Origin of the sequence: Mesorhizobium sp. B1-1-7 (genome assembly GCF_006442705.1) — a bacterium.
Lineage (GTDB): Bacteria > Pseudomonadota > Alphaproteobacteria > Rhizobiales > Rhizobiaceae > Mesorhizobium > Mesorhizobium opportunistum.
In genome coordinates this window covers 1-56,497 of sequence record NZ_VFWQ01000021.1, presented here as the reverse complement: position 1 = coordinate 56,497, position 56,497 = coordinate 1, and the positions used below count along the sequence as shown (strand labels likewise).

General features: G+C 63.2%; 58 protein-coding genes (1 of these 58 cut by a window edge). 44 read left to right on the top strand and 14 right to left on the bottom strand.

The genetic code is table 11. From position 1 onward, the window contains the following. From FJ978_RS28325 to FJ978_RS28205, 26 genes are all read left to right on the top strand, one after another. On the top strand, positions 1-566 hold the 3' portion of the coding sequence (locus tag FJ978_RS28325; RefSeq protein WP_140575948.1) for a DEAD/DEAH box helicase. Its footprint begins 829 nt before the window's first position; 566 of the gene's 1,395 nt are visible here — the last part of the coding sequence; its start codon lies off the left edge, out of view; its stop codon occupies positions 564-566. Beyond that, positions 563-982 carry a hypothetical protein gene (locus FJ978_RS28320; RefSeq protein ID WP_140575946.1) on the top strand — a complete coding sequence of 140 codons (420 nt, stop codon included), beginning with the start codon at positions 563-565 and terminating at the stop codon, positions 980-982. The genes FJ978_RS28325 and FJ978_RS28320 overlap by 4 nt, the downstream gene beginning before the upstream one ends. After that, the gene (locus tag FJ978_RS28315; protein WP_140575944.1) at positions 979-2,028 is read left to right on the top strand and encodes a DNA methyltransferase; all 1,050 of its coding nucleotides are present in this window, start codon (positions 979-981) and stop codon (positions 2,026-2,028) included. The genes FJ978_RS28320 and FJ978_RS28315 overlap by 4 nt, the downstream gene beginning before the upstream one ends. Further along, a complete protein-coding gene (locus FJ978_RS28310) occupies positions 2,028-2,366 on the top strand; it encodes a transcriptional regulator (protein WP_140575943.1) in 339 nt (112 codons plus the stop codon). The genes FJ978_RS28315 and FJ978_RS28310 overlap by 1 nt, the downstream gene beginning before the upstream one ends. 312 nt (positions 2,367-2,678) lie before the next feature. Next, positions 2,679-4,592, top strand: a complete 1,914-nt coding sequence (locus FJ978_RS28305; protein WP_140575941.1) for a phage/plasmid primase, P4 family — start codon at positions 2,679-2,681, stop codon at positions 4,590-4,592. After that, the gene (locus FJ978_RS28300) at positions 4,589-4,777 is read left to right on the top strand and encodes a hypothetical protein (RefSeq protein ID WP_140575939.1); all 189 of its coding nucleotides are present in this window, start codon (positions 4,589-4,591) and stop codon (positions 4,775-4,777) included. The genes FJ978_RS28305 and FJ978_RS28300 overlap by 4 nt, the downstream gene beginning before the upstream one ends. Positions 4,778-5,175: 398 nt before the next feature. Then, positions 5,176-6,132 (top strand): hypothetical protein, encoded by a 957-nt coding sequence (locus FJ978_RS28295; RefSeq protein WP_140575937.1) that lies wholly within the window; start codon positions 5,176-5,178, stop codon positions 6,130-6,132. Between the two features lie 258 nt (positions 6,133-6,390). Next, complete coding sequence (locus tag FJ978_RS28290; protein WP_140575936.1) at positions 6,391-6,996, top strand: hypothetical protein; 606 nt, start codon at positions 6,391-6,393, stop codon at positions 6,994-6,996. A 10-nt stretch (positions 6,997-7,006) separates the two neighbouring features. Next, positions 7,007-8,956, top strand: a complete 1,950-nt coding sequence (locus tag FJ978_RS28285) for a terminase gpA endonuclease subunit (RefSeq protein ID WP_140575934.1) — start codon at positions 7,007-7,009, stop codon at positions 8,954-8,956. Positions 8,957-8,959: 3 nt separating this feature from the next. Further along, the gene (locus FJ978_RS28280; RefSeq protein WP_140575932.1) at positions 8,960-9,154 is read left to right on the top strand and encodes a hypothetical protein; all 195 of its coding nucleotides are present in this window, start codon (positions 8,960-8,962) and stop codon (positions 9,152-9,154) included. Between the two features lie 72 nt (positions 9,155-9,226). Next, positions 9,227-10,681, top strand: a complete 1,455-nt coding sequence (locus tag FJ978_RS28275; RefSeq protein ID WP_181180437.1) for a phage portal protein — start codon at positions 9,227-9,229, stop codon at positions 10,679-10,681. Beyond that, positions 10,674-11,306 (top strand): HK97 family phage prohead protease, encoded by a 633-nt coding sequence (locus FJ978_RS28270; RefSeq protein WP_140575928.1) that lies wholly within the window; start codon positions 10,674-10,676, stop codon positions 11,304-11,306. The genes FJ978_RS28275 and FJ978_RS28270 overlap by 8 nt, the downstream gene beginning before the upstream one ends. A gap of 89 nt (positions 11,307-11,395) precedes the next feature. Next, positions 11,396-13,021: a hypothetical protein gene (locus FJ978_RS28265; protein ID WP_140575926.1), complete on the top strand. Its 1,626-nt coding sequence runs from the start codon at positions 11,396-11,398 to the stop codon at positions 13,019-13,021. Positions 13,022-13,091: 70 nt separating this feature from the next. Continuing rightward, the gene (locus tag FJ978_RS28260) at positions 13,092-13,445 is read left to right on the top strand and encodes a DUF2190 family protein (RefSeq protein WP_140575925.1); all 354 of its coding nucleotides are present in this window, start codon (positions 13,092-13,094) and stop codon (positions 13,443-13,445) included. 7 nt (positions 13,446-13,452) lie between these two features. Further along, entirely contained in the window at positions 13,453-16,200 is a 2,748-nt protein-coding gene (locus tag FJ978_RS28255; protein WP_140575923.1) for a methyltransferase domain-containing protein, read from the top strand. Then, positions 16,197-16,856: an FkbM family methyltransferase gene (locus FJ978_RS28250; RefSeq protein WP_140575921.1), complete on the top strand. Its 660-nt coding sequence runs from the start codon at positions 16,197-16,199 to the stop codon at positions 16,854-16,856. The genes FJ978_RS28255 and FJ978_RS28250 overlap by 4 nt, the downstream gene beginning before the upstream one ends. A 192-nt stretch (positions 16,857-17,048) precedes the next feature. Further along, a complete protein-coding gene (locus tag FJ978_RS28245) occupies positions 17,049-18,032 on the top strand; it encodes a hypothetical protein (RefSeq protein ID WP_140575920.1) in 984 nt (327 codons plus the stop codon). Beyond that, on the top strand, positions 18,032-20,032 hold the full coding sequence (locus tag FJ978_RS28240) for a hypothetical protein (protein WP_140575918.1): 2,001 nt from the start codon (positions 18,032-18,034) through the stop codon (positions 20,030-20,032). Before FJ978_RS28245 ends, FJ978_RS28240 begins: the two co-directional genes overlap by 1 nt. 77 nt (positions 20,033-20,109) lie before the next feature. After that, entirely contained in the window at positions 20,110-20,316 is a 207-nt protein-coding gene (locus tag FJ978_RS28235; RefSeq protein ID WP_140575917.1) for a hypothetical protein, read from the top strand. 79 nt (positions 20,317-20,395) lie between these two features. Next, the gene (locus FJ978_RS32900; RefSeq protein ID WP_181180436.1) at positions 20,396-20,719 is read left to right on the top strand and encodes a hypothetical protein; all 324 of its coding nucleotides are present in this window, start codon (positions 20,396-20,398) and stop codon (positions 20,717-20,719) included. Beyond that, positions 20,719-21,081 (top strand): hypothetical protein, encoded by a 363-nt coding sequence (locus FJ978_RS28225; protein WP_140575915.1) that lies wholly within the window; start codon positions 20,719-20,721, stop codon positions 21,079-21,081. Before FJ978_RS32900 ends, FJ978_RS28225 begins: the two co-directional genes overlap by 1 nt. Positions 21,082-21,104: 23 nt before the next feature. Then, positions 21,105-21,551 carry a hypothetical protein gene (locus FJ978_RS28220; RefSeq protein WP_140575913.1) on the top strand — a complete coding sequence of 149 codons (447 nt, stop codon included), beginning with the start codon at positions 21,105-21,107 and terminating at the stop codon, positions 21,549-21,551. A gap of 34 nt (positions 21,552-21,585) precedes the next feature. Further along, entirely contained in the window at positions 21,586-22,101 is a 516-nt protein-coding gene (locus FJ978_RS28215; protein WP_140575911.1) for a hypothetical protein, read from the top strand. 3 nt (positions 22,102-22,104) lie between these two features. Beyond that, positions 22,105-22,500 (top strand): hypothetical protein, encoded by a 396-nt coding sequence (locus tag FJ978_RS28210; protein WP_140575909.1) that lies wholly within the window; start codon positions 22,105-22,107, stop codon positions 22,498-22,500. A gap of 50 nt (positions 22,501-22,550) precedes the next feature. Further along, positions 22,551-22,703, top strand: coding sequence for a hypothetical protein (locus tag FJ978_RS32895; RefSeq protein WP_181180435.1), 153 nt, complete (start codon positions 22,551-22,553; stop codon positions 22,701-22,703). Continuing rightward, positions 22,700-23,305 carry a DUF6441 family protein gene (locus FJ978_RS28205; protein ID WP_140575908.1) on the top strand — a complete coding sequence of 202 codons (606 nt, stop codon included), beginning with the start codon at positions 22,700-22,702 and terminating at the stop codon, positions 23,303-23,305. The genes FJ978_RS32895 and FJ978_RS28205 overlap by 4 nt, the downstream gene beginning before the upstream one ends. On the opposite strand, the gene FJ978_RS28200 is transcribed toward FJ978_RS28205, so the two are convergent. Next, positions 23,302-23,535 carry a hypothetical protein gene (locus FJ978_RS28200; RefSeq protein ID WP_140575906.1) on the bottom strand — a complete coding sequence of 78 codons (234 nt, stop codon included), beginning with the start codon at positions 23,533-23,535 and terminating at the stop codon, positions 23,302-23,304. The genes FJ978_RS28205 and FJ978_RS28200 overlap by 4 nt on opposite strands. 29 nt (positions 23,536-23,564) lie before the next feature. Here FJ978_RS28200 and FJ978_RS28195 point away from each other — a divergent pair, with 29 nt between their 5' ends. The 13 genes from FJ978_RS28195 (at position 23,565) to FJ978_RS28140 (ending at position 36,214) form a co-directional block, all read left to right on the top strand. Then, on the top strand, positions 23,565-26,819 hold the full coding sequence (locus FJ978_RS28195; protein WP_140575905.1) for a phage tail tape measure protein: 3,255 nt from the start codon (positions 23,565-23,567) through the stop codon (positions 26,817-26,819). 6 nt (positions 26,820-26,825) lie between these two features. Further along, positions 26,826-27,266: a hypothetical protein gene (locus FJ978_RS28190; RefSeq protein ID WP_140575903.1), complete on the top strand. Its 441-nt coding sequence runs from the start codon at positions 26,826-26,828 to the stop codon at positions 27,264-27,266. Positions 27,267-27,269: 3 nt separating this feature from the next. After that, positions 27,270-29,039 (top strand): hypothetical protein, encoded by a 1,770-nt coding sequence (locus tag FJ978_RS28185; RefSeq protein WP_140575902.1) that lies wholly within the window; start codon positions 27,270-27,272, stop codon positions 29,037-29,039. Then, positions 29,039-29,509, top strand: coding sequence for a hypothetical protein (locus FJ978_RS28180; protein WP_140575900.1), 471 nt, complete (start codon positions 29,039-29,041; stop codon positions 29,507-29,509). The genes FJ978_RS28185 and FJ978_RS28180 overlap by 1 nt, the downstream gene beginning before the upstream one ends. After that, the gene (locus tag FJ978_RS28175; RefSeq protein WP_140575898.1) at positions 29,502-30,200 is read left to right on the top strand and encodes a hypothetical protein; all 699 of its coding nucleotides are present in this window, start codon (positions 29,502-29,504) and stop codon (positions 30,198-30,200) included. Before FJ978_RS28180 ends, FJ978_RS28175 begins: the two co-directional genes overlap by 8 nt. A 10-nt stretch (positions 30,201-30,210) precedes the next feature. Then, positions 30,211-30,759 (top strand): hypothetical protein, encoded by a 549-nt coding sequence (locus tag FJ978_RS28170; RefSeq protein WP_140575896.1) that lies wholly within the window; start codon positions 30,211-30,213, stop codon positions 30,757-30,759. Beyond that, the gene (locus tag FJ978_RS28165) at positions 30,756-31,394 is read left to right on the top strand and encodes a hypothetical protein (RefSeq protein WP_140575895.1); all 639 of its coding nucleotides are present in this window, start codon (positions 30,756-30,758) and stop codon (positions 31,392-31,394) included. The genes FJ978_RS28170 and FJ978_RS28165 overlap by 4 nt, the downstream gene beginning before the upstream one ends. 44 nt (positions 31,395-31,438) lie before the next feature. After that, positions 31,439-32,284, top strand: coding sequence for a glycoside hydrolase family 108 protein (locus FJ978_RS28160; RefSeq protein ID WP_140575893.1), 846 nt, complete (start codon positions 31,439-31,441; stop codon positions 32,282-32,284). Next, positions 32,284-32,412 (top strand): hypothetical protein, encoded by a 129-nt coding sequence (locus FJ978_RS33430; protein ID WP_281406140.1) that lies wholly within the window; start codon positions 32,284-32,286, stop codon positions 32,410-32,412. Before FJ978_RS28160 ends, FJ978_RS33430 begins: the two co-directional genes overlap by 1 nt. Next, on the top strand, positions 32,409-32,792 hold the full coding sequence (locus FJ978_RS28155) for a hypothetical protein (protein ID WP_140575891.1): 384 nt from the start codon (positions 32,409-32,411) through the stop codon (positions 32,790-32,792). Before FJ978_RS33430 ends, FJ978_RS28155 begins: the two co-directional genes overlap by 4 nt. Beyond that, positions 32,782-32,985: a hypothetical protein gene (locus FJ978_RS28150; RefSeq protein ID WP_181180434.1), complete on the top strand. Its 204-nt coding sequence runs from the start codon at positions 32,782-32,784 to the stop codon at positions 32,983-32,985. The genes FJ978_RS28155 and FJ978_RS28150 overlap by 11 nt, the downstream gene beginning before the upstream one ends. Before the next feature lie 42 nt (positions 32,986-33,027). Beyond that, entirely contained in the window at positions 33,028-33,432 is a 405-nt protein-coding gene (locus FJ978_RS28145) for a DUF1515 family protein (RefSeq protein ID WP_140575887.1), read from the top strand. 343 nt (positions 33,433-33,775) lie between these two features. Next, a complete protein-coding gene (locus FJ978_RS28140) occupies positions 33,776-36,214 on the top strand; it encodes an FAD-dependent oxidoreductase (RefSeq protein ID WP_140575885.1) in 2,439 nt (812 codons plus the stop codon). Positions 36,215-36,235: 21 nt separating this feature from the next. Here FJ978_RS28140 and FJ978_RS28135 read toward each other — a convergent pair whose 3' ends face one another. The 4 genes from FJ978_RS28135 to FJ978_RS28120 all read right to left on the bottom strand — a co-directional run bounded on the left by FJ978_RS28135 (position 36,236) and on the right by FJ978_RS28120 (position 40,323). Beyond that, entirely contained in the window at positions 36,236-37,561 is a 1,326-nt protein-coding gene (locus FJ978_RS28135) for a HAMP domain-containing sensor histidine kinase (RefSeq protein ID WP_140575883.1), read from the bottom strand. Next, the gene (locus tag FJ978_RS28130) at positions 37,558-38,319 is read right to left on the bottom strand and encodes a response regulator transcription factor (protein WP_181176832.1); all 762 of its coding nucleotides are present in this window, start codon (positions 38,317-38,319) and stop codon (positions 37,558-37,560) included. The genes FJ978_RS28135 and FJ978_RS28130 overlap by 4 nt, the downstream gene beginning before the upstream one ends. Positions 38,320-38,336: 17 nt before the next feature. Then, positions 38,337-39,194 carry a MipA/OmpV family protein gene (locus tag FJ978_RS28125; protein WP_013894910.1) on the bottom strand — a complete coding sequence of 286 codons (858 nt, stop codon included), beginning with the start codon at positions 39,192-39,194 and terminating at the stop codon, positions 38,337-38,339. A gap of 166 nt (positions 39,195-39,360) precedes the next feature. Further along, complete coding sequence (locus FJ978_RS28120) at positions 39,361-40,323, bottom strand: AraC family transcriptional regulator (RefSeq protein WP_140575880.1); 963 nt, start codon at positions 40,321-40,323, stop codon at positions 39,361-39,363. A 207-nt stretch (positions 40,324-40,530) separates the two neighbouring features. On the opposite strand from FJ978_RS28120, the gene FJ978_RS28115 reads away from it, so the two are divergent. From FJ978_RS28115 to FJ978_RS28105, 3 genes are all read left to right on the top strand, one after another. Then, the gene (locus FJ978_RS28115; RefSeq protein ID WP_140575878.1) at positions 40,531-41,301 is read left to right on the top strand and encodes an alpha/beta hydrolase; all 771 of its coding nucleotides are present in this window, start codon (positions 40,531-40,533) and stop codon (positions 41,299-41,301) included. Between the two features lie 143 nt (positions 41,302-41,444). Further along, positions 41,445-42,305 (top strand): alpha/beta hydrolase, encoded by an 861-nt coding sequence (locus FJ978_RS28110; RefSeq protein WP_041164816.1) that lies wholly within the window; start codon positions 41,445-41,447, stop codon positions 42,303-42,305. A gap of 63 nt (positions 42,306-42,368) precedes the next feature. Further along, positions 42,369-42,863 carry a DUF302 domain-containing protein gene (locus FJ978_RS28105; RefSeq protein WP_140575876.1) on the top strand — a complete coding sequence of 165 codons (495 nt, stop codon included), beginning with the start codon at positions 42,369-42,371 and terminating at the stop codon, positions 42,861-42,863. Between the two features lie 220 nt (positions 42,864-43,083). Here FJ978_RS28105 and sucD read toward each other — a convergent pair whose 3' ends face one another. The 5 genes from sucD to FJ978_RS28080 form a co-directional block, all read right to left on the bottom strand. Continuing rightward, the gene (gene sucD / locus FJ978_RS28100; RefSeq protein ID WP_140575874.1) at positions 43,084-43,983 is read right to left on the bottom strand and encodes a succinate--CoA ligase subunit alpha; all 900 of its coding nucleotides are present in this window, start codon (positions 43,981-43,983) and stop codon (positions 43,084-43,086) included. 14 nt (positions 43,984-43,997) lie between these two features. Next, positions 43,998-45,182, bottom strand: a complete 1,185-nt coding sequence (locus FJ978_RS28095) for a malate--CoA ligase subunit beta (RefSeq protein ID WP_140575873.1) — start codon at positions 45,180-45,182, stop codon at positions 43,998-44,000. 18 nt (positions 45,183-45,200) lie between these two features. Continuing rightward, positions 45,201-46,178 (bottom strand): CoA ester lyase, encoded by a 978-nt coding sequence (locus FJ978_RS28090; RefSeq protein WP_140575871.1) that lies wholly within the window; start codon positions 46,176-46,178, stop codon positions 45,201-45,203. A 13-nt stretch (positions 46,179-46,191) separates the two neighbouring features. Then, the gene (locus FJ978_RS28085; protein WP_140575870.1) at positions 46,192-47,382 is read right to left on the bottom strand and encodes an aminotransferase class V-fold PLP-dependent enzyme; all 1,191 of its coding nucleotides are present in this window, start codon (positions 47,380-47,382) and stop codon (positions 46,192-46,194) included. A 137-nt stretch (positions 47,383-47,519) separates the two neighbouring features. After that, entirely contained in the window at positions 47,520-48,188 is a 669-nt protein-coding gene (locus tag FJ978_RS28080) for a response regulator transcription factor (RefSeq protein ID WP_023779197.1), read from the bottom strand. A gap of 373 nt (positions 48,189-48,561) precedes the next feature. Between FJ978_RS28080 and mgtE the strand changes: the two genes are divergently transcribed. Then, positions 48,562-49,974: a magnesium transporter gene (gene mgtE / locus FJ978_RS28075; RefSeq protein ID WP_140575868.1), complete on the top strand. Its 1,413-nt coding sequence runs from the start codon at positions 48,562-48,564 to the stop codon at positions 49,972-49,974. A 68-nt stretch (positions 49,975-50,042) separates the two neighbouring features. Here mgtE and FJ978_RS28070 read toward each other — a convergent pair whose 3' ends face one another. Together FJ978_RS28070 and FJ978_RS28065 are read right to left on the bottom strand one after the other, a co-directional pair. Then, positions 50,043-51,668, bottom strand: coding sequence for an EAL domain-containing protein (locus FJ978_RS28070; RefSeq protein WP_140575866.1), 1,626 nt, complete (start codon positions 51,666-51,668; stop codon positions 50,043-50,045). A gap of 162 nt (positions 51,669-51,830) precedes the next feature. Next, positions 51,831-53,663, bottom strand: a complete 1,833-nt coding sequence (locus FJ978_RS28065) for an ATP-binding protein (RefSeq protein ID WP_140575864.1) — start codon at positions 53,661-53,663, stop codon at positions 51,831-51,833. Between the two features lie 358 nt (positions 53,664-54,021). Here FJ978_RS28065 and FJ978_RS28060 point away from each other — a divergent pair, with 358 nt between their 5' ends. Continuing rightward, positions 54,022-54,408: a MerR family DNA-binding transcriptional regulator gene (locus FJ978_RS28060; protein WP_006203215.1), complete on the top strand. Its 387-nt coding sequence runs from the start codon at positions 54,022-54,024 to the stop codon at positions 54,406-54,408. Positions 54,409-54,621: 213 nt separating this feature from the next. On the opposite strand, the gene FJ978_RS28055 is transcribed toward FJ978_RS28060, so the two are convergent. Both FJ978_RS28055 and FJ978_RS28050 read right to left on the bottom strand, forming a co-directional pair. After that, positions 54,622-55,098: an isoprenylcysteine carboxylmethyltransferase family protein gene (locus FJ978_RS28055; RefSeq protein WP_140575862.1), complete on the bottom strand. Its 477-nt coding sequence runs from the start codon at positions 55,096-55,098 to the stop codon at positions 54,622-54,624. Beyond that, a complete protein-coding gene (locus tag FJ978_RS28050) occupies positions 55,095-56,093 on the bottom strand; it encodes a DUF1624 domain-containing protein (protein ID WP_140575860.1) in 999 nt (332 codons plus the stop codon). The genes FJ978_RS28055 and FJ978_RS28050 overlap by 4 nt, the downstream gene beginning before the upstream one ends. Positions 56,094-56,497 lie beyond the last annotated feature (404 nt).

Sequence of the window (56,497 nt, the reverse complement as noted above, 5' to 3'; positions counted from 1 at the left end):
GCAACCATGCGCGCAAGTCGACCATCGAGCACCGCATCGCGCGCGCGGTATCGCTGACGCCCGCCGATGGCCACTATGTCTGGTGGGGCAACCTCAATGCCGAGACCGAGGGCGTCACCAAGGCCATTCCCGGCGCCGTCGAGGTGCGCGGCTCGGACCATGACGATTACAAGGAAGAAAAGCTGAAGGATTTCAGCCGCGGCAAGATCCGCGTGCTGGTGACCAAACCGTCGATCTGCGGTTTCGGCATGAACTGGCAGCACTGCCATCGCACCGGCTTCGTCGGCCTCAACGACAGTTTCGAGCAGGTCTACCAGGCGATCCGCCGCTTCTGGCGGTTCGGCCAGGGCCATGAGGTGACCGCAGACTTCATCGCCGCCGACACCGAGGGCGCGATCATCGCCAATCTCGACCGCAAGGAGCAAGACGCCGAGCGCATGGCGGCAGCGATGGTGCGCCACATGGCCGATTTGTCGTCGGTCGCGGTGCGCGGTGCGGCGCTGGAGCGGCACGATTACCAGCCGAAACAGAAGTTGCGGCTGCCGGCATGGGAGGAATTTGGATGAGCAGATCAGGGTACATCGACGACATGGATGACCAGTGGGCACACATCCGCTGGCGCGATGCTGTTAAAGCCGCCATCCGCGGCAAGCGTGGGCAAGCGTTTCTTCGCGAGATGCTGGCCGCGATGGATGCTCTGCCTGAGAAGAAGTTGGTATCCAGCGAATTGGAAACGGAAGGCCAGGTTTGCGCCATTGGTTCGGTCGGTCGCGTTCGCGGGATCGATATGCAGAAGCTCGATCCGGAAGACATCGAAACTGTTGCAGCCACGTTCGGGATCAGCGAGGCACTTGCCCGAGAGATCGTTTTCGAAAACGACGAGGCGTGGGGCGTCCGCACCGATGAAGAGCGGTTTGTGCGGATGCGGCAATGGATCAAGCGCCAGATAAGGGATGTTGATACAACCGGAGCGGCGCAATGACCGCTCGCAAGTTGCCCGCCATCAAGGCCGTCGACCAGGACGTCACCGACCGCTATGCCATCTACCAGGGCGACAGCTGCGAGCTGATCCGCGCGGTGCCGGGCGACAGCGTGCATTTCGGCGTGCATTCGCCGCCCTTCGAGGGGCTGTACAAATTCTCGGGCAGCGACCGCGACCTGTCGAATTCCGAGGGCAAGACCTTTTGGCAGCATTACCAGTTCCTGATCTCGGAAATGCTGCGCATCACCATGCCGGGCCGCATCCAGGCGGTGCATGTGATGCAGCTGCCGACCTCGAAGCGGCGCGACGGCTTCATCGGCATGCGCGACTTCCGCGGCGAGGTCATTCGCGCCTGGCAGGACGCTGGCTGGCAATTCCATTCCGAAGTCTGCATCTGGAAGGATGCCGTGGTGGCGCAGGCGCGGTCGAAGTCGCACCGGCTCAACCACAAGCAGGTGGTGAAGGACTCGACCATCTCCGGCCAGGCGCTGGCCGACTATATCGTCGCCTTCCGCAAGCCCGGCGACAATCCGGAGCCGGTCAGCGGTGCGCTGAAGCGCTATGTCGGCGAGGGCGACGGGCCGGATTTTGCCAAGTTCACCACAGATAGCGACAGCCGCAACTGGTTCTCGATCGAGGTCTGGCAGCGCTATGCCTCGCCGGTGTGGATGGACATCCGCCAGACCCGCACCCTGCAATATCTGACCGCGCGCGACGGCAATGACGAGGCGCACATCTCGCCACTGCAGCTCGACGTCATCGAGCGCTGCATCGATCTCTGGTCCAACCCCGGCGACATCGTCTTCACGCCGTTCCTCGGCATCGGCTCGGAAGTCTGGGCGGCGGTGCAGTCGGGCCGGCGCGGCCTCGGCTTCGAGCTGAAGGACAAGTATTTCCACCAGGCGCGCATCAACATGACGCGCGAAACGGCGGCGGTGTCGGCCGACGCGCTGACCGCACTGGAGCCGCAGGACAGCGATGAAGAGGCCGACGACGCGCCGATGGGCGCCGATGACATGGTTAACGAACTGGAGCCCGCTTCCTGATGGCGCGCCTAGACGCCTGCCTGGAATGCGGCAAGCCGTTCGAGCGGGCGACCGGTCGCGAATTCTGCACGCCCAAATGCCGGAAAGACTGGAACAACCGACGCATGAAGCGAGGTGCCGAGCTTTACGATCTCTACATGGCGCACCGCTTCGACCGCGCTACGGCCAAGGATCTGCGCGTATTCCAGGCGATCAACCGCATGGCGTCGAATTTCCGGCTTGAAGACAGGACCGAGCGCGCCGGCCGGCAGTCGTGGCGGCGGCCGAACGCGGTGCTGGAGGAACGACCATATCTGCGCAGCGTGACGACGCGCGTGCGCATGGGGCGGATGGGGTAGGGGATGGTTTCTTCGTTGGCATCAATCCGCTCGTTCGTCAGCGACTTCGAACTGCGGATCCTGAAATACCTTGATCAGCATGGGCCGGTGCATCGGCAAAGCTGGGTTCCCGATCTCGTATCGCCTCATTCGAAAACCGCTCGATCCAGCATGAACGGTTCAAACGGCGCCATTCCGCTCATAGCAGGCAAGTGGTGTCGGCAATTGGTGCATCTCGGATTGGTCACTGTCGAGCGAGATCGCGAAGGATACTATCGGGCACATAGCGTCACTTCGGCTGGTCGTCATTTTTTGAGAATTGGCGCCTGACGCATGGAGGACGATGACGACTTTCAGCCGGATTTTCCGGACGATGACGCGCCGCCAGAAGGCGAGGAACCTTCGCCCGAACAGCTTCTGCTCGCCGCCTGTGCGGCCGAGCCGGAAACCGACATCGGCAACGGACGCCGGTTGCGCCGGCGCTTCGGCGATCTCGCCAGCGAGCATGCCGGTGCGGCCAGCCACATCGCCATCTGCGTCGCGCATATCGGCTGGCATGTGTTCGACGGCAAGCGATGGAAGGAAGACGAGGACGGCTCGCTGATCCGCCGCTTGGCGCATCGCACCGCCGAGGCGATCCGCAAGGAAGCCGGTGCCATCGAGCCGAGCGACGACGATCAGGCGGTCATGGCCGCCGGCGAAGTGGCGCTCGACGCGCTGGCGCGCATGGAGGCCGACAAGGGCAAGCGCCTGCCCGACATCGAGGCACTCGCCCGCAAGCGGGACTACGAGATGGCGGTAGAGGCGGCAAAACGCGTCGCGGAGCAGCTGGGCGCGCGCATCGGCTCGCGTCGCCGCCATGCCAAATCGACGGCAGGATCGTCGAAACTCAACAATCTGCTCGCCGAAGGCCAGCCCTACATGGCGCGCAAGGTCGCGGATCTCAACACCGACCGCTACAGCGTCAACTGCCGTGCCGGCACGATCGACTTCGTCCAGGTCGAGGACGAGGAGAGTGACCCAGAGGATCCTCGCTTCGTCTGGGCGGCAAGGCTGCGCGAGCACAGGCAAGGCGATTTCATCACCAAGATGGTCGAGGCGGAATGGAGCAGTCCGATCTCCCCCCTTGCGGGGGAGATGGCTGGCAAGCCAGAGGGGGGTGCTGTCCTGCGGACATCTCGGCGCGAGGCACCCCCCTCTGCCCTACCGGGCATCTCCCCCGCAGGGGGGGAGATTGGCAGCGTGAGCGTTGGCACCATGCCGGAGTTCAAAAAGTTCCTGATCAAGGTGCAGCCTGATCCGGCGATCCGTGCCTTCCTGAAGCGCTTCTGCGGCTACCTCTTGACCGGGCTGACGATCGAGCAGGTGATGCTGTTCTTCTACGGCGCCGGCCGCAACGGCAAGTCGACCTTCGTCGATTTGCTGTGCTTCATCATGGGCGACTATGCGGTGACGCTGTCGATCGACAGCTTTTCCGGCGACAACAAGCGAGGCGGCGGCGAGGCGACGCCGGATCTCGCGCGGCTGCCCGGCGCGCGGCTGGTGGCGGCATCGGAGCCGGAAGCCGGCGTCAAGCTCAAGGACGCGCTGATCAAGACGCTGACCGGCGGCGAGAAGATCCCGGTCAGGCGCCTGCACAAGGATTTCTTCGAGGTCGACCCGCATTTCAAGATCGTGCTGTCGGGCAACCACAAGCCGCGCATCGACGATGATTCCGACGGCATCTGGCGCCGCCTGCTGCTGGTGCCGTGGACGGTGCAGATCGCCGAGGGCGATACAGACCGGGCACTGCCGCGCAAGCTGCGCGCCGAGGCGGGCGCGGTGTTCGCCTGGATGGTCGAGGGCGCCGTCGACTATCTCAACCATGGGCTGGAGATCCCCGAGGGCGTGCGTGCGGCGTCGAACGAATACCGGCAGGAAAGCGACGCCATCGGCACCTTCATCCGCATGGCCTGCCATGTCAGCGGCAACCCCGACGACAAGGAAAAGCCGATCGACCTCTATCACGCCTTCGAGAAGTTCGCGGCATCGGAAGGCGTCTTCGCCTTCAATCGCTCGACCTTCGAAAAGCGCTTCGCCAAGTCGGCCGAGCGCAGCTTCGAGGGGCCGGACGGCCAGATGAAGCAGTTCCAGCGACAGCGTTCGCACGGCGAAACCTTCTATCGCGGCATCGGCATTAGGCCGGAATGGCAGAGCCAGGGCGGCGGCGATCCGGGCCATGGCGGCTATGGGGAGGATGGGCGGTGAAACGGGCACATGTGGCGATCGAGAGTGTTGCGCTGGCGCATTGCCGCAACGCCGGCGAGTGCCGCTGTTCGCTGCGCATGCATCCGCCAAGCCGCCGCATCAACCGACGGCTTTGCGAGGCGAAGTATCAGGCGGTCGTGCGCACGGTGATCGACCGGCTGCTGTGGCGGGATGGTCGCCCATGATCAGCTTTTCCCTTCTCCCCTTGATCAGGCTTCGCGCTGCGATGGCTGGCATCGTGTCTGTCTGCACCTTTTTGCGGTGCAGGTGGTGCCGATCCGTTGCTTGCGTCGCTGGATCGGCACCGTGAAAGGGATAGGGAAATCAAGGTGTTGTGCAGATGGTGCCGATGGTGCCGGTTATTTCAGGGTACGCATGTGATGTCTCGGCAAGGGGATAGGGCAGATGTTCTGCCGGTCATATGCGTTATCGGCTGTTACCCTCACCATCTGCACCATCGCGGTTTTCTATGGTTGTTTTGCTTGCGAAAGCAATGGTTTATCCACTTCGAGAAAGGGTGCAGATGATGAAAACGGGTGCAGATGGTGCTGATCTCGGCTTTGTGACCAGTCGGAACCGCCCTTTGAGCCGCAATGCGGCGGGAAAACGCAGCGGCCCGGTCGAGGATGTCATCGCCTGGGCGTGGCGCGATGAACTTCCCAAGGTGCCAAGGCGGCAGGATGGGCCGTTGGCGATGGCCGGCGGCTGGGATCGCACCGGGCGCTTTTCCGAACTGCTGTCGCTGGTCGATGCGTTCGGCGTCAACGCCTTTGGCGCGGTGCCGGACTTCTCCGCCGACAGCTGGCCCTGCGAGGATGCCCAAGTGATCGGTGATGCGGTGATGGCGCTCGACGACTATGCGCTCGAACTGCCCGAGGACTGGCGTCCTGCGCCCGAGCTTGACCGTTTCGCCGGCCTTGGTGCCAAGGCGGTCAGCGATGCATGGCAGCGCATGACCCATGATGACGGGCAGGGCAGGGTGACGCTGCGGCTGAAGCCATCCGAGCTGGTCATCCGCCGCGCGGTGATGGGCTGGGATGCGGATGGCATGCAGCTCGACGCTGTCCGCCAAGAGATCGAGCGCCACGGCAACGGCAAGCCGCGCTACTATCTGCAGGTCACGCAGGACCAGCTGACGGGCAAGATGGTCGATGGTGTCGACGAGACGGTGGCGCGCATGATCGAGGTCAATGGCGTCGACAAGCGTGGTGATGCGCTGCCTGGCGCCTACACCAAGCCATACCTCGATCCCGATCCGGTCAACGCCATCATCGCCAGGGCCGAGCATGAGATCTGGCTGTCGGCGCTGGCCATCGTGTTCGACGCGCTGGCGCACCAGATGAAGGAGGTGGCCATGCTGCCATGCGCCATCCCTGTCGCACCATGGCTGACGCCCATGCCGATGGCCCGCGTGCTGCCCGATCTCGTCGGCAACGCGGTGCTGCTCAAGGCGCAGCAGGACAAGGCCGATGCAGCCATGGCCCTGCGCTTCCCCTCATGGTTCAAGCTGTTCAACAAAAAGAATGCAGCACCCGCTTGACGCGTGCAGCGATTTGGTGGATGTCTTGTCACGGATAAAAAGCATCGAACACCCCGCCACCGCAAACCGGTCGCGGGGTGTTCTCGTTTCGGCACCATGCCCAGCGCCGCCGACCCCCCCCCGTCACGGGTCCTTCCCCGTCTCCAAACCGTATGCGGGACGGCGTAGCCCGCGGGTTCGCTAGTGAGAGGGTGCGGAAATCTGGGTTTACGATGTTAACGATGGCCGGTGAACGGTAAACCTCGGCAGGCTTCAGACATGCAATCGCCTGCCGACCTGCCGACGCCCGTGTGGAAGTCGCTGTCCGAGATCGCGGCCATGCGCGGCGTCTCGAAGGTCGCGATCAAGAAGCGCGTCGACCGCTACGAGGCCGAGGGCCTGCTGACCACTCGCCGCAACGGTCGCGAGCGCCAGGTCGACCTTGCCGCCTTCGACAAGGCGATCGGCACCGCCGGCGACGCCTACCGCGAGCAGGCCGCCGAGACGGTGCGCGAGGAGAAGGCAGCCGAGCCGGCCAACATTCCGAGCGCGCTGCGCGACGCCCAGACCGAGAAGGCGCAGTGGGAAGCGCGCCGCTCCGCCCTCGACGTCAGCGAAAGGCTCGGCAAGCTGGTGCCGGTCGCCGAGGTCGAGACCGCCATGGTGCGGGCCGGCGAGGCGATCGTGCGGGCGATCGAGCAGCTGCCGACCTTCGCCGGCGAGATCATGGCGGCATCCCGCGAAGGCGAGCCGGCACTGCGCCGCAAGCTGCGCGACATCAAGGACCAGATCCGCCGCCGTGCCGCCGATGCGCTGACCCTGCAGCGCAGCGAGGGCCAGGCCGACGAGGAAACCGGCAACGAGTTCGATCTCGGTGCCGACTGAAAGACCGTCCATGAAGCTCAACCTCAAGCGCTCCGCCCTGGCGGTGATCGCCGGCACGCTTTCCGCGCTGATCATGCCGCCCGAGCGCATGGCGCCCAGCGCCTGGGCGCAGGCCAACCTGATCGTGCCGGACGGCCCCAAGGCCAACGAGCCATGGGACGCCTCGCTGACGCCCTACATCATCGAACCGCTCGACATGCTGGCGATGGATTCCGGCGTCAACGAGATCGACATCCGCAAGTCGGCGCAGACCGGCTTCACCACGCTGCTGCTCGCCGCGGTCGGCCACATCATCGACCAGGACCCGTGCCGGGTCATGATCGTCCAGCCGACATCGGGCGCGCTGTCCGACTTCAACCGCGAAAAGCTGGCGCTGGCGATCGAGAAGACGCCGGCGCTCAAGCGCAAGGTCAAGCCGCAGACCAGCCGCGCCGGCGATGCCTCGACCACCACGTCGAAGGTCTATCCCGGCGGCTCGCTGACGCTGGCGATCGCCTCGTCGCCGGCCGACCTGCGCTCCAAGACGATCAAGGTCGCGCTGCTCGACGAGGTCGACGAGTACCCCGATGATCTCGACGGCCAGGGCGATCCGCTCGGCATGATCGAGGGCCGCCAGGAATCGTTCCTGATGTCTGGCGAATGGAAGCGGGCCAAGATCTCGACGCCGACCGTCAAGGGCGCCTCGAAGATCGACAGCGGCTTCCACGCCGGCGACCAGCGCTACTGGCACATGCCGTGCCCCGGCTGTGCCACGCCGTTCAAGTTCGTCTTCGACCGCCAGTATTTCAAGTTCGAGGAGACGTTTCCCTACAAGGCCTATTACGCGACGCCCTGCTGCGGCGCGATCGTCGAGGCGGCCGACAAGGTCGAACTGATGAAGAAGGGGGCGTGGATCGCCACCGCCGAACGCCCCGGCGCTCATCCGAGCTACCATTTCGATGCGCTGACCTCGCCCTTCGTGCCGTGGGAGAAGATCGCCGAGCGGTTCGTCAAGGCCGCCGGCGACCCGCTCAAGCTCAAGACCTTCGAAAACCTGACGCTCGGCCTGCCGTTCGAGGTCAAGGGCGACGCGCCCGACCACGAAAAGCTGATGCTGCGCCGCGACAAGGAACAGAAGCGCGGCCACATCCCGCCCGCCGGCCTGATCCTGACCGGCGCCGCCGACGTGCAGATGCGTGGCATCTGGTATTCGGTCAAGGCCTGGGCGCCGGACGGGCAGAGCTGGGTCGTCGACGCCGGCTATCTCTCCGGCGAAACCGACGATCCGCATGCCGGCGCGTTCGCCGAACTGGAGAAGATCCGAGTCACGCAATGGCCGGACGCCTATGGCCGCGCCCGCACCGTCGACCTGTTCGGCGTCGACAGCGGCTACCGTGCCCATGTCGTCTACACCTGGGTGCGCGGCAAGGCGGCCTGCTTCGCGCTCAAGGGCGAGGATGGCTGGAGCCGCCCGGCGATCGGCCAGCCGTCGCCCGTCGACATCGACTTCAAGGGCAAGCGCATCCGCAACGGCGCCATGGTCTGGGCGGTCGGCACCTGGCCGCTGAAAGGCGCTTTCTACGCGCAGCTGCGCAAGGAAGGCATCGCCGCCGGGCAAGCCGCCAACCCGCCAGGCTACTGCCATTTCGCCTGGTGGCAGGACGAGGTCTATTTCCGCCAGATCACCTCGGAATATCTGGCCTCCGAAACATTCAGAGGGCGCGTCCGCCGTGTCTGGAAGCCGCGCGCCGGCGAGGAAAACCACCTGCTCGACTGCGAGATCTACAACGCAGCACTCGCCGACTATCTCGGCCTGTCGCGCATGACGGCCGACCAGTGGCGCAAGATCGCATCCGAGCGTGGCTTCCCGAAAGGCGTCGACCTCTTCGCGCCCGAGATCCTGCAGGCGCAGATGCGGGCGCCGGAATCACCAAAGCAGCAGGCATCCGCCGAGCCGGCCGAAGCCTCTTTCTGGGATTGACCGATGGCCTGGACGCAAACCGACATCAACAACATCAAGAAGGCGATGGCGTCCGGCGTGCTGATGACCAAGCACGGCGAAACGATGCTCACCTTTCGCTCGATGTCCGAGATGGAACGCGTGTTGGCGCGCATGGAGGCCGAGGTCAAGGGTTCGATGCCAGGCGCGATGTTCACCGAATACAATAGCGGCACCTGAATGAACGCGCTCGACCGCCTAATCTCCGTGTTCTCGCCGCAGGCTGGCTTGCGACGCGCGTCGGCTCGCGCCATGCTTGATCGGCTTGATCGGGACTATGCGGCCGGCAAGTCGGGTCGGCGAAACCGAGGATGGAGCGGGCGCGGCACATCGGCCAATGTCGAGATTGGCCCCGCGATGTCGACATTGCGCAATCGGGCGCGCGAATTTGTCAGGGACAGCTGGGCCGGACAGCGCATCCTCGATGTGCTGGTCTCGCACGTCATCGGCACCGGCATCACCGTTGTGGCGAATACCGGGTCCGATCGCGCCGACAATCAGTTCCGTCTTGCTTACGAAGAATGGCACGATCAGGCTGACGTCGAGGGTGTGCTAGATTTCTCAGCCATGCAGGGCTTGACGCTGCGATCGATGATCGAGGGCGGCGATTCCGTCATCCGCTTCATCGACCTGACTTCGCAGGAAGCCGATGGCAGCGTGCCGTTCCGGCTGCAGGGCATGGAAGGCGATCAGATCGACACCTCGCGCGACTATGGCATTGCTGGGTCGAACACCAGGCTCGGCGTTGAGCTTGGGGACAATGGCCGCCGCAAAGGCCTTTGGCTGTGGAAGAACCATCCTGGCGACATGTCGGTTTCGTCACTGGTCGGCGGCTCGACTATGGTCGAATGGGCCAATCTTTGCCACCTGTATCGGCCGCTGCGCTGGGGTCAGGTGCGCGGCATAACATGGTTTGCTCCGATTCTGCTTAATGGCAGGGAAATGCAGGATCTAACCGACGCCGCCATCATGCAGGCGCGGACGCAGGCCTGTTTTGCTGGTTTCCGAAAGAGCCAGCCGGGCGATCCCAATCCGTTCGCAACCAAGGACGCCACCGATGGCGCCGGCGATAGCCAGAAGGTCACCCGCATCGAGCCAGGTATGATCGTCGACATCGGCAATTCCGACATGGTGTTCGCGCAGCCGTCGTCGCAATCGCAGTTCGGCACCGTCTATGTCGCGGGCATGCAGGCCATGGCGGCCGGCGCTGGTATCACCTACGACCAGTTGACCGGCGATTTGCGCCAGGCGAATTACTCGTCTCTGCGCGCCGGCAAGATCGATTTCCGACGCTTGGTCGAGCAGATTCAGTGGCAGATGGCGGCACCACGCCTCGTCTTGCCGACGACGCGTCGTTTCACCGAACGCGCCATCCTGGCCGGCAAGCTGCGGCCACGCAGCGACGGCTATCCGGTCGACCTGATCATGCCGGCCAACGAGCCGATCGATCCCAAGAAAGACCTCGAGGCGGATATCGCTTCTGTCCGCGCCGGCCGTCAGTCGCCGCAGGAGTTCATTTCAGCTTGGGGACGCGACTGGAAGAAGGTGGTCGCCGACACCAGGACCTTCTTCGATGTCGTCGACAAGGCCAAGCTTGCCCTCGACATCGACGGCCGCCGGCCGCTCAACGGCGGTTCGCCGCCGGCGCCGGCCGCTCAAAATGGCGATGGCGCTCCGCAAAACCCACAGGATGGCAACAATGACTGAGATCATCCGCCTGCCGCAGATGCTGCGCGACGCCGAGGTGCGAGCCGGCTCATTCGACGAGGCTGCGAACACCATCGACGTCATCTGGACGACTGGCGCCACGGTGCGCCGCTTTTCGTGGATGGATGGCGAATTCGACGAGGAACTGATCGTGAGCGGCAACGCCATCCGGCTCGACCGGCTGAACAGCGGCGCGCCATTCCTCGACACGCACGGCCAGTGGAGCCTGAACGACGTCATCGGTTCCGTGGTGCGCGGCACCGCCCGCCTCGAAGGCGGCAAGGGTGTCGCCAGGGTTCAGCTTTCCGCCGCCGCCGACGCCGTCGACCGCGTCGCCCGGATCAAGGAAGGCACCGTCTCCAACATCTCGGTCGGCTACCGCATCCACGCCGTCGAGCGCAAGGAAATGGACGGCAAGGTGCCACTGCACCGCGTTGTCGATTGGGAGCCGTGGGAAATCTCGGCGGTGCCGATCCCGGCCGATCCCGGCGCGCAGGTGCGCGGCGCCGGCGGCGCCAAGCCGGAAACGTTCGATTGCCGCGTCATGCGCACGCTCGCCGACATGAACGAGGTTCGCCGCATACGGCTTGGCATGCAGCAACGCATGGCCGGTCTCGGCCGCTAACCCAAAACACCCGTTTTAATGGCCGCCTGCGCTCCACCGGGGACGCAGGGCGACGGCGCATCGCCCCGGAAACGCAAAGGAACCGAGCCATGAAAAAGGCTTTCTTCTCCGCGGCCGTCGCCATGATCCTGTGCGCCGGCCTTCTCGTCGGCCTTGGCGCCGACCTGGCCTATGCGGCACCGCATATGCCGTTCGACCTGCACCAGCATTTCAACATCACGAACCTCGCCCATGCGGCGCCGCTGGCGCTTGCAGGCCTGCGCAGCAAGCTCATCGAACTGACCACCAAGGCCGAGCAGAAGAAGGCCGAGATCAAGGATGACACCGCGCCCGAGGCGGCGCGAACGATCGAGGCCGACCATGCCGCGATCCTGACCGATATCGAACAGGTCAGGGCGCAGATCCGCACGGCCGAAGAGGAAGAGACCCGCAGCCATCAGCGCCAGACGCCGTCGACCGATGCTGCGACCCGTGCCGCCGACATCGTCGGCATCGCGGCGACGGCTCGTGCCCAGGGCGTCGATCTCTCGACGGAAGACGAGCAGACCGCAATCCGCAGCAATGTCGATCCTGCGGCCTTCCGCGCGCAGATGTTCGACCTGCTTGCCGCCCGTTCGCGGCAGACGCAGACCAATCCGGCCCGCATCACGCAAGACGATCGCGACGTCAGGCGCACCGCCATGACCGAGGCGCTGGCCTATTCGTTCGGCGCACCGTTGCCGGCCGCCGGGCCTTCCGTGGCAGCCCGTGCCTTCATGGGCCGCAGTGTCATCGACATCGCCGCGCAGACGATCGATTGGCGCGGTGGCATGGTTGTCAATGCCCGCCAGAAGGACGAGATCCTGACGCGCGCCGGCATGTCGACCAGCGACTTCCCGATCATCTTCGAGAATGCCATCAACCGCACCCTCGAAGGCCGCTATGCCTTGGCCCAGCCGACCTATCGCAGCATCGCCCGCAAGCAGAACTTCAACGATTTCAGGCCGCACACCACGGTCAAGACCGGCGATTTTCCGATGCTGCAGAAGGTGCTGGAATCCGGCGAGATCAAATACGGCACCTTCAACGAGGGCAAGGAAACCGTGCAGGCGTTCAGCTACGCCATCGCGCTTTCCATCACCCGTCAGATGCTGATCAACGACAACATCGGCGCCATTGCCGACCTGCTGTCGAGTTATGGCCCGACCGTGGCGCTGTTCGAGGAAGTGACCTTCTATTCGATGGCCTTCAACGCTGAACTGGCGGACGGCAAGTCGGTGTTCCACGCCGACCATGCCAACCTTGCCAGCCCCGGCACGGTCATCGACGTCACCAATGTCGGCAAGGCGCGCGCCGCCATGTCGAAGCAGAAGTCGACCGGCGGCAACCAGCTGCTGTCGAACGCCGCCAAGCTGCTGCTCGTCGGCCCCGACAAGCTGACTGAGGCGGAAATGCTGATCGCCTCGATCACGCCGGCGACGGTCGCCACCGTCAACATCTTCTCCGGCAAGCTCGATGTGCTCGACACCGCGCAGATCACCGGCAATGCCTGGTATGCCTTCGCCAATCCGGCGCTCGGCTCCAACTACCGCTGGGGCTACCTCGAAGGCTACGAGGCGCCGCGCGTGCGCACCGACGAGCCGTTCGGCACCCAGGGCTTCAAGATGTCGGTCGAGATCGACTTCGGTGTTGGGGCCACCGACTACCGCTTCGGCTACAAAAACCCGGGCGCCTAAGCGGCCTGATCTTTGCGGGCGGCGTCGCCGCCCGCTTCCCCCTTCCTCAATTCCGCAAAGGAGGCCTGCAATGGCCAAGAACTATATCCAGCCGGGTAACACCATTACCTGGACCAACGAAGACGTCACCGGCGCCGTAGACGTCGCATCCGGCGACGGCGTCGTCGCCGGTTCGCTGTTCGGTGTCGCGCAGACCGATATCGCTGTCGGCGACAGCGGTGAACTCGGCCTGATCGGGGTCTACGAACTGCCCAAGGTCTCGGCGCAGGCCTGGACCGTGGGCGAGCGCATCTACTGGGTCGCCGCATCCGGCGAGGCCACCGGCACCGCCGGCTCCAACAAGCTGATCGGTGTCGCCATCGAGGCGGCGGCCAATCCGTCCTCCACCGGCAAGGTGCGGCTGACGGCTGCGTTTACGATCTAACCGCAGCATGGCGCAGCTCGTCCGCGACTGGGAAGGCGAAACCGCCTTCGTGCTCGCGGGCGGGCCGTCGGTGCTCGATCTCGACCTGTCGCTGCTGAAAGGGCGGCGGGTCATCGCCATCAACTCGGCGCACCTGACATGGCCTGATGCCGACATCCTGTTTTTCGCCGATGCTCGCTGGTGGAGCGAAATCGGTTCCAGGGAGCGGCCTTTCGCCGGTCGGATCGTCACCACGTCGAATGGCGGGCCGCGCGACGTCCTGCGGCTGACCAAGATCGATCCGGCAAAAGGCATTGCCAACAAGCCGAACCAGCTCGCGCTGGCGCGCACATCCGTTACCGGCGCCGTCAATCTCGCCGTCCATCTCGGCTGTTGTCGCGTCGTTCTGCTCGGCGTCGACGGCCGCTTCGCCGAAGATGGCACGCGCCACCACCACGGCGCTGCCTACCCATGGCCTCTGGTCAAGGGGTCTTTCGACCTGCATGCCACCGAATTCGCTGCGGTGGCGCCGTCGCTGAAGCGCGTCGGCGTCGAGATCATCAATGCCAATCCGGACAGCGCCATCAGCGTTTGGCCGAAAGTGAGTTTTGAGGAAACCATGCTCGACCGCGTTGCCGTCAAACCGCCGCTGACCGTGCTGTCGATGTACGGCATGGGCGACAACCTGCATCAGCGCGCGGTCCTGCGCGAATTGATGAAGACGCGCAGCGTCGAGTTGCAGACCTATTACACCGCCATGTTCCACGATCTTATAGCCGAAGGGCTCAAGGTCACGCTGGTCTCGGGCAAGCTTGATCCCCGCATCCGCGACAGGGGCAATGGCGTCGGCGTCGCCAGGCCAAGCCAGTCGGCTGAGAAGAAGATCGGCTACGACCATGCGGCGACCAAGCGGCATGGCACGCTGCTTGCAGCCATGTTCGGCTCGGTCGGCCTGCCAGTGCCGGAGCATCCGGATTTCTCGCTGCCGGTCAAACCGGAGTGGCGGGAAGCGGCGAGGGCGCTGGTTGGTGACACCTCCGGCAAGCCGATCATGGTTTACCGGCCGATTATCATCAACGCCACCTGGCCTTGCCCGTCGCGCTCGCCGGACACCGAAGCCTATGCGGCGCTCTACCGCTCGATCAAGGACCGGTTCTTCACCGTATCGATCTGCGAATTGAACCAGAAGGGCGAGCACATCGTCGGCGAGGAACAGCCGGCCGACCTGAAACTGCACCATGGCGAGGCGGATTTCGAGACGCTGGCCGGGCTGTTTGCCGAGGCCGCGCTGGTCTTTGGCAATGCCGGCTTCACGCCCGTCCTGGCGCAGTCGGTCGGCACGCCGAACATCTGTGTCTATGGCGGCAACGAAAGCTACCGCTATACCAATATCGTAGGCGCGCACCTGGCGCCGACGCTGCCGATCGAACCGGTGAAGCCGTGCGCGTGCTTCGACCGCCACCACAAATGCGACAAGACCATCGACCTGGCCAAGGCCGTGCCGCTGGTCGAGGCCTTCGCCACCGAGCATGCGGCGACACCGCGCATCCTGGTGTTCGGCACCACCTACGTCGACACGGCGGAAAAGCAGAAGCTTGCCGGGCAGTGGGAAGCGCTGCACCGACATGTGAATGGCTGGACCGTCGATCTGGCTCTGGTCGACAGCGATTCACCGCTGGTGCTTCCCGGCGAAGATGCCGTGAAATATTCGTTCCCCGACAATATTGGACATCTGGCGCGCGGCGGAAAAGACGGATGGGGCAGGGCCTTCTGCAAGGGTCTCGAAAGCGCGATCGACGGCCAATATGACTACGTCGTCCACATCGAGGGCGACAGCCTGCTTTCCAAGCCGGTGCTGCCGATCATCCGCAAGATGATGGCCGATGGCGTCAGGGCGGCCTCGGTGCCGGTCGAAGGCACCAAGCGCAAGGAAACCGGTTGGGCGGAAACCGGCCTGATGTTCTTCAGCGTCGACTATCTCTGGCAGTCCAAGTTCATCGAGCGTTACGACTGGTGGAACCGCACCAAGAGCCCGACGCCTGAAAAGATCATCTTCGACCTGGTCGGCGAGGATCTGAAGATGCTGCCGCTCAAGGCCGAGCGCGGCGATAGGGGCCAGATCACAGCCGAGAATGCCGCTGGCCTCGACTGGATCACGCATTGCGCGCCGGAAGCGCTGGACGCCTTCGTTGAGGCTGCCATGCCGCCGGAGCCGGTCGAGGTAGAAGCGCCTGTCGCGCCCGATGTGCCGGCGGTCAAGCTCAACTTCGGCTGCGGCACCAACAAGCTCGACGGCTGGCAGAATTTCGACGCCGAGATCGACATCACCAGGCCGTTGCCGTTCCCGGCCGATTATGCCGATTTCATCTATGCCGAGCATGTCGTCGAGCATGTCGATTACCAGCAGGCGCTAAAATTCTTCGCCGAATGCCGGCGGGTGCTGAGGCCGGGCGGCGTCATCCGCATCTGTGTCCCCAGCCTCGAAAACATCCGGCTGCGCGGCGACCAGGACTATTTCGACTTCACCCGCAAATGGGGACCGTCGGCCGATATGCGCGGCGCCATGCACGCCATCATCTTCGCGCACGGCCACAAGGCGATCTGGTCGCAAGGCCTGATCGAGGCCTGTCTCTACTTCGCCGGCTTCGAGGATGTCGTGCCCGCTGAACAGCATAACTCCAGCCATGCCGCGCTGACCGGCGTCGAGGGCCACCACCGCGTCATCGGCGAAAAGTTCAACTGGATCGAAAGCGCGATTGCCGAGGGTCGGAAATGACCGGCCACCGCGATCAATGGTTCGGCGGGCGCACCTATGCCCAGCATGGCGACGATCTCGCCGTGCTCAACATCTTCAAGCGGCTGGGCATTGAAAAGCCTGGATATCTCGACGTCGGCGCCTATCACCCGTTCGACCTGTCGAACACGGCGCTGCTCTATGAGCGCGGCTCGCGCGGCATCAATGTCGAGCCGAACGGCAAGCTGTTCATGGCATTTCTGGACGCGCGGCCGGAGGACAAAAACATCTGCGCCGGCGTGGCGCCCGTCCATGGAACGCTTACCTTTTACCACGTCGCCGCCGATCCTGGCCGCTTCACCTTCGACAAGGCGACCGCGATGACACTTGGCATCACGGGCAGCGTCGACTGGCCGGTTATGACGCTGAACGAGATCGTCCAGCGCGAAGCATGCGGCACCTGGCCGGACCTGCTCAACATCGACATCGAAGGCCTCGACATCGACGTCCTGCGCGCCGCCGACTTCGGCGCAAATCCGCCGCGCGTCGTCATCGTCGAGGCCGACAATGGCAGCGGCGACACCAGCCATGAACTCGACGCGCTGATGCATGCCAAGGGCTTCACGCTGCACTCCTGGTGCGGCTCGAACATGATCTTCGTGCGCGTCGCCGACAGCGACAGGATCTGGGGTATCTGATGCCCGGAACTAGCGGAACCGACATGGTAGGTCGACCAGTTTCACGATGGGCCAAGGCCGTGACCGTGAGCACGCTCACGCTGAGGGACAACAATGGCTAACCGTTTCTGGAAATCGCAACCAGTCAGCGGTGCGATTGTCAGCGTTGCATCCCCGCCGCAAATCCGGCTGACGGTAGCCAGTACAACCGGCATGACGACCGGCGATGTACGGACTGTCTTCGGTGTGGTCGGAACCACCGAGGCCAACGGAACGTGGACAATCACGGTCATCGACGCCACGCATATCGACTTGCAAGGCACGACTTTTGCGAACGTCTACACTTCGGGTGGCTCCATCAACGGCCAGTGGGATTCGACCAATACCAATAATTGGGTCACGACGAGTGGCGGCACGAACTACGGCCAGACCGTGCCTGGCACCAGTGATGCGGTCGCCTTCGATGCCTCGTCCGGGGGCGGCACGGTCACGCCGAGCGTCGACATTTCCGTGCAGTCGATCGCCTGCGGTGCCTTCACCGGCACGCTCGACTGGAGTGTCAACAACAAGAATGTGACGTTGAGCGCATCGGCGGCTTTCAACGCCTCCGGTACCGGCGTTCGCACCATCAAGCTCGGCAATGGCACATGGACCCTGACGACGACGGCGTCCGTCAGCACCAACGTCTGGAACATCCAGACCACGACGAACCTCACATTCGATGCCGGCCTGTCGGTCATCCTTTTCGCTGGCGTAGGCACATCGGTCGGCAATTTCTTTTTCCTGGCTGGCACGCTGACCTACAATGCCATTCGTGTCGTCGCCCAGCCGAGCGGCGCGGGCCTGCTGTTCTCTGGCGCACCCACGATCGCCGAATTGACGATGGCCGGGCCGAACAGGCTCGACATCAACATCAACCTGACCATTGCCACGCTCAATCTGAACGGGACATCGACGGGTCTGATCCTTGTCAATTCAAACACCATGAATACGGCGCGCACGCTCTCCGTCGCCAGCAACGCGCCGACCATGACCTGGTGCGCCTTCCGCGACATCACCGGTGCCGGCGGCGCCAGTTTTGTCGCCTCCAACAGCTTCGACCTAGGCCACAACTCCGGCATCACCATCAACGCGCCGGCCAACAGCAATGTCGCGGCGCCCGGCCTGCATGCGATTGACCAGGGGATAGCGGCCTGATGCGCATTCCATCCGCGAAAACCGACCAGTCGATCGACTTCGTCGCGGTCGATTCCACCGACCTGAAAACCCGCAAGACCGGGCTGTCCGCCTTCACCGTCTACCGCTCGCGCAATGGCGGCGCGGCGACGGTCTACACCACGCCGACCGTGGTCGAGCTGTCGGCGGCCAACATGCCGGGCGTCTACGCCTTGCTGATCGACGAGGACACCACCATCGCTTCCGGCTCGGACAGCGAGGAATATTGCGTCCACATCACCTGCGCCACCATGGCGCCGGTGACGCGCACCGTCGAGCTTTACCGGCGCGATGTCAGCAGTGGCAAGACGCTGACCGTGGACGGCAACAACCGCGCTGATGCCAGCGTCGGCGCCATGACTGCCGGCGTGCTGACTGCGACCGCGATTGCCGCAGATGCGATCACTGCGGCGAAGATCGCCGATGGCGCAATCGATGCCGCCACCTTTGCGGCAGGCGCGATCAACGCGGCGGCTATTGCAGCGGACGCCATCACCGATGCCAAGGTGGCCAGCGATGTCACCATCGCCAGCGTGACCGGTTCGGTGGGATCGGTGACAGGGGCGGTCGGCTCGGTCGCCGGCAATGTCACCGGGTCCGTCGGCAGCGTCGCGGCCGGCGGCATCACATCTGGAAGTTTTGCCGCAGGCGCGATCGACAACGCCGCAATCGCCGCCGATGCCATAGGATCGAGCGAACTGGCAGCCTCGGCCGCCACTGAGATAGGCACCGCCGTCTGGTCTGCGACGACGCGCGAACTGAGCTCTGGCGCGAATATCGCCTTGGCCAAGGGCGCTGGCGTCACCGGCTTCAATGATCTCGACGCCGCCGCAGTGCGCTCCGCTGTCGGCCTCGCCTCGGCCAATCTCGACACGCAGATCGACGCGCTGCCGACCAATGCCGAGTTGGCCACGGCGCTCGCCGGCGCTGACGACGCCACCCTGGCGGCGATCGCCGCGCTCAACAATATGTCGCCGGCGCAGGTCAAGACGCAGGCCGACCAGGCGCTGACCGACGCCGGGGTGACGACGACTGTAACTGGGCGCATCGATGCCGCGATCAGCACGCGGCTTGCCGGCGCTTCCTATACCGCGCCAGACAACGCAGGCATCGGGGCAATCGAGGCGAAGACGAACAATCTGCCTTCCGACCCGGCTGACCAATCGCTGATCATTGCCGCCACGGATGCAATCGTGAGCGCCATAGCCACGACGGATGGCAAGGTCGATGGCGTCAAGAGCGTAACGGACTCGCTGGTGATGACCGCCGGCAAGCTCTGGGTGCTGAACGACAACGGCGACCCGCTGCCGACCGCTGACGATATCAAGGCTTCGGTCTGGACGGCGCTGGTCGGTGACTATCTTGGCGCCGGCACGACGGCCGAAACCATCTATGACACGCTGACGGCAGCGCAGGCCGCGAACGCCGTCACCACCAAGCTCGACGCCACGCTGGAGGACAGCAGCGGCTATCGCTTCACCGCCCATGCGCTGGAACAGGCCCCGACGGGAGGCAGCGCGCCGACCGCAAGCGAAGTTGCCATCGCGGTCTGGGATGAAGCGCTTGCCGGTCACGCCACGGACGGAACGGCGGGCAAGGTGCTCACCGATACCGGTGCTGCAGCCGGAACCATCGAGGGCCGCATCGGCACGCCGGCCTTCGGCGATCTGGCGGGCGATATCGCGCATGCGCAAGGTGTGATCGACGGCATCGACGCAAAGACCACGAACCTTCCAACCGATCCCGCCGACCAGTCGCTGATCATCGCGGCGACCGACGCGGTGATGAGCCGCCTAGGCGCGCCCGCAGGGGCATCGCTCAGCGCCGATGTCGCAGCGGTCAAGAGCGACACTACGGCGGTGAAGGGCAAGACCGACAGCCTCGCCTTCACCGGTGGCGCTGTCGACGCCAATATCGCGGCGGTGAATGGCACTGAAGTCAGCGGCACAGGGGCCTTGGGCGATGAATGGGGGCCGGCGTGATCCTCCTTCGCCAAGGCTTCGAAGGACTGGCCGGCGCCGGCACGTCTTCCTCACCCCTTGTGGGCGAGGAAGACTAGATGGCCGGCGTCTGGGGCGGTTCATGGGGCGGCACATGGGACGGCCATTGGGCGCAATCCGTCGCACCGCCGATCGAAACGCTGGTGCTCGGCGCCATCCGCATCCGCCCGCTGCTCGGCGCCGCGGTGCAGATGAAGACGGCGCTATCGGCCGACATCGAAACCGGCCCGCTCATCGCCGGCAAAGTCAGGACGGACCAATGCTGATGCAAAACGGAGATGCCGGCGGGGCAGCGCCCCCCTCTGCCCTGCCGGGCATCTCCCCCACAAGTGGGGAGATCGGCTGATGACCTGCATCGTCTATGTCGCCAACACCAATCTGATCGAGGTCGTCGGCCTGAAAAGCGCGATCGAGGGCAGCTATGTCAACGACGCCGCTGTCTCGGTGACGGTGAAGGATGCCAGCGGCACCAACGTTTCGGGGCAGACATGGCCGGCGACGCTTGCCTATGTCGCCTCCAGCGATGGCCTCTATCGCGGCATCCTTGAGGACGATCTCGCTCTGGTCGATGGCGCGCAATACTACGCCCATGTCGAAGCCGACGCCGGGGCAAACCGCATCGGCCATTGGGAATTCGCTTTCACACCGAAGACGAGGCGGGGATCCTGATGGATTGGCAAGCGCTGCTCTACGCGCCGATCTACGCCACGCTCGGCGTCGAGGCGGTGCTGACCGTGGCCTGCGGCGATCCGCCGATCAAGACCGGCGCCGATGGCGGGCCGCTTCTGGTGCTCGACAAGACCGCCAGCTACGTCACCGGGATCGGCGGGCGCTTCCAGGCCGAGGTGATGACCGTCACGCCTTCGGCCATTGTGCGTGCCGTCGATCTGGTCGAGATCGACCGCGAAAAACTCCACGATGCTGAACTGGTCTTCAACGGCAAGACGTGGCTGATCGACACCTTCGCCCCAAAGCCGTCGCCGAATGGCGAGGCGGACGGCGAGCTGCTGCTGTTCCTGAAGGACCGCTGACCTCTTTCCCCGGAAGGACAAAAATGGATACCCGCGAAGCGATCCTTCAGCGCCTGGTGGCGATTGCCAAGACGTTCAAGACCGATGGCATCAAGGAGGTCTTCCGCAACAATATGCGACCGCCCGAGCCGAATCTGCCGGCGATCCTTGTGCTGGATGGCGATGAGGCGGCCGACGAGACCGATCCGAACAGCCGCGGCTCGCGCGGCCCGCGCCGCATGACGATGACACCGCAACTGCTCATCGTGCTGCCCGAGACGCAGAAAGATGTCGGCACCACACTGAACGCCTGGCGCGCCAAGCTCATCCGCGCCATTGCGACCGACACCGATCTTGCCGCGCTGACCACCAACCGCATCGGCGGCCGGCTTCACTCGACCCAGACATCGCTGGCCTGGGGCCGCTCGATGCTCGGCGAAATGGGCGTGGCCTTCGCCATTCCCTACTACCTCGACCCGAACACGCTTTGAGTTCGAAGAGTTCAACCCTCGAAAGGAAAGACCCATGGGCGATTCTCCCGATACTGCTAATTATCGCATCCCCGCCGCCAGCATCGCGATCAAGAAGTCCACCGACATGGACTATGTCGACGCCGGCAACCTGGTCGACTTCGTCTACACGCCTGCGGTGACCAAGAAGGAACACTTCTCCGGCCGCGTCGGCATCCGTGCCAAGGATTTCACCGCGGTCACCCAGGTCGCCGCCTCGATCAAGGCGACGCTCGACGAGAACACGGCGCGCAACGTCGCCATGTTCATGCTGGCCACGGTCGACACCAACACCGACGGCGACGAGATCATCGACCCGCTGACGGCGCCGAACCTCACCGTCGACATCAAGCTGACCGCCACCAACACGGTCGGCCCGATGATCGATTTCGAGGGCAACGTCACCATCAGCCCGTCGGGCGATTTCAACCTGATGGCCGACAATGACGACTTCGCGCAGATCCCGCTGGTCGCCGACGTCAACAAGGCGGACGGTCGCTATGGCCGCTTCACCATCCGCCAGCAGGCTTGATGCATGACCGACTTCATCGACATTGCGCCGCTCACCTTCACGGAGACGGTGCGCGGCAATGAGGTGACGGTGCGCGGTGTCGAACTGACCGACATCGCGCAGATCATCATGCGGTTTCCAGAAGTGGCCAAGCTCTTCGACATCAAGGGCAAGGCCAAGGTCGATCCGAAGCTGTTCAACACGCTTTCCGTCCAGTTGCAGGCGGCCCTGATCGCCGCCGGCATCGACCGGATAAAGGAAGCGAGTGCGCTCAACCTGACACCCGGCGAGCGGGCGCTGCTGATCTCCCGCATCCTGTTGCTCACGGTGCCGAGCCCTGCCGGCCCTTTCCTCGAGGCGCTGGCCAGGCTAACCGGCAAGGACGGCGCCGCGACGATCGGGGAGCCGGGGAGAGTCTAGCGCTGGCGGCGGCGCGGCTGAAGGGCCTTGGCCATTCCGCCAGCGAGATCATGCACTACACGCCGCGCCAGGTGGCGGCGTGGCTGCATTACGGCACGATCAACCGCCGTCATGAGATGGCCGACGAACTGGTCATCGGCATGAATGCAGCGCGTGGTGATCCGAAGGACGTCTCGAAACAGATCGAGGATCTGCGCGAATGAGCAGCCTGAAAATCTTCATCGAGGCGGCTTCCGGTCAGTTCGATGCGGCGATGGCGGAATCGACCAAGGATTTGACCGCCGCATCGATGACCACCGCGCGCAAGGGCGCCGACATCGCCAAGCGGGAAGGCCGCGCCAACATCGCCGCCGCGGGTTTCAGCCAGAAATGGCAGAACACGCTGACCACCATCGTGTACCCCAAGGAAGGCGTGTCGACGCAGCCGACGATCCTGCTCTATTCGAAAATCAAGTATTCCAACATTTTCGAGGAAGGCGGCTCGATCTTCGGTCATCCGCTGCTGTGGCTGGCGCTGCCGACCGCGCCGAAGATGATCGGTCGCAACCGGACCACGCCGTCGCTCTACGCCAGCCATGTCGGGCCGCTGTTTTCGATCGTCAGGGCGGGCAAGCGTCCGTTGCTGGCGGCCAGGATCCGAACCAGCCAGAAGGGCAAGCGCGGCGGCGTCCAGTTCAAGACCGTGCCGATGTTCGTCGGCATCGACGAGACGACGCTGAAGGCGCGCTTTGCCATTCACCAGGTCGCCGAAAAGGTCGGTGATCAACTGCCGGAGATCTTCGCGGCGGAGTTCAACAAGGGCTAGTTTTCGTCGACGACGCTGTCGAAGTCACGACCGACCATCAGCAGCACGAAGCCGCCGAGAAATGTCAAGCCGGTGATGGCAATCAATCCAATCGGCCACCATCCCGGCGTCGAGACATACCAGGCCCAGCCGATCGCCTGAATGATCGGCGAGCCGAGCAGCAGCCACACGCCGTGGACGCCGTCGCCATTCAAGCGGCTTCGTGTCGTCACCCTGTACTTGATCGCCATCACTCGCCCTCCCGCAAGGACACAGACTAGTGGCTGAACGCAACGCAATCAACGTCCTGATCAAGCTGCTCGGCGGCAAGGAGATGGTCGAGGAACTGGTCAAGCTCGGCGAGACCGGCGAAAAGGCCATCCACCAGATCGACGCGGCGACCAAGAACGTCAATCTGTCCGGCATCGGTCATGATCTCTCCCTGCTCGCCGGCGACGTCGCGACCTTCGCGACGCGTGCGGTTCTCGGCATCACGGCGCTGAAGGTTGCCGCCGACGGCGTCGTCGCGGTGCTGTTCGAACTGGCGAAATCCAGCGCCGAATCCGCCGACGAGGCCGGCAAGGCCGCGCAGGCCGCCGGCTTGTCGGCGAAAGCCTATCAGGAATGGGCGTTCGCCGCCGAAAGCGTCGGTGTCAGCCAGGAGGGATTGAGTACGGCCCTTAACACCTTCAACAAGCAGGTGACGAAGACAGCCGACGAGACGGTGAAAAGCACCACCAAAAGCGGTAAGGCACTGAAGCAGTTTGGTGTCGATGCAAAACAAGCGAACGCCGACATCACGCAAGGCGCCGGCTATACGGTTCAGGCATTCAAGGACATCGGCGTCGAGGTAACGCGCTTCGGCGAGAAAGCCTCCAAGGTCAAGGCCGGCACGGCGCAGGCCAAGACCGGTTTCGATGAACTCGGCATCTCGGTCAAGAATTCCGGCGGCACGCTTAAGACCAATGAACAATTGCTGCTGGCCGTCGCCACTGCCTTCCAAAAGATGCCGGACGGCGCTCGGAAATCGCAGATCGCGCTGAAGCTGTTCGGACTGGAAGGCGCCAAGCTCATTCCGCTGCTCGACCAGGGCGCGGCCGGCATCGAGGAGTTCAAGAAGAAGGCGGCAGAACTCGGTATCATCTTCGACGACGACCAGATCAAGGCGGCGGCCAAGTTCAACGACGCCTTGCTCGAATTGCAGAAAGCGGCTGGTGGCGTGCTCAAGCAGCTCGGCAGCATCTTCGTGCCGTCGTTCACGGCGGGCGCCAATGCCTTCCGCGACCTGATCATCCGCAACAAGGCCGCCATCCTCGATTTTGCCACCAATGCGCTGGCTCGGGCAAAAGTCCTGATCGCCGATTTCTTTGCCGCGCTCTCGGGCCGCGATGCCGATGTCAGCGCCAGCGGCAAGTGGATCGTCGAATGGCGCGATGCCATCGTCGGCTTTGGTGAAGACGTCGTGCACGTCGTCAATGGCGTCGTCATCCCGGCGTTCGAGACGCTGCGCAAGGCGGCAAGCCTCGTCACCGATGCCGTCAATGCGGTCTTCGGTACAAATCTTTCCGGCGGCGAACTGCTGATCCTGGCGTCGATCACGCAGATCCTCGGCGGCTTCCAGGTGCTGCGCACGGCGATCTTCACCACCATCAACGCGCTGTCGATCTTCTCGACCGCGCTGCTGGCCAATCCATGGCTTGCCGTGCTGACGGTCGTGGCCGGAGGTATCCTGCTGTGGGCGACGAGGACCGACGAGGCAACCGCAGCGCTGCGTGTCCACGATGATCTGATCGGCAAGGTTGGCAGCGCATACGACCAGGCCGGCCGCAAGGTCGCCGAGATGTCGCAGCAGGTCAAGGATGCGGCGCTTATCCAGGCCAGGCTGTCGCAGGATGCGGCAAACAAAGGCCTTTCCAGCGCGATCGATGACGCAATCAACGCCATTCAGCAATTCGACGGGTTGCTGCCTCATGCCGCCGACAAGTTGTTCGAGGTGTTCAAGCAGTTCCAGGGCACGAAGGATGTCGAGGCGTTCCGCGCCGAGGTGTCGAAGATTGGTGCCGAGAATCCCGAACTTGGCAAGCTGGCCCAGCAGTTCCTAGATATCACCAACAATGCCCACAAGCTGGCGCAGGATGGGCAGGAAAGCGCGAACTTCATCGGTCTCTTGACCGGCAAGCTGACAGACAGCGAATTCGCCGCCAAGCAGGCGGCGCTCGGCATTGCCGGCTTCAGCGCTGATACCAAGACTGCGGCAACGGATGTCAAGGATCTCGGCACCAAGGTCGATGAAACCAAGACCAAGGTCGAAAGCCTTGGCCAGACCATCACGGTGTTTCGCGGCGGCGGCGCTGGCGGCAGCCTGACCAAGGAAGTCTTTGATGTCGTCGACGGCGTCGCGCATCGCGCCGAACAATCGAAGGCCGCCCTTGATGGCGTAGCCTCGAGCGCACAGGCCGCCGGCGACCATATCCGGACGGTCGCGACCGAAGTCGCTGCCGTTCCTGATGCCCTGAAGGCCGATTCCATTAAGCCTGCGGTCGATGGCATTGTCACCGATATCAACCGGGTCAAGCCGGCGGCTGACGCAGCAGGCGCAAGCCTAAGAGAGGCGCTAACTATCGATACCGGCGTGGGCGGCGGCCTGGCTGCGAATATCGATACGGCTGTCTCCGGCGTCATCACCAGCGTAGAGAAGATGCCACCGGCCGCTGACGATGCCGTCGGCGGATTGAAGGATGCGCTAGATCAATCCGATGTCGGCGGCGGCTTAAGCGCTAACATCACTCAAACGGTTGATGGCGTAATCATCGATTTGGAGCGGATGCCTCCCGCCGCCCAAGAGGCGGCAACCGCGACGGCTGATCCGTTTCAGCAGTTGCCATCGATCTTCTCAGGCATCTTCTCCGGCCTCGGCGCGCTCGTCCAGGGCGGGTTCGGCAATCTCACGTCTGTCATCCGCAGCCTCGCCGGCCAGATCCGTTCCGAGATCAGCTCTATCATCTCTGCGCTGCAGTCTGCCGTCGCGCAGGTGCAGCAGTTGCGCGCGCAGGCATCGTCCAGCAGCAGCAGTTCGTCCGGTGGCGGTGGCTCGCAGGGCGGCTTCGCCGGCGGTGGCGACGTGCGCGGTGCCGGAACCGGCACCAGCGACTCGATCCTCGCCTGGTTGTCCAACGGCGAATTCGTCAACCGGGCGGCTGCTGTCGCCTATTATGGCCGCGACATCTTCCATGCGCTGAACAACATGACGCTGCCGAAAGGCTTGCTGCGCGGCCTGCGTGGTTTCAACGTCGGCGGTGCGGTGGAAACCTTCAGCCGATCGATGGCGACTCCGCGCTATGCCGGCGGCGGTCTGGCGATGGCGGGCGCGGCGGCCGGCAATTTGACAGAAGGCCGGTCCCCGCTTCATCTGCATTTTGATAACGGCGTCGTGATCGATGATGCCGTAATTGGCGATATCGGACTTCGAAAGCTTCAGACTGTTTCGCTGCGCGGCGCGCGCGTCAGCGCCGGCCGAGCTCCAAGGCGGAAGTGAACGCATATGACTGACCTCACCCTTCTGCGCCTCGACCCGATCGGCGTGCCGCCCTATTCGGCGCGCGGCATCACCGAGGATTTTTCGCTGGACGGCGATGCGCAACTGGCGCGCACCGTCAACAATGTGCTGATCGACCTTGGCGCCGGCGAGGCGGAAAAATTCAAGCTGAGCATCACCTGCACCGATCAGAACATGCCGGCGCTAGATGGTGTGAAGCGCGGCATGGAACTGACCGTCGACTGTGCCACCGAGTTCGTCTACATGACCGAAGGCGGTTCGCCATCGCGACCGGTGGCCTCGACCACCGACGATCCGGCGACGCGCACCGAGGGCGCCTTCACGCTCTACCGGCCGCGCCTGACCATGCTGGTGGCGGATTACCAGATGGGCTTCGATGAATGGGGCGCGACCTGCAACTGGTCGCTATCCCTGATCGAGAAATAGCGCATGTATTATTTCGCGTTCATAGACAGCGCCGATGTCGCCTTCGGGCTGGAGCATGAGGTCGAGGACTTGCTCGTCGTCGCCTACGAGCTCGCCCATCAGGAAAACGAGGACGCGACACTTGAGCTCAAGGTCAAGAATCCGCGCATCGGCCTGCTGGCATCGGGGCGCAAGCAGTGGCTGCTGATGTCATGGCGCGACGACGCCAACCCGATGGCGGGTGCGACGCTGATGTTTCGTGGCCGGCTGGTTGGCGTCCCGACCGATCTCCTGGTCAACCAGGTGACCTTGGAGTTCATTGCCCGTCCGCCCGATTTCGATGCGCAGAAACAGGCCTTGGCCGAGACCCTGAAAGTCGCTCCGTGGTGGGATCCAATCTGGATCAGGGCCGATGCCCGCGACGATCCTGATACGGTACTGGAAGCGCGCACCCAGCTTTATCATATCGACCGCGTCACCCATGAGGTGACGGTGTCCGACCTCATCAACGGCGAGGATGGGCTGGTCGATGTCGGTGGCGACTTCATTGCGGACTCCCTTGACATCGCCTTTGGCAGCCCGCCCGTGCGCCGCGTTTCGGTCGAAGGCTCAATCACATGGGATCAGGTCGCGGCCGGCGTTGTCGATATTTCGCAGCAATTGAAGGATGCCGCCAAGGCGGCCGGCTCTGGCGGTGGGCATGATCTTCGCTCGCTGACCGGCGACGGCGTGATGGAAGGTTTCCCCAAAGAGGGCGACAATATCGGCGGCGGCTGGAAATTCGGGCCATGCTCGATCACCCGCACGGATGGTTTTGTCAGGCCGACCGATTATCACCAGGTCGTCATGACCAACGGCACCGGGCAGTTTCCGATCTGGGACATGGCCCCGGTGCTGACCGCAGCCTACGACGTTTCCCGCCCGAGGGAAGAGGTGGTGACCTTCATATTGGAGGCCGACTGCCAGGCGATCCTGACCGATCCGGGCGACGAGGAGGTCATCGCCATCAAGGTGTCGGGGCAGGCCGATGAACTTGTCGATCCGCCATCGACGGATTTCCCGGATGGGACGCCGCCGATCGGCGATGTCCGCAGCCGCGCCTATCTGCCGACCGAACGTGGCTTGCGAAGCCTGGATTACCTGATCTGCCTGGCGCGCGGCAACATTCTGGAGCGGTCGCGCGCGGTGAGCGTGACGGCGACATTGAGCCGCTTTGCCGATGGTGTCGGCCTGTCCTGCCGCAAGAATGCCCGCTTTGCCGATCCGCGCATTCCGGGTGGTGAGGCTGCGGGGAAAGTCATCGGCTATAAGATGAACGGCGTGGCACGCGCCCATACCGTCGCGGTCACCATTGGCTGCACGGTCGGCAAGGGCAATACCGTGACCACCGTTCCCGGCACGCCGTCCTATGTCGACGAGGGTTATGTTGACGCCGGTTACCAGACCTATACCGGGCAGACGCTGATGCCGATTGCCGGCGGCGAGGTCACCTATGAGGACTTTTCCGATATCCCGCCTGTCGATGATGGTGTCGATTTCCTCAACGTTCGACCCGCCGACATGGTGACGCAGATCACCATCATCAACCCGTTGCCGGCGCAGCAGGCGGTTCTCGACGCCTTCAAGCCAGACCTCTCGGCGGCGATCGAAGCGCTCAACCAGGTGTTCACCGAAGTCGATGGCGACCTGAAGAAACTGACCATCGGCCGTGATGATCCACCGTTCAGAACGCTCTATCCGATCGTGGTCAGCCAATTGATGGTGCCAAAAACTCTGGACCTCGAGGCTGCTTGATGGTCGATATCCGCGGCCTGTCCGATCCATGGCGCGCTGGCCGAAACAGCAGCGGCGCCAGAATCCAGCTATTAGACAGCGGCGGCAATGGCACGGATGTGCTCAATCGCATCTTGGCCAGGGTGCCCGCCAAGGACACGTCCGGCGATGCCGATTTCCGCTTCGGCAAGGCGTCGCGCTTCACGCTGACGACGCCGGACCAGCCGACCAATCCCGGCGCCACGGTGACGTGGCCGCCGGACGATCGGCAGAACGACCCGTCCAACCCGATCGTCATCGACGATTTCGACTATATCGACCGCAGCGTCGAGAAGATCAAGGTCGTCAACAAGGACGATCCCGAGCAATACGTCATCGTCGAGCGCATCCTGAAAATCATGTTCGTCGATCGCCAGACCGGGCGCTACAAGCGCTTCAGCTTCGACTGGTCGAAGACACCGTCGGAAACCACGGACAACACCGGTGGCTGACGGCTTTGGCAGCAAGGCGAAGCCAGTCGCGCTCGATCCGTTCCAGCAGATCGTCGAGGTGCATTGGGCCGGCACCTTCCTGCTGCTGACATTCGGCCTGAAAGCCGATTCGACGCCGCGGGGCGAGCGCGGCACCGGGCCCGGGCCGGATATCGTCACGCCGTTTTCCGAAGCCTTCGTCACCACGGCGACGCCGGCCTATGCGTCGGCCGCGCCGGCGGCGCAGATCTGGACTGGCAGCGACTGGCTGCAGGACACCGCCGCCGAGGTCACGGCCTCCGGCGCGCCATCCCCGCCTGGCGCCTCCACCTTCGCCGACTGGGAGGTCAACGGCGTGACCGATGGCGGCAACTATGCGCCGTTCCCGCGCTTCATCGCCGGTTCCGGCTCGCCGCCCGATGTCCGGCTGCCCGATGCGCACAGCTACATCACCGACCTGACCGTCAACGGCGAGATGGTGGCGCAGAACTTCATCTCCTCGCCGCAGCCGCTGCCGGTCGGCGGTGACGTGCCCTTATGGGCGACATTCAACCCAGTGCCGGCGCAGAAGGCCACCTTCGCGCTCGACATGTCGGGCGTTTCGGCGGTGTACAAGGGCCGCACTTATGAACCGATCGCCACGCGCGTCAGCGGCCAGATGGAATTCAACACCGGCACGCTCGACGTGCTGCTGAAGCGTCACGCGGCATAGAGGTATTTCAATGGCAATTGTTCTGCGCTCGGTGAAGGGTTCGAACCTCATCCCGGCCGAAGTCGACGGCAATTTCACCGACCTCGACGGGCGGGTGACCGAGCTGGAAGAAAACCCGCCCGAGGCGGTCGGCATATCCAACATCGTCGTCAGCGGCACGCAGATGACGATCTATCTGGCCGATGCCACGGTGCTTGGACCGTACACGCTGCCGCAGGCGAACTTCCGCCCGTCAGTGGTGGCGGCGATCTCGGCCTCGACCCATACACCGGCGCTTGGCGATGCCAATTCCTACAAGCGATGCACCAATGCCGGCGGCTGCGTCGTCACCTTGCCGCTCAATGCCGACGTGCCTTATCCCGTCGACACCGAGCTCGGCTATCGGCAGTCCGCAGATGGCCCGGTCAGCTTCACGACGTCGACCGATGGTCCGACCATCAATCCGGTTCCCGGCTACCTCAACCAGTCGGCGCAGGAAGGCGCGCTGGTCACCCTCAAGCAAGTCGCGATCGATGTCTGGGACATCGGCGGCTGGCTGGCACCGGACGTGACGGCATGATTTTGTCCAGTGCGGCACAGATGCTGAATGCCAGCGGCTCGGATATCCCGACGCTGGCCAGAATCAACTTCCTGACCGGCTCCTATGTCGTCAACGACGTGACGGTCACTGCCGCAGATGTGATCGACCGGCCGGAGCTTGTCACTGCCAACGGCCTTGAGATTGTCGATGAGGCTTCCCCCGTTGCGATCATCGGCGACATGCTGGATATCCTTCTGACGGCAGACTGGACGATCGTCATCGAATGGGATCACTTCGACGATAACGGCAATATCTATCCTCTCGTCCTCTCTGGGCCGGGAAGCGACAATTCCATCGTGTTGAGGCGCTATGCCTTTAGCTTTGCGATGGATCTCCAGGATTATTCCGGGTCGAACTTTCGTGAAGCCACCGATGGAGAGGTTGTCGGCGACGGCATCCACCGGGTCGCACTCACGCGGACTGATGCAAAACTGGCTTTCTCCATCGACGGTCGGGCTGTCGTGTCGGACACGTCTATCAGTTTCGGCATCTCGCCGACGAGCGCCGCGATCGGAGATGCATCCGGCATCTTGGGAGACATCGCGATAACGATCCGCTCGCTCACAGTCCTTGCCCCACAAGACGACAGCCTGTTGCCGTCGCTGAGCGCCTGAAATTTCTCACGAAAAACGCCCGCGAGGGCGGAAAGGAACGACCAATGGCGAGCTCCCGCGAAAAGGAGGCGCTGGCCCGCGTGCTCGCGCATGAGGGCGGCTATGTGAACCATCCCAGGGATCCGGGCGGGCCGACCAACAAGGGCGTCACCCAGCGCGTCTATGACGCCTACCGGCGCGGCAAGGGGCTGGGCGCGCAGTCTGTGCAGCAGATCTCCACCAGGGAGGTCGCCGACATCTACGACCGGCAATACTGGGATGCCGTCAAGGGCGACGACCTGCCGACCGGCATCGATTACGTGCTGTTCGACGGTGCGGTGAATTCTGGTCCGAAACAGTCGGTCATCTGGCTGCAGCGGGCGCTCGGCGCCGCCTACAAGGGCCGTGTCGACGGCACCATGGGCCTCACCACCGTCGAGGCCGTCAACGCGGTGAACGACCTCGACGCGCTGGTCGACCGCATCTGCGATCAGCGCCTCGCCTTCATGCGGCATTTGAGCACCTGGCCGGTGTTCGGTCGCGGCTGGTCGGCGCGCGTCGCCGAGGTGCGCTCGATCGGCCGCGCCTGGGCGGCCAGCGAGACGCCGCATGTCGCCAATTTCTATGACGGTGCCGGCGCCAAGGCCTTTGCCGAGGATGCCAATTTGGCACCGATGACCGCTCCGGCCGATGCTGCCACCGGTGCCGGCGTCGGCGGGATGGGCGTCGCCGGCACGCTTGCCGGTCTCCAGGACCAGCTGGTGCCGTTCTCCTACGCCAGCGAGTGGATCACCAAGATCGTGGTCGTGCTCGCCATCGTCAGCGCGCTGCTCGCGGCTAGCGGCTTCGCCTGGAGCTGGTATGCCCGCCGCAAGGCCAAGCGCCTGGCCGAAGCGATGGGGGCGACCTGATGGGCGGCGGCGGCAATCCTCCGGACTTCTGGGCCGGCGTCGTCCTGGCGATCGTCTGCCATCGCCGGGTGCTCATCTGCGTCGCGATCATCGGCATCGCGGCCGGCGTGTACTGGATGTGGGCATGAGCTATCTCAAACTCGGCTTCGCCGCGGGGATCCTGATCCTGGTGCTCGGCCTTGCCACCGCGACCGCCATCTATCGCGGCAACGCCATCGCCGCCAAGGCCGAGGCCGCCCAGGCGCAGGAGGATCTGGCGACGGCCAAGGCGGTCAACGCTGCGAATGACCAGGCCCTTGGCCGCCTCAAGGCGCAGCAGCAGCGCGACGCCGACCTTGCCGCCAAACTGGCCGACCAGCTGGCCGACACCAACGAGGCGCTGAACGTGGCGACCGATGAACGCCGCAAGGCGGAGAGAGACAATGAAGACATTCGCAAGTTCCTTGCTCTTCGCATCCCTGACGCTCTGCGCGGGGTGCCAGACGCCAAAGCCGGCGGTGCTGACTAAGGTCGAGATCGTCAGGCCGCGCGTGCCGACCGTGCTTGCGGCCCCTTGCGCCAAGCCATGGCGCAAGGGGCCGGGGCCGGCCGGCGGCGCCGAAACCGTCGAGGATCTCTATGCTCGCGGTGATGTCAACGAACAGCGCCTGCTCGCCTGCGGCGACAAGGTCGCCGGCGTGATCGAGTGGGACAAGCCATGAGGACGTTTGTTGGGCAACGGCATCTGAGCGCAGGGGATTTGCATGGCAGCATCGGCAGGGGCCAAAAGCCTGGAGATGATGGTTGGCGGCCTCGTCGCCGCCATGGAGGGTGTCCAGCGCGACGTCACCGAGATACGCCGCGACATCAAGGAATCCGATGCCCGCGCCGCGCTGAGCTATGAACAGTCCGAACATCGCGCCGCCGCCAGCCGCTCGAAGATGTATGCCAAGACCGACGAACTCGTCGACCGGCTGGCCGAGACGGAGGCTGCGGTCAGGACGCTCACCGAGGACATGACCGAGGTCAAGGCGGTGACCGCCGAAGTGACGCGGTGGAAACTGATGGGCATGGGCGCGCTCGGCGTCACCGGCATCGCCTTCGCCTCGATGGGCTCGCTGCTCACCTATTTCTGGACCGACATCTGGCGCGCGCTGCGAGGCATGTGATCCCCAGCCAGAATAGTAACGGCATTATAACGGCATTGTTATTCGTCCCGCCTCGGTTCACACCGGGCGGGGCCTTTTTTTCGTGTCCCCAATTGCGCCACCTATTGTGCCCCAAATTTCGCCCATGAGCCGAATTGCGCAGTGTTTTCAAAAACACACAAAGGTGCGGGGGCATCTCGACCGCACCATTCTCTCTCCGATCCGCCTTGCCTCGGCGCCAGTGCGCGCCGGCACGCAATGGTGCACCAATCGCCATTCGCCACGCCAGCGTCGCAAATGGCGTGACCGACGAGTTCGCGCTTGCCTATAGTGCCCGTGACAACTCCATCCAGGGGCATCGCTTATGTTGGGCAATTTCCGGGCCGTGGTCGTCGGTGGCGGCTGTGTCGGCGCAGGCATTCTTTACGGCCTGGCGAAGCGCGGCTGGAGCGATGTCGCGCTGCTCGAGCGAACGCAGCTCACCGCCGGTTCGACATGGCATGCGGCGGGGCTGATACCCTCCTATGCGCGCAGCCTCAATGTCGGCCGCATGATCGCCAAGTCCATCGAGATCTATGAAGGCCTCGAAGCCGAAACCGGCCAGAAGGTCGGCTGGCACAAATGCGGCCAACTGCGCATCGCCAACACGCGCGACCGGCTCGACGAATACCGCAGCTACATGGATGTCGCCGAGGTCCAGGCGATCCGGGCGCGGATCGTATCGCCGGCAGAGGCGCACGAGATCTGGCCGCTGCTGAACAACAACGACATGCTGGGCGCGCTCTATCATCCCGATGACGGTCATATCGCGCCCGCCGACGTGACCCAGGCAATGGCCAAGGGCGCGCGCGACCTTGGCGCGAAGATCCATCTCGGCACCGAGGTGACGGGTTTCGAGCGGTTGCCAGGCGGCGAGTGGAAGGTCAGAACCTCGCGTGGCGACATGATCTGCGAACACGTCATCCTCGCCACCGGCAATTATGCACGCCAGACCGGCGCCATGCTTGGCCTCGACATTCCGGCCATCCCGATCGTGCATCAGTACTGGATCACCGAGGCGGTGCCCGAAGTGGTGGAGCGCAAGCGGCTTGGCCTGCCGGAAATGCCGATCCTGCGGGACGAGGGCTACGAGGGTTATCTGCGCGAAGAGGGAGACGGGCTGATGTTCGGCCCCTACGAGCGCACCGAACAGCTCAAGCTGTTCGCCGAGAACGGCGTGCCGGAATGGTTCGGCGCCGACCTGCTCGATGAGGATTTCGACGCCGTTTCCTGGAACTGGGAACGGGCGAGCGAACTGGTGCCCGCGCTCGGGCGCGCCGGCATCAAGCGGAACGTGCGCGGACCTTTCCAGATGACGGCCGATGAACTGCCGCTGATGGGGCCGGCCTGGGGGCTTCAAAATGTCTGGCTCGCCGAAGGTGTGCCTGGCGGCATCCTGTGGGGCGGAGCGATCGGCCACTATCTTTCCGAGCGGATTGTCGAAGGCGGCAACAGCATCGACACGGCGGAACTGGATCCGCGACGCTTTGGCGACCATGCCAACAAGAACTGGACCCGGGAGAAGGTGCGGGAAGCCTGGGGCACCCATGCGGCACAGCATTATCCGGGCCAGGACATGCCGGCGGCACGGCCGCAGAAAACGGCTCCGTCCTACGAGCGGCTGAGCCAGCTCGGCGCGGTGTGGGATGTGCTGAACGGCTGGGAAATGCCAAGCTGGTTCGCGCCTTCGGGCGTCGAGGCCCGCAATTCCTACAGCTGGCGCTGGATCGCCAAGGGCACCTATGTCAGCGAGGAGGTCCAGGCCGTCCGGCAAGCCGTCGGCCTGGTCGAAATGACGCCGATGACCAAGTTCGAGGTTAGCGGCCCGGGCGCCGAGCGCTGGCTCGACGAGATCCTCGCCAACCGCTTGCCGAAGCTCGGTGGTATCGCGCTCGCCCATCACATCACGCCGGCCGGCGGCGTGCAGGCCGAGTATGTCGTGGCGCGGCTGGGGAGCGACCTGTTCTACCTCGTCTCGACACCGCGCGCCGAGCGCTGGAACCAAGACGACCTCAGCCGGCTGCTGCCGAAGGACGGCAGCGTGCATCTGCGCAATGTCACCAACGATCGCGGCAGCTTCACCGTGGTTGGACCCAAAGCGCGCGACGTGCTGCAGCCGCTGACCGAGATCGATCTGTCGAACGAGGCTTTCCCCTGGTTCAGCGTCAAGTCGGCGACCGTTGGCCTGGCCAGCGACGTGCGGCTGATGCGCGTCAACTATTCGGGCGAACTCGGCTGGGAGCTTTATCATCCGCTCTGCTACCAGCGGCATTTGCTGGATGCGCTTCTGGCGTCGGGACAGGCGCATGGGCTCAGGCTGGTCGGGCTGCAGGCGCTGGAATCACTGCGTCTCGACAAGTCCTACCGCGCCATGTACCGCGACATGAACCTCGAATTGTCGGCCTGGGAAAGCGGTCTCGACCGCTTCGTGCGGCTCGACAAGGGCGGCTTCATCGGCAGCACCGCCCTGGCTGCGAAGCAAAAGCAGGGCACGACGCGCCGGATCGTCACGCTGTCCATCGATACGGACGGGGCGAGCGCCTTTGCCTATGAGGCCGTCTATCGCGAGGGCAAGCTTGTCGGCCGCGTCACCTCGGCGGGTTACTCCTATACGTTTGGCCACGACATAGCGTTGGCGCTGCTGCCGCTGGAGCTTGGCACGCCGGGAACAGCGCTGGAGGTTTCAATCCTCGGCGAGCGACGTCCGGCAAAGGTGATCGCGGACTCTCCTTATGACCCGGAAGGCGCGCGCGGGCGCATGTAGGACCCCCAGCACGTGGCCGTCCTATAAAGGCTGGACCTTTGGTCCGTTCGGCAGATCGATCGTGACAACGAGGCCGTTTGGCTCGTTGTCATGCAACTCGATCTTGCCGCCGTGGCCCTGGATGATGTCCGCCACGATCGAGAGGCCCAGGCCGAAACCGTGCTTCGAGGCAACGCCGCGCGACATGTCTTCCTTGAAGAACGGTTCGAAAACGCTGGAACGCGCCGTCATCGAAATGCCCGGCCCGTCGTCGCCGACCGCGATGCGCGCCGCTGTGTCGGCCTGCGTCAATGCAACGGTGACGTTGCCGGCGAATTTGAACCCGTTGTCGCACAGATTGGTGATTGCACGCGCCAGTGCATTGGGTTTGCACCAGCCCAGGAGCCTGTCCGGTCCGGAATAGGTAACCGAGAACCCGACATCGGAGAATTCGGCACAAACGGTTTGCAGCACGCTGGCAATGTCGGCGCGCTGAAGTTTCTCCGTCGAGACATCGTTGCGCAGATAGGTCAGCGTCTCGTCGATCAGATCTTCTATGTGCTGGACATCGGACAGTATGGCGGTTCGGACCGACCCATCATCCATGCGCTCGGCGCGAAGGCGCAGCCGCGTCAACGGCGTGCGCAGGTCATGGCTGACGCTGCGCAGCATGCGCGTGCGGTTTTCGATCATCGTGCGGATACGCGTCCGCATCGTGTTCAGGGCGCGCGCCAGGCCGACCATTTCGATCGAGCCGCGTTCCGCGAAAAGCTCGTTGCCGTTCTCGATCTCGGCTTCCCCCACGGCCGCCGAGATGCGCTTCAATGGGTCGGTCACGGCCCATACCGCAAACAGCCAGATCAGGACGGGCAAGGCGACAAAAGCCATGAATCGGTAGAACAAGGCACGGACGAAGCCCGATGTCAGCCAGGAATCGGGCATGCCGAAATGGGCCAGGACGCTCTGCTGGTCCAGATCGACGACATACGCGTATTGGCCGCCGATCCTTGTCCAGTGCCCGTCAACCATCCCCCTGTCGATGACGAAGAGCCATTCGATGCTCCGCGATTGCAGATAGGAAAAGGGAATAGTGTGGGTCTGTTCCTTGGGCAGGATCTTGAAATCGAAGCCTGCCCGCGTTGCCGTTGCCAGAAGGGCACCACGGGCTTCGCTCGGTGTTTCGCGCAACAAGGCGGCGACGATGGCGGCCCGCCTTTCGCAATCTTCCACAACGGGAAGGTCGACATTCTCTATCCAACCTTCGACGACCGATCCGACCGACATGATCACAATCACCGCAGTGAAAATGATTGCCGCAAACTGCCCACGCACCGACTGCGGCAGGAAACGGCGGGCCAAATCCCTCACGCTTCCTCCACAGTCGCGGTGAAGATGTAGCCGCCCAGCCGTACGGTCCTCAGAAGCACCGGATCGCGCGCGTCCTTTTCGATCTTCTGGCGGATCCGGCTGACATGGACATCGACGCTTCGCTCGATCGGGCCGGCAAGTCCGGCATGGGTTACGCTGAGAAGTTCCTCGCGCGACAGAACCCGGCCTGGATTGCGGCAGAACGCAAGCAACAGATCGAATTCGTGCGTCGTGGTCGCAACCCGCGCATTGCTTGGATCATGCAATTGCCGGCGAACGGGATCGAGGCGCCAGCCGTTGAAGCGAAGCACTTTCGATCGGTCCCGTTCGTCGGGAGCGTAGGCCGTGCGGCGCAGCAACGCCCGTATCCTTGCCGTCAGCTCGCGCGCGCTGAACGGTTTCGTCACATAGTCGTCGGCGCCGATCTCCAGTCCGAAGATGCGGTCGATTTCCTCGCCAAGCGCCGTCAGCATCAGGATCGGAACATTCGTGTGCGCGCGAAGACGGCGGCAGATGCTGAGGCCGTTTTCACCAGGCAGCATGATATCGAGCACGATCAGGTCGAATTTCTGGTTGAGAAGCGCGGCGTTCATCCGGGCGCCGTTGCCGGCGATTTCCACGATCATGCCGTTTTCGGTGAGCGTCTCGCCCAGCATACGCGCGATCTCGACATCGTCTTCGACAATGAGGACATGCGACCCTTGCCTCGGCGATTTGAACTCTGCGTTCAAATCGATCCGGTTTGCCGCAGCCTGCATTGCACCATGTGTTGGCATCAAAACCGATATCCGACGAGAAGCATCCCCGAGGGCTGGACCTTCTCGACCACAACAGGGCTGTCGGCGGCGTCACCCAAGAGAATGCCGACCCCCGCCTGGCCGCGCACCATCCAGTTCTGATTGAGCATATATGTGGCGGAAATCGAAAAATCGGCGCGCTTTAACCCGGCGCCGGCATCATAGCGCGCCAACCCCGAGCGGGCCGATTGTTCCGGCGTGACGCCAAAGTAGGCCTGCATGTATTTTTCGTCGGCGAAGATGACCGATGCCCCGGCGCCGACGATCAACGATTGCGACAGCGGCCGGGTCACCTCGATCCCGATCGTGCCCTCCATGCCATCGCTGCCGCCGATGGTCTTGTCCAACTGTGCGAAGATTTCCGCCGGACCGAACTTCATCGCGGCCTTCGCGCCGACGATCGCGCCCATGTCGACATCGCCCAGGCCGCGCAGGTGATCGGCATCGTCTTCCTTGCGGCCCATGTCATAGCCAAGCCGCGCACTGAATTCGAACGGCCCTTGTTCATAGAGGGCGATGTTGGCGCCCGTCGGGTCGATCCTCACCGTGTCGAGGAATGTCGCCGATACGAAGGGCACCGGCATGACCTTGAACTCGTTGCTACCCTCATATTTGGGGACGATGATGGCGCCGCCGCCAAGGACGACATGCCAGTCGGCCAGTTTCTGTTCGAAGCGCCCGAAACGCGAAGGCTCGGGCGGCGGGGTCAAGTCTTCTTCGGTATCGACGGCAATAGCGTCCGCCGCCAGAACGATTTCCGGATGCGTTGAAAACAGGATTGTCATCGCCGCGAGAGAGGCTCGGCCGGCGAACATTCCAGACACGATTTTGAACATGCATGCTCCAGAGCAGCGAGGCAGTAAGTGCCCCTGATGCTCGGACTATTTCAAATGAAAGTGGCTGCATGCGTGAAGTGATGTTAAGTTTTGTTGCGCAATCTTGGCCTGATCTTGGCTCCATGCGCGCGGCTCTGGTTGCCGCGCACGCCCCAAGCGCGGGAGCTCAATCGACGACTTCTGCTTCCAGATCGTCCCCTTGCCTCCGGCCACCGTCAGAGCGGCGAAATGCTCGGTAGCGGCCGGGCGATAGGCCGTGATGTCGATGGAACAGCTTCGAAAACGCGGCCGCGGTCTCATAGCCGACACGGGCCGCAATCCGTGCAATCCCCTCGTCGCTGGTTTCGAGCAGAAAAGCGGCCTCCGACATCCGGCGTGAGATCAGATAACGGTACATGGGCTCGCCAACGAGCTTGGTGAAGCGAGCCGAAAACGCCGACCGACCAAGTCCCACGCTTTGCCCGAGCTCGCCAATCGTCCAGGGCCGATCCGGTCGTTCGTGGATCAACTGAAGTGCCGGTCCTATGTGCGGATCCGCCATCGCCCCCAGCCACCCGCCTTCTCCGGGGCCGAGCGACTTGATCCAGCTCCGCAACACCTCAACGAAGAGCACTTCAGTCAGACGCGAGAGCGCGACGCCTTGTCCGGGACGCTCGAACGCTGCCTCGCTCACCATGCGTTGTAGAATCGCCTCGAGCCATCCACCGTCTTCCGTCGGTTTCAGCAGAAGCAGGGGCGGAAGCAATTCCAAAACGCTGCCGCGCGAGGGCCGTGCCACTGTGAAATTACCACAAATCATCGTCGCAAGCGGCTGCGCGCTGTCTCCGTGACGAACGATGCCAAGACGCCCGGCTAGCCGATCGATATCGACAATCGGTAACGGCTCTGTCCGGCTATCCGAGTAGATCACATGAGGCTCGCCACGCGTGACGACAACAAAGTCGCCCTCGGTCATGTGGAGTTCTCCCCCCTGATCGAGCGCGAGGGTGGCTGAGCCACGACTGAGATAATGGAACAGGGCGTATGGGCGCGCTGGCAATGCCAGATTCCATGGATGGCCGAGCTCGAAGTGGAAGAGCAGGGTGCCACCGAGGCGGACGCGATCAAGCACTTGGGCGAGGATGTCCATCCCCCGATGCTAATACGACGGACGGTCAGACACAATATTCGGACGATTGATGCCTAACGTCCGAATGCCCCACGTACTAACTGATCCCAAGTCGAGCCAACAGGTCGCGGAGCAAACCCGCAAACGGCAGATGGAAGAACCGCGACTTGTGCCGACACATCTGTCCTTTCCCGGACCCGCGTCGTCCGTATCTCAACAGGAGCACCAATGCGAAATCTTCTCCTCTCGGTCGCCACCGTCCTCATGGCCGGAGCAACAGTTGCCGCCCCCGCCCAATCAGCTCAACTGCCCAAGGGGGCGGCTCACAATATCGTGCTCGTCCATGGCGCTTTCGTAGACCAGACGAGTTGGAAGCCGGTTGCCGATATCCTCACGAAGAAGGGCTACAACGTAACGCTCGTCGAAAACCCGCTCACCTCCCTCGCGGCGGACGTCGATGCCACCAAACAGGCGCTCGCCAAACAGGACGGCAAGACCGTTCTCGTTGGCCACTCCTGGGGCGGTGTGGTCATCACGCAGGCAGGTGAAGATCCCAAGGTGTCGGCGCTCGTCTATGTCTCCGCATTCGCGCCCGACGTGGGAGAATCCCTGGCGAGCCTGGCCAAGAGCGGTCCGGCAACCGAAGGCGGCGCGGCGATTCATCCCGACGAAAAGGGCAACCTCTACATCGATCCCAAAGTATTTCCTTCGGCAGTCGCGGCCGATCTTCCTCCTGAGATCGCCGAATCCCTGGCAAACCATCAGCTGCCGTTGAACCACACGGCGTTCGAGGCTCCCGTCGATACGGCAGCCTGGCACGACAAGCCGACATTCTATGTGATCAGCACGAAGGACAAGGTCATTGCACCCGAGGTCCAGAAGATCTTCGCTACCAGAATGAAGGCCCATACGACGGAGGTCGCCGGCAGCCACGCCTCCCTGGTCGTCCACGCCAAGGAAGTCGCCGCGGTGATTGAAAAGGCCGCACTCGTGAAGTGACGATACCGCTCCCGGCACTTTCGTGCCGGGAGCAACCACCCGTGCTCGACCGGCTACGAAATGCCTTGGGCCGCGAGCGGCTCAAACTTGGCCAAAACCGCACCAGCTACTCGATTATTTATGCCAAGCATCCGGAGGATGACATGACTGAACTCGACACCGCGAGCCAGAACGCCGCCACTCTAGAAACGGCGCCCACCCTTTACATCGAAGGCGGCGGAATCCGCTTCGCCTATCGCCGCCTCGGCCCATCGACCGGAACGCCGCTGGTTCTCCTGCAGCATTTCTCGGGCAACATCGATGCGTGGGACCCCGCCGTCGTCAATGCCCTGGCCACCGATCGACCGGTGGTCGTTTTCGACAATGCCGGGGTCGGCCGCTCGACAGGCCAAACGCCCGACAACATCGCGGCGATGGCCGCAGACGCGGTCGCCTTTATCAACCTGCTCGGCCTCTCCCAAGTCGACCTGCTGGGCTTTTCCCTCGGCGGCTTCATCGCGCAGCAGATCGCCGCCGAGCACACAACGCTGGTGCGCAAGCTCATCCTCGTCGGCACCGCTCCGAAAGGCGGAGAGGAACATCTGTTGGCGGTTCTGCAGGACGCGTTTTCCCAAACCGACGCGCCGGACCCCCGCCTGCCGCTGTTCTTCACGAAGTCGTCCGCCAGCCAGTCGGCCGGCCTGGCGTTCCTGAAGCGGGCGAAGGCGCGCGGGGAAGATCGGGACACCGATAATGGCGGCGCGGTGACGGATCCACAGGCCAAGGCGCTTATTACCTGGTGCGCCACACCTGATCCCGAGCACGCTATTCTGCGCGCCATCCATCAGCCCGCCCTTGTGGTCAGCGGCAGCCACGATACCATGCTGCCGGCGGACAACGCCTATGCAATGTTCAAGGCTCTAAGCAACGCTCAGCTGGTCCTCTATCCCGATTCCGGCCACGGCGCCCTGTTTCAGTACCACGAATTGTTCGTCAGCCACGTCCGGACCTTCCTGGAAGCGTAATCAGCGGTGGTCACGGCGCGATCGGTCGCCCCTTTATTCCTGAGAGCTGTTGCGGAGAAAGAAATGACAATCGCAAAGGTCGAGGTTGAGCGTTTCAGCCTGACGTGTTCCAAACCATTCGACGCCGTTGTGGCCGCGCTCAAGTCAGCGGTCGGGCAACCTGACATGGTCGAATTTTTCAAGGCGACGAGGGCTGCAAATTCCTTCTCGGATTTGGAGCGCGTTGTGCAAAGCGGCCTCGGCCGAACAGGTCTCATGCTCTTCGCGGAATTCGACTTGGGCGCCATTCTGCGCCGCGAAACTGGAACCGAGACTCCCAAGAGCATGCGGTTCCTGGTGGGCAATCCACTCATCATGAAAGAAATGGTCAAGCACGTTCCCGATGCTGGATCTTACGCTCCAGTCACAGTCCTTGTTGATGAACGTCTCGATGGCGTTCATGTCTCCTACGACAAAATGGAGAGTTGTCTGCTCCCTTATGGCAGTTTGGAGGCCCTTGCCGTCGCTCGCGATCTTGATGCGAAAATCACAACCTTGCTGCGCGAATGCGCGCACTAGGCGCATGGTGACGCTTCAAGCGGCAGGTTACGCCCACGTATTTGGCCATGACATAGCATTGGCGCTGCTGCCGCTGGGCTTGGAACGCCCGGTACGGCGCTGGAGGTTTCAATTCTCGGCGAGCGGCGCCCGGCAAGGGTGATCGCCGACTCTCCTTATGACACGGAACGATCGCGCGGGCGTGTGTGAAGGACACCGCCAGCGTGGAGAGACCCTGAAATCAGGCCGCCTTCTTCATCCTTGCCAGCGTATCGGCCACCACCTCGCCAAATGATGACGGCGTCGGCACGATGATGACGCCGGCCTCCTTCAGGATTTCGACCTTCTCCTGCGCCGATTCGCCGAAGGCGGAGATGATGGCGCCGGCATGGCCCATGCGTCGGCCCTTCGGGGCGGAAAGTCCGGCAATGTAGGCGATCAGCGGCTTCCTCATATTGTCGCGCGCCCAGACGGCGGCTTCCGCCTCCTGCGGTCCGCCGATCTCGCCGATCATCACCACGGCGTCGGTCTCGTCGTCCTGCTCGAACAGCTTCAGAATGTCCTTGAAGGAGGAGCCGTTGATCGGGTCGCCGCCGATGCCGACGCTGGTCGACACACCGATGCCGAGCGCCTTCATCTGCGAGGCCGCCTCGTAGCCTAGCGTGCCGGAGCGTCCGACGATGCCGATGCGGCCGGGTAGGTAGATGTTGCCGGGCATGATGCCCATCAGCGCCTGGCCTGGCGTGATGACGCCGGCGCAGTTCGGGCCGATCAGCCGCATGCGGTCTTCGAAGCGGTAGCGGCGCATGTAGCGCTTGACCTGCATCATGTCCTGCGAGGGGATGCCGTCGGTGATGCAGATGCAGAGTTTTATCCCAGCGTCCGCCGCTTCCATGATCGAATCGGCGGCGAAGGGCGGCGGCACGAAGACGATGCTCGCCTCGGCGCGGGTCTCGCGCACCGCGCCCTTGACCGTGTTGAAGACGGGCAGGCCGAGATGCTTCTGGCCGCCCTTGCCAGGGGTGACGCCGCCGACCAGCTTGGTGCCGTAGCGTTTCATGTCCTCGGCGTGGAAGCTGCCGATCTTGCCGGTGAACCCCTGGACGATGACGCGGGTGCTGCGGTTGAGCAGGATTGCCATTTTTTCGACCTCCCTCAGGCTGCTTTTTTCTTGGCGGCCGCGCGCCATGCGGCGACGGCTTTTTCGGCGGCTTCGGCCAGCGTGTCGGCGACGATCACCGCCTCGCCGGAATCGGCCAGGATGCGGCGTCCTTCCTCGGCCTTGGTGCCGGAGAGCCGCACCACCAAGGGCACGTTGACGCCGACCTCGCGGATCGCCTTGACGACGCCTTCGGCGACCCAGTCGCAGCGGTTGATGCCGGCGAAGATGTTGACCAGGATGGTCTCGACATTCTTGTCGCCGAGCACGGCGCGGAACGATTTCGCCACCCGCTCGGGCGAGGCACCGCCGCCGATGTCGAGGAAGTTCGCCGGCTCGCCGCCGGCGATCTTGATCATGTCCATCGTCGCCATGGCGAGGCCCGCGCCATTGATGATGCAGCCGATGTTGCCGTCGAGGCCGACATAGGAGAGGCCGCGATCGCTGGCGAAGGTTTCGCGCGGGTCTTCCTGGCTCTTGTCGCGCAGTTCGGAGATTTCCGGCCGCCGGAACAGCGCGTTCTCGTCGAACGACATCTTGGCGTCGAGCGCGATCAGATTGCCGTCGCGGGTCACCACCAGCGGATTGATCTCCAGCATGGAAGCGTCGTAGTCGCGAAACACCTGGTAGCAGCTGAAGATGGTCTCGGTCGCCTTGCCGATCAAATCGTGGTCGAGGCCGAGCCCGAAGGCGATCTCGCGCGCCTGGAACCGCTGCATGCCGACGCCGGGATCGACCGATGTGCGCAGGATGGAATCGGGCGCCTTCTCGACGATGTCCTCGATCTCCATGCCGCCGGCGGCCGACGCCACGATCATGACGCGCTCTTCCTTGCGGTCGAGGACGAAGCCGACATAGAGTTCCTGCGCGATGTCGACGGCTTCCTCGAGATAGAGCCTGGAGATCAGCTTGCCGCGTGGGCCGGTCTGCTGCGTCACCAGCTTGCGTCCCAACATCGCTTCGGCGGCACTCGAGATCTCCTCGTCATTGGCGCACAGCTTGATGCCGCCGGCCTTGCCGCGCGCGCCGGAATGCACCTGCGCCTTCAGCACCCATTTGCCGCCGCCGATCTCGCGCGCCCGGTAGGTCGCCTGTTCGGGGCTGTAGGCCAGCCCGCCGCGCGGCACATGCACGCCGTGCCGTGCCAACAGTTCCTTGGCCTGATATTCGTGGATATCCATGTTGTCCTCCCTGAACAGTCAAAGTGCTGCGACGCGCGGCTCTCTTTGGCTAAGTTGGCCTGCGCGCTCGATCGCTTCGTTGACCACCAATACGTTTCTGGCCATGCGTTCCGACGCGGCGTCGATCATCTTGCCGTCGAGCTCGGCCGCTCCCTTGCCCTGCGCCTCGGCTTCCTTCAGCACTTCGAGGATGCGCCTGGCGCGCGTGACCTCTTTTTCCGGCGGCGAGAAGACGTCGTTGGCGAGTGCGATCTGCGAGGGATGGATCGCCCATTTGCCTTCGATCCCGAGTGCCGCGGCGCGCCTGGCGCCAGCGATGTAGCCTTCGGGATCGGAGAAATCGCCGAACGGCCCGTCGATGGCGCGAAGCCCATAGGCGCGGCAGGCGACGGTCATCCGCGACAGCGCGAAATGCCACTGGTCGCCGGGATAGTCGGGGTTGAGGCCGCCGATGTTGACGGTGCGCGCCTTGCAGCTCGCCGCATAGTCGGCGACGCCGAAATGCATGGCTTCCAGCCGTCCAGGCGTGGCGGCGATGGCCTCGACATTGGCCATGCCGAGCGCGGTTTCGATCAGCGCTTCGAGACCGACACGCGTCTTGAAGCCCTTGGCCATCTCGATCTGGTTGACCATGGCCTCGACCATATAGAGGTCGGCCGACACGCCGACCTTTGGCACCAAAATGGTGTCCAGCCGGTCGCCTGCCTGTTCCATCACGTCGACCACGTCGCGGTACATGTAGTGGGTATCCAGCCCGTTGATGCGCACCGAGACGGTCTTGCCCTTGGCGCGCCAGTCGATGTCGTTGAGCGCCTGGATGATGTTCCTGCGGGCGCGTTCCTTGTCGGGCGGCGCGACCGCGTCCTCGATGTCGAGGAAGACGAAGTCGGCGGCGCTGTTGGCCGCCTTGTCGATCATCTCGGGGCTGGAGCCGGGAACCGCCAGTTCGCTGCGCTGCAGCCTCAGTTTCTTCAAATGGTTGATGGTGTGGCTCATCGTCGGTTCCCTCTCACGCCGCTTCAGCGACCGGCACCGCGGCCGAGGCGCGAAAATGCTGGATGGCGGCGCCGACGCCGGAGCCGGGCGCCAGCCGCACGCCGCAATCGAGCAGCGCCATTTCGGCCGCCGACAGCGAGGCCAGCACCATCACCTCGTTCAACCAACCGAGATGGCCGATGCGGAAGACCTTGCCGAACACCTTGTTGAGACCGCCGCCGAGCGAGGTCCGGTAGGTCTGGTAGGCACGCTTGACGACGTCGCCGCTGTCGATGCCTTCCGGCACCAGGATGGCGCTGACCGTGTCGGAATGCCATTTCGGCGCTCTGGCGCAGAGTTTCAGGCCCCAGGCGTCGACCGCCTTGCGCACGCCTTCGGCAAGCCGATGGTGACGGGCGAAGACGGTATCCAGCCCTTCCTCGGCGATCAGGTCGAGTGAGGCGCGCAAGCCGCGCAGCAGCTGCGTCGCCGGCGTGTAGGGGAAATAGCCGGCGTCGTTGGCGCGGATCATGTCCTCGAAGGAGAAGAAGCAGCGCCGGTGGGTCGCGGTTCTGGAAGCGACAAGCGCTTTCCTGCTCACCGACAGGAAACCGAGGCCGGCGGGCAGCATGAAACCCTTCTGCGAGCCGCTGACGGCGCAGTCGACGCCCCATTCTTCCTGGCGGAAGTCGATCGAGCCGATCGACGACACGCCGTCGACGAAGAGCAGGGCAGGGTGGTTGGCCTCATCGAGCGCGGCGCGGCAGCCGGCGACGTCGCTGGTGACACCGGTCGCGGTCTCGTTCTGCGTGCAGAAGACGGCCTTGATGCGGTGCGTCTTGTCGGCCTTCAGCCTCTCCGCATAGAGTTCGAGCGGGACGCCGGTTCCCCATTCGCAGTCGATGACGTCGACCTCGAAACCCAGCCGCTCGGCCATGTCGACCCACAGATGCGAGAACTGGCCGAAGCGCGACATCAGCACGCGGTCGCCGGGGCTGAGCACATTGGTCATCGCCGCTTCCCAGGCGCCGGTGCCCGAGGACGGATAGATGAAGACGCGGCCGGTCTCGTTCTTGAAGACGCGTTTGATGTCCTCGAACAGCGGCAAGGTGAGATCGGGGAAGGATGCGGCGCGCATGTCCTCCATCGGCAGGTTCATCGCTTGCCGGACCTGTTCGGGGATGTTGGTTGGCCCGGGAATGAAAAGATGGGTGAAACCGGCCATGGTGCGAACTCCTCCTGATCCAGCAAAGCGGTGATGGGGAGTTTCGTTTCGACGGCCAATACCGACAACACCTTGGCGGGTAACATCTCGCCGCGCGCGGGTGGGGTGGGCCTACCCGGTAGGCCTACCCGCTTGCCTTAGCCGAAAGGCTGCTTCTGGGTGCGCCTCTCGCGTGAATAGAGCGCGACGGCCATCGCCCGGTTGCGGACGTCGAGCTTGTCGTAGAGATTCTTGAGGTGGTACTTCACCGTGTTCTCGGAAATGCCGGTCCGTGTCGCGATCTGCAGATTGGTCCAGCCGTCGGAAAGCACCGCCAGCAGCTCGCGCTCGCGGACCGTGAGCTGCGCCAAGGGCGTGTCGTTGACCTTGTTGATGTCGATGTAAGGGATGCAGATGCGGCCATGCGCGACCGCCAGGATCGTCTCGAAGATGATATGCGGATCGTCGAACTGGAAGCAGTAGCCCTGCGCCCCGAGCCGCACGCACTGCTTCAGGATGCCGATGTCATGGTCGTTTGAAAACACGGCGATGCGCACGGGGAGCTTGCTGGCCTGAATTTCGGCCAGGACATCGGCGCCGTCCATGTCGGCGAGCTTCCAGCCGATGACGGCGACGTCGAATTCGCGTGCCGTCGCCAGTTCCAGGAAATGCTTGCCGCTCTGCACCGATGCCAGGAGTTCGAAACGCCCGTCGCATTCCAGCATTTCGCGCAGGGCCGATATGACGAGCGGATTGCGTTCGGCGACGACAACGCGAACGCGCCGGTCGCCAACTGCCTTGCTCGTTTTCCCGGGCTTGCTGTTCAAGGGCGGTTTTTGTCCTGGGCTGATCGTGCCGCAACTCGGAGGCCAGGCTTCAAGCCGGACCCGTATCATGACAATTCTGCCGCAATCGCGCCGGGGTGCTCTTTCCCCAGCGACATCGGCTGTCGCGCCGTCTGAAGCCGGGATTCGCTGGTTTTGATGGGATAGGCATTGCCAGGTCGGGCATCGGCGATGTGCTCGCCGGGTGGCGTGGAACAAGCGTTTCGTTTGATATTCCGTGCCTTAGGGCGATAAGTTCTCAAATCGAATCGCGTCTTCAAGCGAGATGCAACGGATTTCCGCGAAACCGGTTTTCGCTTTAAGGTTCGATGCTCTAGACCTAAGACAGAATTTTTCGGGACGGCGGGAGGCGCTGATGGAGGACAAGCAGACGACCTCCGCCAAGGCGGCTGACGACATCCACGCCGACATCTATGGCGAGGATGGCGCAGTTCTTTCGTCCTTCCTTGCCCAGATCGGGGCCGCGATCGCCGACCGCGATACGCGGACCCTCAAGCATGAAGTCGACCACCTGCATCAGTCGGAACTCGGCGACCTGATCGAGGCGCTGCATCCCGAGCAGCGGCGGACCCTTGTCGAGCTCCTGGGTGCCGATTTCGACTTTTCCGCGCTGACCGAGGTCGACGAGGCGATCCGCATGGAGATCGTCGATCAGCTGCCCAATGCGCAGATCGCGCAGGCGGTGCAGGAACTCGATTCCGACGACGCGGTCTACATCCTCGAAGACCTCGAGAAGGAAGACCAGGACGAGATCCTGTCGCAATTGCCGTTCACCGAGCGGATCAGGCTGCGCCGCTCGCTCGACTATCCGGAGGAGACCGCCGGGCGGCGCATGCAGACCGAGTTCGTCGCGGTGCCGCCGTTCTGGACCATCGGCCAGACCATCGACTACATGCGCGAGGACAAGAACCTTCCCGACCGCTTCAGCCAGATCTTCGTCATCGATCCGAGCTTCAAGCTGCTCGGCGCCATCGACCTCGACCAGATCCTGCGCACCAAGCGCACGGTCAAGGTCGAGGAGGTGATGCACGAGACCCGCCATGCCATCCCGGCCACCATGGACCAGGAAGAGGCGGCGCGGGAATTCGAACAGTATGACCTTCTGTCCGCCGCCGTCGTCGACGAGAACGAGCGACTGGTCGGCGTGCTGACCATCGACGATGTCGTCGACGTCATCCAGCAGGAAGCCGAGGAAGATCTGCTGCGCATGGGCGGCGTCGGCGACGAAGAGCTTTCCGACAGCATCCTTTCGACCTCGCGGTCGCGCGTTCCCTGGCTGCTGGTCAACCTCGTGACCGCATTCCTGGCGGCTTCGGTGATCGGCCTGTTCGATCACACGATCGAGCGGATCGTGGCGCTTGCCGTGCTGATGCCGATCGTGGCCGGCATGGGCGGCAATGCCGGTTCGCAGACCATGACCGTCACCGTGCGTGCGCTGGCGACCAGGGATCTGGACATCTACAATGCCGGCCGCATCATCCGCCGCGAAATGGGGGTGGGCTTCATCAACGGCATCGTTTTCGCCATCCTGATCGGCATCGTCGCGGCCGCCTGGTTCCACGATGCCAATCTGGGCGGCATCATCGCTGCGGCGATGATCATCAACATGTTCGTCGCCGCACTCGCCGGCATCCTGATCCCGCTGCTGCTCGACCGGTTCAAGATCGATCCGGCGGTGGCGTCGGCGGTCTTCGTCACCACGGTCACCGATGTCGTTGGTTTTTTTGCCTTCCTCGGCCTTGCCACTTGGTGGTTCGGCGTCCGCTAAAAGCGCGTCGCCACGAAACAGAAGGCAGCCGGCACTGTCAGCTTGCAGACCTGTCGGCCGATCTCCTCCTATCGCGAATGGCTTGCCCGTGCGCTGGCAATTCGCGTGACTGGCGTGCCGCGCGCAGGAAGTATCGCTCTGGAATCGTTTCCTAGGCCATACGCCGGCTTCAAATCCTCCAGCAGCAGCGGTTTGCCGAAATAATAGCCTTGCGCGCAGCTTATCCGGGTTGCGGCCAGCAGATAGGTGAGTTCCTCAAAGGTCTCGACCCCCTCCACTATGACAGACATGCCGAGCAACTGGCCAAGCGATTCAATCGCTTTGAGAATGGATTGGCTTCGCGGGCGCCTATGAACGTCGGTAATAAAGGAGCGATCCACCTTGATTTCGTCGGCCGTGATGTCGGCTAGCGCCGACAGCGAGGAATAGCCGACGCCGAAATCGTCGATCGAAACCCGGGCGCCTATCTCGCGAATCATCGGCAGGATACAATCCTGGAAGTTGCTCTTTGCGAGAAAGGCTTCCTCGGTCAGTTCCAGCATGAAGCGATCGGGATATCCGGTTGCATCGATGGAATCGATAAGCGAGCGCATGAACCGCGGATCGCCTGCCTGTTTTGCCGCTACGTTGATGCTGATCGACGCCTCATGCCCGAATGCCTCATTGATCCGATCGACCGAGTCGATGGTCTCGGTCAGGATCAGATGCGTCACCTCGTTCATGAGCCCCAGTTCAAGCGCAAGCTCGATGAAATCTCCCGGCGCCTGGATAACTCCGTCCTCGTCGCGCCATCTCAACAGAACCTCGACACCGACGGTCGTTCCAGAACGGAAATCGACTTTCGGCTGATAGGCGCAGCACAGGCGCTTGTCGCGAATGGCGAAGCGCAGACGCTGTTCGAGCCGCGTTCTCTCGGCAATGGCGTGCTCCATGCTCCGATCGAAGAATTTCACGCTGCCCTTGGCGCTGCCCTTGCTCCGGTACATCGCGCTATCGGCATTCGTGCGCAGAAGGTCAAAGGTCGTTCCGTCCTTCGGATAAAGGCTGACGCCGATCGACGCCGATGAAAAGATTTCGAAACCATCCGCATAGAACGGTTCCTTGAGGCTCTGCGATACCCGCTCGATGTCGCTCGCCAGTTCTTCCATCGTCCCGACTGGAGATATCAGCAGCACAAACTCGTCGCCGCCTATGCGCACGAGCATATCGGTCGGGCGTAGGTATCCCGAGAGACGCGTTGCAATCTTACCGAGAAGCAAGTCTCCAACCGTATGGCCATAATAGTCGTTGATGTGCTTGAAGCCGTCGAGATCGATGAAAGCCAAGGCAAACGGAGCACTGTCCGCGCCGATCAAGTCGGTAAAACTGCGCTCCATGAGGGCGCGGTTCGGCAGACCGGTCAGCTCGTCGAAAAAGGCCTGCTGGAACAGGTCATTCTCAAGTTCGCACTGGTCGGTAACGTCAAGCGACAGGGCTACGGTCAGGGGCGCTTCCTGATCGGCAACGTCGAAACGCAACGTGCGGATAACCCGGCCATCTACGATCAGATCCTTTGCCGGCGTGATATTACCCGCCGCGATCGTTCCCGCCCGGTTTGCGTAGACAATGTCGCCAGCCTGCGACAGGACAGTCAATCCGAAAGGTGCAGCTTGAAGAATGTCGGCGAGCGGTGGCTGTTTTTCGGCGACGGTCATCAATCAGTCCACTTCAATTCGATTTGAACATCGCGGCGAAGACATAGCTTGTCCGTAGGTTCCAAGGTGCGTTGCGTCCAAGGGATTGGTCGATGCACTTCAAGCCTTCGTTTTCATGCACGTGTTTCTCCAAAAATGCCGTTTGGCTTTGGATGCCATGCACTAGCGTCGCAGCAGTCGATAGCGTGCCTCTTCGATCCGGCGGGAGCCAGCCGAGGCTGGCGTTTCGTGCGCTTCCCCCGCGGCGTACGCTTCGGGAGGGGGTTCGTTCGGATACTCCGACTGCAGTTGGGGCGTTTCGAGAGCTGCTGGAGCATCGTCCATCCAGGCCGACCGGTTCGTCGTCGCTTCGCGCCAGCGATCGACAACCGACCTGACGAAATCGAAACGGCTCATGTTCGATTTTTCGTCCCGCAGGGGATTGGCCGAATCGCTGCGCGGTACCAGCCTCTCCGGCAATTCCTTGAAGGTCAGACGGGTCGGCAGCGGTACGGCTTCTCCAAAGCCGACGACCTCACCAGTTCCCAGAGACGGAACGAAAGCAAGCAGATCGGCCGCGGCGTCCGAAACGGCCGAGCGCAGCAAGGTTTGGTCCTGGTCGTTCGCCATGCGCATCGCAAACAGGGTGCTGCACTGGGAGATGATCGTCGGATCGAGCTCGGCGGGGCGTTGCGTCACGAGTCCGAGACACACACCATATTTGCGCCCTTCCTTGGCAATGCGTGACAAGGCCCGCCGTGCCGGACCAAAACCCAGCGAATGGTCGGCCGAGGCGTAACGATGGGCCTCTTCGCAGACCAAAAGCAACGGCATCGTGCCATCGCTCCACAAGCCGAAATCGAAAGCCAGCCGGGATACCACGCATACCACCGCGTCCACGACCTCCACCGGAAGACTCGCAAGCTGAAGGATGGTGATCGGACGGTCGTGTGATTCCAAACCGAACAAGTCGCTGAGCAAAGCCGCCATCGTATCGCCGCCGACATTCGCTCTCTCGAACATGAAGGCGTAGCGCGGATCATTCCTGATACTCTCGATGCGCAGCATCAGGCGGTTGTAGGTCATGCGCGAGGAGCGGTTCTCTAGCTTTCCCATCCGCTCGTCGATGAGCGACAGGAGATCCTGCAGGAGATAGGGAACCGGCGTATCGACGGTGAAACCCGAGATTCTCGAATCCTTCCTCTTCAAGGTCGACCGGGTCGCGGCCGCTCTGGAGTTGGAGTATGCGCCCTTTGCCATCGGGATGAGTTCGGCGAGTATCTCGGCCTGTTCGGGAACAACCGGCCGGCCGCCAAAGACAACGTCGGTGATCTCTTCAAAATTGAACAACCAGAACGGCAGTCTCAGAGTCCGGGCACTGACCACGTTGGCCTTGTCGCCAAAACACTTGCTATATTCGTTGTGACCGTCGAGCAGTAGTACCCGCATATTCGGCCGTGCTTTCATGAGCTCGCCGAGAATTACGGCAACACCACTCGACTTGCCAACACCGGTCGATCCGAGAACCGCGAAATGTTTGGTCAGGAGGCTGTCGACATCGACATAGGCGGGGATAGTCGGGTCCTGGTTGAGCTGGCCGATGCAAATCGCGCGCAAATCCGACGGCGCATAGATCAGTCGCAGCTCCTCATTGGATACAATCCTGGCAGCATCCCCGATTGCCGGGTATTCTCGGACGCCGCGCTTGAATTGCGATATGCCATCGGCGTTGCGGCAGATTTCGCCCACCAGATCAATTCGCGCGACGGACTTGTGGTTCGACGGATGCGTCTGTTCGGCCGAACCTCCCGAAACTTCCGTAATCATGCCGACAATCGTGTTCGATCCGGCATCGATCGTGAGAAACTTGCCGACGGTTGTCCGCTTGTCGACCTTCGTCGCGGGAACCGGCAGGCCAATGCGCGCTTCGGATCCGCGCACGGACAGAACCTGTCCGACTGACGTTGCCGAACCATCGCCGCTGGCGCGGGACGGAGAGAAAGAATTGTCAGTCAAGGCAAAAGGCCCCCCGCCGTCACGTCTCACAGATCACGGTGCCATGGAATCGTTTTTTACCGGTTATGTTTTTGTCTCACTTAGAATTGTGACTAACGAAGAATAAACGATCCCGGGAGCAGTTCCGGGCATTGTAGTGCCTGGCCCGGATGCCCGGTTTTTCGAACTCTTCACGGTGCAGCAAGGAGGCTTGCGCGTGGCGAGGGATCGTTACTGCTCCGGGCGGCCTCAATTGACTTTTACGTAAATGCCATGCGACGCTCGCGCGGGGTGCCGTGTCGATTCCGGCGCGGCAAGGGTTTGGTTCGGACGAAAGGCGACGCACGGCGATCGCCTGGGGTTCCGGCACGGAGTGACAATGCGGGAATATTATTCGATCACCGAACTGACCCGCGAATTCGACGTGTCGACGCGGACACTGCGTTTCTATGAAGACGAAGGGCTGGTGCAGCCGGTGCGGCGTGGCCGCACGCGGCTGTTTCGTCCCTCCGACCGCCACCTCATCCGGCAGATCATGCGGGGAAAACGGCTCGGCTTCTCGATCAACGAGATCCGCGAAATCATCCAGATGTACAAGGAGCCACCAGGCGAGGTCGGGCAACTCAAGCTGATGATCAAGCGGATCGAGGAAAAGCGCGAGGATCTCCGGCAAAAGCGCCGCGATCTCGAGGAGACGCTGGCCGAACTCGACCAGGCCGAGGAGTCCTGTGTGGAGCGGCTGGTGGAACTTGGGGTCAATACCTGAGGGGCCAGATTCTATCGCGCGTTTGAGCGACAAACGTTCGTGATTGGCCGGAGCGTTTCGAACTTCGTCATCCTCGGGTCTGCGCTGCGTCGCTGCGCTCCTTGCTCCGCCCGTGGATGACGACGGGATAGGCGTTCGGCCAATCGCCGAGGTATGCCGCCCCATCGGCCAAGAGCTGTCAAAATCTGTGCGCCGCGGAATACAGGCCCCGGCTCAAATCCAGCGTCGCACTCTCTTTGCGTAATCCCGGTATTTCTTGCCGAACTTCGCGGCCAGCACCTTTTCCTCGCCCTCGATGGCGATCTTCTGCGTGGCGAAAGCCGCGATGAACGCCATCGGCAGAAACCAGACGATGCCTGTGACGAAGGCGACGCCGATCAACAGCAGCGTGTTGGCCAGATACATCGGGTTGCGGGTGATGCCGAAGGGGCCTGACGTGACGAGATGGTCGGGCACCGCGTTGGGATTGAGCGTCGTCTTGGCCCGGACCATCGTGCGGATCGCCGTGAACCAGAGTGCCGCGACGCCGAACAGCGCCACCCAGCCGGCGGCGAACAGGATGTCGCCCAGGAGGTCGCCAATCCAGGGCAGGGGATAGAGCATGCCGAGAGTGATGCTGATGGCGATGGCGGCGGTGTAGATCACCGGCGGCCACGGTATCCTCCCCGGCTTCGGTTGGCTGTCGGTCATTGCTGTCCCCCCTCGGTCATCTTGTCGTCGGTCTGGGCCGTGCAGGTGCCGGCCAGATCGCCCAGATGTGCCTTCCATTGCGCAGTCTGATCGTTGTTGTAGAGCCGATCAAGCGAGGATTCACCCTCCAGCGTGTCGAGCATGCAGCTACAATAGCTCGAACAGAACTTGGCGTCGCGCGACTGTTCGCACGAGATCTGGCAGGTTTTCAGGAAATTCACCTGAGGGGTTTCGACCTTGGCTGGCATCACCTGCGAGAACAGCCAGACGCAACCGATCAGCAGCGGCTGGTGGATCAGGTAGAAGGCGAGGCTGTGTCGGCCGATGAAGACCAGCGGATTGGCCCAGCGGCCGGCCGCCAGGCTTGCCAGGCGCGCCCGTATGCCGGAAGCGGAGGCAAGTTTCGCGACACCGATGCCGACAAGCACCGCGCCGAACCATGGAAACAGCGGCACATAGTCGTTGGAACGAGGATTGATCGCCGACAGGCCTATCCACCACAGCCAGGGATGATCCAGGGCCTCGAAGCGCTGATAGACCGGCGCCGCGATAACCAGTGCCGCCACAAGCAGGGTCAGCAACGCCGGCAGGCGCAGGAAGGCGAGGCCAAGCAGGCTGGCGAGCGCGATCTCGTGCAGGATGCCGAAAAAGATGAAGCCGTCCGGCGTTGCGATGCGGGTGACGACCGAGATGGCGACCGCGGCGCCGGCAACCATGGCGAACCGCTTCCAGAAACCGTTCCAGCGGATTTGCCGGCCATGGGCGAGGTACAGGCTGACGCCGACCAGGAACAGGAAGGTCGAAGCGATGCAGCGGGCGTAGATCTTCCACCAGCCGAACGCGGTGAGGCCGGGGTCGGTGTAGCCGAAGAACTCCAGATCCCAGGTGAAGTGGTAGCTCGCCATGGCGAGCAGCGCGATGCCGCGCAGGATGTCTATGGCGACGATGCGTTTTGGCTGATCCTGGACGGGTACGGTCGGCATGTCGATGGTCATGGTCTCGCGATCTGATTCAGCCCCGCCTTGAGGACTATCACGGTTGGCCGGGACAGAAGAAGACCGGGTTCCTCGGCACGGCGCCGCGTAGGCGCAGGCCTCGTCGGATGCCGCTTTGGGCCAGCGCCGGAAAGGCTTTGACCAACCCGCTTTTCACCGCCTGCGCGTCGGTTTCCTCTTAATGGCCCGGAAACGGCCAAGGCAGATTTGACCGGTGATTCTGCTTTGGGGAAGCAATGTCGACCCATGTGCGCCATCCGATCTGGCTCCCGGCCCTCAAGGCCGCGGATGCACGCACCTTCGCCTCGCTCTATGCGGTCGAATCCTTCGCGCGCGCCACGGTGTCGAGCGTCATCCCGATCCAGGCATACGAGATCCTTCACAACGAGCAGATGGTCTCGCTC

Bases quoted from the DNA above. Each gene is read 5' to 3' on its own strand.
- FJ978_RS28205 (WP_140575908.1), top strand. From the start codon at position 22,700: ATGAGCAGCCTGAAAATCTTCATCGAGGCGGCTTCCGGTCAGTTCGAT.
- FJ978_RS28215 (WP_140575911.1), top strand. From the start codon at position 21,586: ATGGGCGATTCTCCCGATACTGCTAATTATCGCATCCCCGCCGCCAGC.
- FJ978_RS33430 (WP_281406140.1), top strand. From the start codon at position 32,284: ATGGGCGGCGGCGGCAATCCTCCGGACTTCTGGGCCGGCGTCGTCCTG.
- FJ978_RS28105 (WP_140575876.1), top strand. From the start codon at position 42,369: ATGACAATCGCAAAGGTCGAGGTTGAGCGTTTCAGCCTGACGTGTTCC.
- FJ978_RS28320 (WP_140575946.1), top strand. From the start codon at position 563: ATGAGCAGATCAGGGTACATCGACGACATGGATGACCAGTGGGCACAC.
- FJ978_RS28160 (WP_140575893.1), top strand. From the start codon at position 31,439: ATGGCGAGCTCCCGCGAAAAGGAGGCGCTGGCCCGCGTGCTCGCGCAT.
- FJ978_RS28220 (WP_140575913.1), top strand. From the start codon at position 21,105: ATGGATACCCGCGAAGCGATCCTTCAGCGCCTGGTGGCGATTGCCAAG.
- FJ978_RS28225 (WP_140575915.1), top strand. From the start codon at position 20,719: ATGGATTGGCAAGCGCTGCTCTACGCGCCGATCTACGCCACGCTCGGC.
- sucD (WP_140575874.1), bottom strand. From the start codon at position 43,983: ATGGCAATCCTGCTCAACCGCAGCACCCGCGTCATCGTCCAGGGGTTC.
- mgtE (WP_140575868.1), top strand. From the start codon at position 48,562: ATGGAGGACAAGCAGACGACCTCCGCCAAGGCGGCTGACGACATCCAC.
- FJ978_RS28285 (WP_140575934.1), top strand. From the start codon at position 7,007: ATGAAGCTCAACCTCAAGCGCTCCGCCCTGGCGGTGATCGCCGGCACG.
- FJ978_RS28190 (WP_140575903.1), top strand. From the start codon at position 26,826: ATGACTGACCTCACCCTTCTGCGCCTCGACCCGATCGGCGTGCCGCCC.
- FJ978_RS28155 (WP_140575891.1), top strand. From the start codon at position 32,409: ATGAGCTATCTCAAACTCGGCTTCGCCGCGGGGATCCTGATCCTGGTG.
- FJ978_RS28280 (WP_140575932.1), top strand. From the start codon at position 8,960: ATGGCCTGGACGCAAACCGACATCAACAACATCAAGAAGGCGATGGCG.
- FJ978_RS28185 (WP_140575902.1), top strand. From the start codon at position 27,270: ATGTATTATTTCGCGTTCATAGACAGCGCCGATGTCGCCTTCGGGCTG.
- FJ978_RS28060 (WP_006203215.1), top strand. From the start codon at position 54,022: ATGCGGGAATATTATTCGATCACCGAACTGACCCGCGAATTCGACGTG.
- FJ978_RS28070 (WP_140575866.1), bottom strand. From the start codon at position 51,668: ATGACCGTCGCCGAAAAACAGCCACCGCTCGCCGACATTCTTCAAGCT.
- FJ978_RS32895 (WP_181180435.1), top strand. From the start codon at position 22,551: ATGCACTACACGCCGCGCCAGGTGGCGGCGTGGCTGCATTACGGCACG.
- FJ978_RS28140 (WP_140575885.1), top strand. From the start codon at position 33,776: ATGTTGGGCAATTTCCGGGCCGTGGTCGTCGGTGGCGGCTGTGTCGGC.
- FJ978_RS28240 (WP_140575918.1), top strand. From the start codon at position 18,032: ATGCGCATTCCATCCGCGAAAACCGACCAGTCGATCGACTTCGTCGCG.
- FJ978_RS28055 (WP_140575862.1), bottom strand. From the start codon at position 55,098: ATGACCGACAGCCAACCGAAGCCGGGGAGGATACCGTGGCCGCCGGTG.
- FJ978_RS32900 (WP_181180436.1), top strand. From the start codon at position 20,396: ATGACCTGCATCGTCTATGTCGCCAACACCAATCTGATCGAGGTCGTC.
- FJ978_RS28210 (WP_140575909.1), top strand. From the start codon at position 22,105: ATGACCGACTTCATCGACATTGCGCCGCTCACCTTCACGGAGACGGTG.
- FJ978_RS28090 (WP_140575871.1), bottom strand. From the start codon at position 46,178: ATGAGCCACACCATCAACCATTTGAAGAAACTGAGGCTGCAGCGCAGC.
- FJ978_RS28125 (WP_013894910.1), bottom strand. From the start codon at position 39,194: ATGTTCAAAATCGTGTCTGGAATGTTCGCCGGCCGAGCCTCTCTCGCG.
- FJ978_RS28050 (WP_140575860.1), bottom strand. From the start codon at position 56,093: ATGACCATCGACATGCCGACCGTACCCGTCCAGGATCAGCCAAAACGC.
- FJ978_RS28095 (WP_140575873.1), bottom strand. From the start codon at position 45,182: ATGGATATCCACGAATATCAGGCCAAGGAACTGTTGGCACGGCACGGC.
- FJ978_RS28290 (WP_140575936.1), top strand. From the start codon at position 6,391: ATGCAATCGCCTGCCGACCTGCCGACGCCCGTGTGGAAGTCGCTGTCC.
- FJ978_RS28255 (WP_140575923.1), top strand. From the start codon at position 13,453: ATGGCGCAGCTCGTCCGCGACTGGGAAGGCGAAACCGCCTTCGTGCTC.
- FJ978_RS28120 (WP_140575880.1), bottom strand. From the start codon at position 40,323: ATGGACATCCTCGCCCAAGTGCTTGATCGCGTCCGCCTCGGTGGCACC.
- FJ978_RS28315 (WP_140575944.1), top strand. From the start codon at position 979: ATGACCGCTCGCAAGTTGCCCGCCATCAAGGCCGTCGACCAGGACGTC.
- FJ978_RS28085 (WP_140575870.1), bottom strand. From the start codon at position 47,382: ATGGCCGGTTTCACCCATCTTTTCATTCCCGGGCCAACCAACATCCCC.
- FJ978_RS28180 (WP_140575900.1), top strand. From the start codon at position 29,039: ATGGTCGATATCCGCGGCCTGTCCGATCCATGGCGCGCTGGCCGAAAC.
- FJ978_RS28310 (WP_140575943.1), top strand. From the start codon at position 2,028: ATGGCGCGCCTAGACGCCTGCCTGGAATGCGGCAAGCCGTTCGAGCGG.
- FJ978_RS28275 (WP_181180437.1), top strand. From the start codon at position 9,227: ATGCTTGATCGGCTTGATCGGGACTATGCGGCCGGCAAGTCGGGTCGG.
- FJ978_RS28305 (WP_140575941.1), top strand. From the start codon at position 2,679: ATGGAGGACGATGACGACTTTCAGCCGGATTTTCCGGACGATGACGCG.
- FJ978_RS28110 (WP_041164816.1), top strand. From the start codon at position 41,445: ATGACTGAACTCGACACCGCGAGCCAGAACGCCGCCACTCTAGAAACG.
- FJ978_RS28250 (WP_140575921.1), top strand. From the start codon at position 16,197: ATGACCGGCCACCGCGATCAATGGTTCGGCGGGCGCACCTATGCCCAG.
- FJ978_RS28260 (WP_140575925.1), top strand. From the start codon at position 13,092: ATGGCCAAGAACTATATCCAGCCGGGTAACACCATTACCTGGACCAAC.
- FJ978_RS28170 (WP_140575896.1), top strand. From the start codon at position 30,211: ATGGCAATTGTTCTGCGCTCGGTGAAGGGTTCGAACCTCATCCCGGCC.
- FJ978_RS28200 (WP_140575906.1), bottom strand. From the start codon at position 23,535: ATGGCGATCAAGTACAGGGTGACGACACGAAGCCGCTTGAATGGCGAC.
- FJ978_RS28265 (WP_140575926.1), top strand. From the start codon at position 11,396: ATGAAAAAGGCTTTCTTCTCCGCGGCCGTCGCCATGATCCTGTGCGCC.
- FJ978_RS28145 (WP_140575887.1), top strand. From the start codon at position 33,028: ATGGCAGCATCGGCAGGGGCCAAAAGCCTGGAGATGATGGTTGGCGGC.
- FJ978_RS28130 (WP_181176832.1), bottom strand. From the start codon at position 38,319: ATGCAGGCTGCGGCAAACCGGATCGATTTGAACGCAGAGTTCAAATCG.
- FJ978_RS28115 (WP_140575878.1), top strand. From the start codon at position 40,531: ATGCGAAATCTTCTCCTCTCGGTCGCCACCGTCCTCATGGCCGGAGCA.
- FJ978_RS28165 (WP_140575895.1), top strand. From the start codon at position 30,756: ATGATTTTGTCCAGTGCGGCACAGATGCTGAATGCCAGCGGCTCGGAT.
- FJ978_RS28270 (WP_140575928.1), top strand. From the start codon at position 10,674: ATGACTGAGATCATCCGCCTGCCGCAGATGCTGCGCGACGCCGAGGTG.
- FJ978_RS28245 (WP_140575920.1), top strand. From the start codon at position 17,049: ATGACGACCGGCGATGTACGGACTGTCTTCGGTGTGGTCGGAACCACC.
- FJ978_RS28235 (WP_140575917.1), top strand. From the start codon at position 20,110: ATGGCCGGCGTCTGGGGCGGTTCATGGGGCGGCACATGGGACGGCCAT.